This window comes from Pseudomonas sp. BF-RE-22 (assembly GCF_019956155.1).
GTDB classification, from domain to species: Bacteria; Pseudomonadota; Gammaproteobacteria; order Pseudomonadales; family Pseudomonadaceae; genus Aquipseudomonas; species Aquipseudomonas migulae.
In genome coordinates this window covers 1-40,646 of sequence record NZ_JAHBDD010000040.1, presented here as the reverse complement: position 1 = coordinate 40,646, position 40,646 = coordinate 1, and the positions used below count along the sequence as shown (strand labels likewise).

Genomic DNA, 40,646 nt, shown 5'->3' with positions numbered 1-40,646 from the left:
CCCTCGCTCCGGTCCTGCTCCGTGGGCCCGCCGCCATCGGCCATCCCTGGCCGGGGGCGGCTAACCCGGCATCCATGCCGGGTTGCCCACTGCGCAGAACCTCCACTCGGCCTCTCGAGGGGGCGTGTACCTCAAGATCAAAAGCTGAAGGCGAGCTAACGCTCGGCCTGATGAGTGGTGGAAATCAAAAGCGTATGGGATTCCCTGTAGGAGCCGGCTTGCCGGCGAAAAACGTCTGGGCGACGCGTTCATTCAGACAGTACGCGTTATCGTTGACGTGCATCGCCAGCAAGCTGGCTCCTACAGGGTAAATGCAGATGTGTCTGGATAAATACGATCAACCGTAGGAGCCGGCTTGCTGGCGATAGCGTCCGTCCAGTCAATAAATGCGCCGACTGACCCACCGCCATCGCCAGCAAGCCGGCTCCTACAGGGGATCGGTGTACATATCCGGAATGAGTGACCGCAGCAGTGAAGGCGAGCGCGTACGGTTATAGAGACAGGTCGGCTGGCAGGCCGCCTCGCTTTGGCTTTTGCTTGGCTTTTGATTTTGATCTGCCCCGTCGGAAGGCCGAGTGGAGGTTCTGCGTAGTGGGCAACCCGGCATGGATGCCGGGTTAGCCGCCCCCGGCCAGGGATGGCCGATGGCGGCGGGCCCACGGAGCAGGACCGGAGCGAGGGCATGGCGAGCCTTAGCGAGCCACCGTACGTCAGGGGCGCGGGCGCTTGGTTACTTGGCGCTTCTCCAAGTGACCCGCCGTAAGGGCGGAACCAATAGCCGCCGTTACCGCAGCAACGGATATGTACACCATCAAAAAATTGCTATCACCAGACTAAGCAGCCGTTACCGAAGCAACGGATATACACCCAGTCAAAACCACTCCAAGAGAATACCCATGGATCGCCTGTCTACGTTGTTTTCGCAGTTCGGCGTACGCGCACACCTGTTTTACAACGGCAGGCTGTGCGGTATGGCGGCGTACGATGGCGCCGACCAGCGTGGTCATATTCACCTGCTGCAGGCCGGTACCGTCACTTTGCGAGGCGGCGAGCGCAAGGACCTGCTCCTGACGCAACCCAGTCTGATTTTTCTGCCACGCCCAAGCCGGCATCAACTGTTCGCCGGTGAGCCCGAGGGCGCTCAACTCCTGTGTGCGTCAATGGAGTTTGAGGGCGGGGTCGATAACCCGTTGTCTGCCTCGTTACCCGATTGCCTGGTGCTGTCCCTGGAAGAGTTACCGCAGCTGGCCGATACGCTGCGATGGATGTTCGTTGAAGCGGCAGCCGGACATTGCGGCAGGGAAGCGGCGCTGGATCGCTTGTTCGAATTACTGATCATCCTGCTGTTTCGACATCTGCTCGATCATCATCAGCTGCGGACCGGCATGATGGCCGGGCTCGCGGATTCGCGACTGGCGCGCTCGCTGGTGCAAATGCACAACGCACCTCACCGTGCCTGGTCGGTGGCGGAACTGGCGAGCGAGTCGAACATGTCGCGTGCGGCCTATGCCGTGCACTTCCGGGCCGTTATAGGGCAGACACCGGCGGACTATCTGTTGAGCTGGCGTATCAGCCTGGCGCAGAAGCGTTTGCGTGAAGGACGGCCGATTACGCTGATCGCTGCGGAAGTCGGTTATGAAAGTCCTTCGGCACTTGCTCGCGCGTTTCGTCGCAAGACGGGCTACAGCCCTCGGGACTGGCTGAAAGATTTGGCGGGAGAGGGGGACGGACTTTCTTGATGGGGCATGGCCTGAAAACATCGAATTGCTTCAGGCCATCCCAAGAGAAGGATCATCGATTCAGCGGTTTTCCAGCGCGGTTAATGAATGGCCGGCCACGAAGATGGAGGCGGCAAGCAACCCGATGTCTTTCAGGAGAAACTGGCCCGGTGCAACCGAAATGGCCGGGAAGCCGAGGCTGGGTTCGATCACTCCTGGTGTCGACAACATAAAGCTCAACGTCGTGAAAAACAGCCCGGCTGACAACGCGCCACCGATCAATGAAAGCTTGGGTGACAGCAGTCGACCTGCAATAAGAGCGCCGATCGAGACTTCCAGGACACCGAGTAAACTGGAGAAGGTATCGACGCTGAAAATGTTGTAGACCCAACCCAGGAAAGGGCTATTGCTCACCAGCGGAACCAGGCCTTGCGCTTCGTAGTGAGTGAATTTCATGCCACCGAACCAGAAGTAGATCACGGCGAGGGCAAAGTACGCTCCGTAAGTCCCAATCGCTGTGGTTTTGCTCCCGAGCGATGATTGTCCAGAGGCGGTATTGGTTTTGTAGTTCTCGATGCTTAAGGTTTTCATGAGTCAGGCTTCCAATAGTGGGGTGGCGATACCTTTCACAACACAACGCGGTGTGCGTTGGGAGTGGAGACAGTGTTGCCTTTGATGCCGCGCTATTGGGTTCTGAACGTATTGAGTCCGATGCAGATCGTCTTGACTCATTGTTGGTGCTGAATGAGAAGGGCCTCGACGCTCATCCTCTCGCGGTGGAGGCCGGACTTGTTTTACCATTCGGGCCCACCTGCTCAAGTGGCACGCGACCCGATGGTTGCGCGTCGTATTCAAATGGAAGGATCCCTGCGTCATGTCCAATTTGTTGTTTCGCAAGCTCGCCTTGTCCAGCCTTCTCTTGCTCGCCGGTTGCGCTGCATCAACCCCGAATGCTCCGATTCCCGTCAAGTCCAAGGCCATTGAAGCTTTCACCGACATCTGCCTGAAGACTGCGCCATCGTTCGCTGGTTCGGCCGAAGCCGCCAAGCGTTACGGTATCGATGATCTGCAGGATATGGGCTTTACCCGTATCGGCTTCACGGCTGACAAAAACCTTGCGGTGCAGTTGTCTGCGAAAGAGTGTGTGGTCACGACTCCGAGCCAGTCCGACGATAGCCTGACCCGACAATTGCTGAGCGCTGTGCAGCCATATTCGCAGACAGCGGTGGCGGATCGTGTGCCGTCGAAGGTTAGCCTGCAGGGCGCAAACTTCATTCTTCAGCATGACCGTAATGGTGGTGAGGCTTACGTGCTGTTGCGCAATAACTGAGCTGCGGTTTTTTAGCCTGCGGGGGAGTTGGATTTGGGTATGGTGTACATATCTGTTGCTGCGGTAACGGCTGCTATCGGTTTCGCCCTTACGGCGAGTCACTTGGAGAAGCGCCAAGTAACCAAGCGCTTTTGCCCCTTTCGTTCGGTGCCTCGCCTAGGCTCGGCATGCCCTCGCTCCGGTCCTGCTCCGTGGGCCCGCCGCCATCGGCCATCCATGGCCGGGGGCGGCTAACCCGGCATCCATGCCGGGTTGCCCACTACGCAGAACCTCCACTCGGCCTCTCGAGGGGGCGACTACCGCCACAGCCGCCGAGGCGGCCTGAAAGCCGACCTGGCTCATTTGCGTACGCGTTCTGCTTCACTGCTGCGTTCACTCATTCCGGACATGAACACCGATCCCCTGTAGGAGCCGGCTTGCTGGCGATAGCGTCCGTCCAGCCAATACAAACGTCGACTGACCCACCGATATCGTCGGAACGCCGCCCGCATCAAGCCGGCTCCTACAGGGGGGATCGTATTTTTCCAGACACCTATGCATTTCCCTTGTAGGAGCCAGCTTGCTGGCGATGGACGTCAACGATAACGCGGGCTGTCTGAATGAACGCGTTGCCCGGTCGTTTTTCGCGGGCAAGCCTCGCTCCTACAGGGAATCGCGTTTGCTTTTGCTTCTCACCACTCATCAGGCCGAGCGTTAGCTCGCCTTCAGCTTTTGATCTTGAGGTACACGCCCCCTCGAGAGGCCGAGTGGAGGTTCTGCGCAGTGGGCAACCCGGCATGGATGCCGGGTTAGCCGCCCCCGGCCATGGATGGCCGATGGCGGCGGGCCCACGGAGCAGGACCGGAACGAGGGCATGCCGAGCCTAGGCGAGGCACCGAACGAAAGGGGCAAAAGCGCTTGGTTACTTGGCGCTTTTCCAAGTGACTCGCCGTAAGGGCGAAACCATAAGTGGCCGTTACCGCAGAAACGGATATACCCCCAAGCGAAGTGACCCGCACCACACTCACTCAGGCAACCCAGCCATCCGCAACCCCTGCGCAAAACGAGCAAGATCCTCTGGCTGCTGAATAGGCAGCCATTCTTTCAAATTGGAAACACGCAATGCAGGATCCAGCTCGCGCAAGCGCTGCATCGCCTGCTTCGCCTTATTCATTTGTCCCCTCAGCGCATGACTGGCCGCCAGCAGCGCGACCGGAGGCAGCAGGGTGGGCAGGTTGCGCAATGCCTTATCCGCCCAGTCCGTCGCACAGTCGTAGCGCCCGGCAACGAAGTGCGCGAGCGCCATACCCACCTGCATCCTGAACATCTCCGGGTCCAGCGGGCTCAAGCGCACGGCATGGGTCAAAAACTCGATGGCGGCGTCTGTTTCACCGCGCAGTGCACGCAAAATACCGCCCAAAAACCAGGCAGGAGCGAGGTTCGGATTGAGCAGGCGCGCCCTGTCGAGCAGGGCAATGCCGCCATCGACATCACCGGTGAGATGGGCCAGCGCATGCCCGCTTCGCGTCAACGCCACCGCATCGTCCCGACCAAGCGCCATGGCCAGTCGCGCCAGCCGCGCACCTTCGGCGATCTCTTGAGGTCGATCGGTCATCCAGCCATTCAACTTGCGCCAGAAATGACACCACGCCGCCATGCCATAGGCCGACGCAAACTCCGGGTCGAGTTCGATGGCCTTGTAGAACATCACCAGCGCCTCCTCGATGGCTTCCCGTGTGCCATTGTGCAGTTTCGCCATTCCCCGCAGGTAATAGTCGTAGGCGCAGAGGCTTTCCGTCGGCTTGCGCTTGGCCCGTTCGATTTCCGCCCGTTCAAGCTGCGGCGCGATGGCACCGACGACGCTTTCAGTGATTTGATCCTGTAACTCGAAGATGTCGTCGAGCGTGCCTTCGAAGCGCTCCGCCCAGAGATGCGTTCCGGTCGTTGCATCAATCAGTTGCCCGGTGATGCGCACCCTGTCACCGGACCTGCGCACGCTGCCTTCCAGCACGTAACGCACGCCGAGCTCCTGGCTGACACCCTTGACGTCTACCGCCCGGCCTTTGTACGTGAAGCTCGAATTGCGCGCGATCACGAACAGCCAACGGATCCGCGACAGGGCGGCGATGATGTCTTCAACCACGCCGTCGGCGAAGTAATCCTGTTCCGGGTCGCCGCTCAGGTTCTGGAAGGGCAGGACAGTGATCGAGGGTTTGTCCGGTAGCACGAGGGGTTCATTCCGCTCGGCGGGCACACCTGCGCCGATATCGTGTCCGTCAGGTTGCCGGGCCTCGGCGGTCTCGCCTGCCTCGACCTGGCCAATGAAGCGGTAACCCTTGCGCGGCACTGTGCGAACCAGGCGCTGTTCCTCACCGGTATCGCCGATGGCCTTGCGTACCGCATTGATGTGGCTGGTGATCGTCGATTCCGAAACCACCCGGCCGCTCCACACTGCCCTGAGCAAGTCATCCTTGCTGACGACGCGATCGCGCTGGCTGACGAGCTGCAGCAGTAAATCGAAAACCTGTGGCCCGATGGGCACGACTTGCCCGCGCAAGGTGAGTTCCCGGCGCTCTTGATCGAGCACGTAGTCTTCAAACACGAATGGCAAGGTGAGTATCCCCTGGTCGAGCGGGTAATGGGTACGAGCAGTCGATAATACGGCAGCGCGTAACCGGCTGCACCGCCGAGTCAGGATGACATTCAAACGGCGGTTTTTTTGGACGAAAAACCAAGCGTGAGCGAAGGTAAATCCAAGGCCTGCGCAAGGACTTCGCTTACGCACGGGGGCACTCTTTACTCACACCGACAGCAATGGTTGCCGTCGTGAAGCGGAGAGAACCCATGAAGATCGTCGTCATTGGAGGCACTGGCCTCATCGGATCGAAACTTGTGAACAACCTCCGCGAGCGCGGCCATGACGTGCTCGCAGCCGCCCCCAGTACGGGCATAAACAGCATCACCCGCGAAGGCCTGGCCGAAGCGATGGATGGCGCTGATATCGTCGTCGATGTGGCGAACGCGCCGTCGTGGGAAGACCAGGCTGTCCTCGACTTCTTTGAAACTTCGAGCCGCAACCTGCTGGCGGCTGAAGCGGCCGCCGGCGTTCGTCATCACGTGGCCCTGTCAATTGTCGGTAGCGAACGGCTTCCCGAGAATGGCTATTTCCGGGCCAAGGTCGCCCAGGAAAACCTGATCAAGGCGTCCAGCATTCCTTACACCATCCTGCGGGCTACGCAGTTCTTCGAATTTGTCGGCGGTATCGCGCAATCGGCCGCCGTCGGTGAGGAGATTTGCCTTTCGCCCGCGCTGATCCAGCCACTGGCGTCCGACGACGTAGTGGCGGCGCTGACGGAGGTCACGCTGCAAACACCGGTCAACGGCACGCTCGAAGTCGCGGGGCCCGAGGCCATGCCGCTGGACGAACTGGTCAGGCGCTTTCTGCGGGCAACCGGGGACTCCCGCAAAGTCGTTCCGGACGTGCACGCACGCTACTTCGGCGCGGTGCTCGACGATCAGTCGCTGACCCCCGGCAAGCACCCGCGCCTGGGCGCGATTCGTTTCGAGGACTGGCTCGCCCGGTCCTGACGCCGGGTTGTGCCCTCATCAAACAGACGCATAAGGAGATTTGCCATGTTCACCCGATATCTTCTGGCCGCTGCTTTTGCAGCGCTCTCGATCACCGCGTCGGCCGACGACAAACCCGCGGGCAAGGTGACGGTCGTGTTCGACCGGCCCATTCCCAATATCCCCGGCAAGAGTATGAAAGGCGTGGTTGTCGAATATGGGCCTGGTGCCGCGTCGCCGGCCCACACCCATCCGAAAACGGCCTTCATTTATGCAACGGTCCTGGAAGGCTCGTTTCGCATCAAAATCAAAGACAAGCCGGAAAAGATCTACAACGTCGGCGAAAACTTCGTAGAGGAGCCGGGCTCCGTGCACGAAGTCAGCGCCAATGCCAGCGATACCCAACCTGCGCGTTTGCTGGCGGTGTTCGTCCTCGATTCCGATGAAAAGGTGCTCGTCACGCCCATCGGCAAGTGACCTCATACACGCGCTGATCGACGCGCGATAGCCGGGCGGCAGGCCACTGCCGCCCTTTGGCTGTTGCGTTTCCCGGCATTGAACAGGTAATGAGAGAAATGAACTCGCTCCAGGACAAGGCCGCCATTGCCGCCGGCGCAAGCGCCGAAATCCCTGTCGCCGTGACGCGCCGCAGCAAGAAAAAAACCATCGGCCGGTTGCTGTGCGTCGCCGCCGTTCTGGTCCTGGCTGCCGGAGGGGCCGTGGCTGTTTTCAGCGGCACGACCTCCACCGATAATGCTTATGTGCGCGGCGACGTGACCTCGCTCGCCGCCAAAGTGGCCGGGTACATCACGTCGGTAGAGGTCGAGGATAACCAGACCGTCCGGGCGGGTGATGTCCTGTTTCGCATTGATGACCGAGACTACCGCGCACGGTTGGCGCAAGCCGTGGCGAATGTCAGTGCGGCCCAGGCTCGCCTGAGTCATGTCGATGCCCAGACCCAGCTTCAACGGGCCCTGATCCGCCAGGCCGAAGCCCAGAGGCGTTCAGCTTCCGCCGAGATGAATCTGGCGACCAAGACCCATGATCGCAACCGCAAACTGATCGTCAGCAACGCGGTCAGCCACGCCCTTGTCGATGAAACCGCCGCCGCACAATCCAGAGCCGAGGCGACGGTATCGGCCGCCTCGGCATCGGTCGAGGCGCAACAGCAACACATCGCCGTGCTGGTCACCGAGCGCGAAGCAGCCGTTGCGGCGGTGAATCAGGCGCAGGCGGCGCGGGATCTCGCCCAAATCGATTTCGACAGCACCGTGGTCCGCGCGCCTGTCGATGGCGTTATCGGTAACCGCCAGGTCCGCGTCGGTCGGTATGTGACGACGGGCGTGTCGTTGCTCGATATCGTGCCGGTCCATGATGTGTGGGTCGTGGCGAACTTCAAGGAAACCCAACTTGAGCATATTCGTCCCGGTCAACGGGTTCGCATCACGGTTGACGGCTATCCGAACGAGGCACTTGAAGGCGTGGTCGACAGCTTTGCACCGGGCAGTGGTTCGGCATTCAGTTTGCTGCCTACGGATAACGCGACCGGCAACTTTGTTCGTGTCGTCCAGCGGGTGCCGGTGAAAATCCTGTTGGCCCACAACCCGTTGCCGGGCCGCATCGTGCCGGGCCTGTCTGCGCGAGTCGAGGTTGCGCAAGGAAGTGGCTCGTGAGCACGGTGGCCACCGCCACGCCGGGCAATACCAGCGTGACGAACGGCCTCCTGCTCATGGTGGGCATCCTGCTTGCCGCGCTGACGGAAGCGCTCGCTGGCACCGTCCTCTCGCTTGGGCGCAGCGACATCATCGGCGATACCTATGCAACGCCCGATGAGTTCGCCTGGCTGGACATTGGCTACACCGCGTTCAAGCTGATCGGGTTCATGACCGCTCCTTGGTTGATGAACCGCTTCGGGCCGCGTCAGGTCCTCATCAGCGCTACTTTGGTCATGGGCCTGGCGTGCGCCATTGCCGCGATGACGGCTCGGCTGGATCTGCTGGTAGCGCTTCGAGTTATCCAGGGCTTCGCCGGCGGCACGCTGCTGGTCGGGGGGCAGGTGATCATCTTTCGCGCCTGGCCGCGATCACATCAACCCATCCTTCAGGCACTGTTCGCCATGGGCGCGGTTGTCGCGCCCGCCACCCTCGCGCCGGCCCTTCAAGGATGGTTGATCGATAGCCAGTCATGGGCCTGGATTTTCTTCAGCGTTGTTCCGCTCGCCCTGGCGGCCAGTGGATTTTTGCTGACCGCCAACGCCCCGATGCCGACCAAGACACGGCATCGTCCGTTTGACGGGGTCGGCTTCTGCCTGATCTGCGTCACCTTGTTGTGTTTTACCTATGTGCTCAGCCAGGGCAGCCGATGGGACTGGTTCGAGGAACCGCGCATCCTGTGGCTGACCGTGATGGGGGCCGCCGCGCTGCTGGCTTTTCTAGGTCAGCAGCTGTTGAGCAAAGGCCAGGGTGTTCTCGATTTCACCCTGTTCAAATCGAACGATTTTACCTTCGCCTTTATCGTCAGTTTTGTCGCCGGTGCGGCCTTGTTCGGCAGTGCGTTCCTGATTCCGGCGTTTGCACTTTCGGTCCTTGCGTTCACACCCACCGATGCCGGCCAGCTGCTGTTGCCCAGTGGCGCCTTTTTTATCGGGGCGTTGCTCATTTCGGCCTGGCTCATGCAGGCCCGCCGCGTTCCGCCGTTCGCCACCGTGCCCTTCGGCATCCTGATGATCATGGTTGCGATGTGGATGCTGTCCGGTTCCACCCATGAAAGCGGCGCCGACGACATGATGGCGGCCATCCTGTTGCGCGGGTTGGGTCTTGGTTTTCTGTTTCTGTCGATCACCCTGATCGCGTTCAGTGACCTCAACAGGCGCAACCTCGCCAGCGGCATAGGGCTTTTTAATACGGGGCGCCAGTTGGGTGGCCTGATGGGCGTCGCAGGGCTTCAGACGCTGATTGAGCATAACGTTGTCGCCAACTCGGTGGTCCTTGGCGCCAGCGTCACTCCGGGCGGGGGCGCGGTCATCGAACGGCTGACCACCACGACAGCGATGTTGTCGGCCAAAGGAATGGATGCAGTGGCTGCGGGTCGGGCGGCGATGAGCCTTCTGGGTCGTACCGTCACAGGTCAGTCCACTGTGATTGCCTTCGAAAGCGCCTTTGTTGCAGTGACGCTGCTTTTCGCAGTCGCCGCGCCCATGCTGGTCGGCATCAAAATCGGGTTGGGGCGATACGCGAAGCGGCGTGCTGCGGTGTCAACTCAATGAAGGCCACTCATTTGTTTGACGCAAGAAAAAGCCCGGCTGATTAGGCCGGGCTTCTCGTTGAGTACCGCGATAGAGCTATTCATTCATACAGCGCGGCTTTCGATCAGACGGTCGGAACCACCTTCGGCAACGCGGTTTTCGATCAGACGGTCGGAACCACCTTCGGCGACGCGGTTTTCGATCAGACGGTCGGAGCCACCTTCGGCAACGCGGTTTTCGATCAGACGGTCGGAGCCACCTTCGGCGACGCGGTTTTCGATCAGGCGGTCAGAGCCACCTTCGGCAACGCGGTTTTCGATCAGGCGGTCGGAACCACCTTCGGCTACACGATTTTCGATCAAACGATCCGAACCACCCTCAGCCACACGGCTTTCAATCAAACGATCCGAGCCGCCTTCAGCGACAACCGGGTGAGCGGACGAAGCGGCAAAAGCGTTAACTGCAAAAACCGAGAAAGCGATGCTGAGGAAGAGTTGGCGTTTCATGGTGGTGTGCTCCGGGGTGTAGTTGTTTGGTATGGAGGCGATGTTACGCCGCGGAATTTTTAAGAGAACTTCATTGAATTAATGGTGACCATTGACGAAACCAATACATGGAAGAAGGTCCATGTTGTCCCAGTGATGGCATCTGGCTACGCGTTGCTTGATTGGATCCACAGTGGCACCCTCAGCGCCCGTTGCACCAAGGAGCCAGGTGATCAAGGAATGAGTGGATACGTACCCAACCTCCCGAAAAACTTCCGATACGACGAAGCCAAACCCGTCGACATCCACGCCAGACGCTGGGCCGAGTACGAGAAATACGGCAAGGCACCGGCGGCAGCGAAGGAGAAAGTCCGCGTCGCATTGCGCATTGGCGTGTTCTTCGACGGGACGCTGAACAATGCGAGCAACTCGGCTTCAGGATTGCTGTGTGGCGCCCATCATCCGATTTTGCCTGCGGATGTAGATGCGAGCTGCAAGCCGTATATGGCGGATCCGGAGGGGAGTTATGGGAATGATGTGAGTAATGTTTTCAAACTATACGAGCTCTACCCGACATCGGAAGTCGCCGGAAACGATGCGTCGTCCAAACTCGTACAGCGCAGCCTCTACGTTGATGGGATCGGCACCGATGCGGCCGCCGAAGACAGCTTGGGGGCCGCGGCGACCGGGCGAGGAGATGCAGGTGTAGCAGGGAAGGTACAAAAAGCGTTTGTCGCCATGAAAGCACTGATCAAGGAAGCGATTGATCGTAATCCTGACGGCGAGATTACATCGCTCACATTCGACACCTTTGGGTTCAGTCGAGGCGCTGCCGCTGCCCGACATTTCGCCAACGAAATCGTACGTTGCAAACTGGGACCTTTAGGTGAAGTGCTTCGCAGCAACCCCAAGGGCTTCAGCTCCAGTTTCGATGCCCAGTACAACAGCGAAATCATCATGGGCTTCATTGGCCTGTTTGATACCGTGCCCTCGGTCGCAGGGGTCACAAACTTAGGTAACATTCAAAGTCCCGTGGCGCCGGGGATCAAGCTCTACCTTGACCGCAAGTACTTTACCGATGTCATTCAATTGACTGCACGGGACGAGCGTCGGGCCAACTTTGCGTTAAGCACAGTTATTCCTGCGCACACCGAAATACCCGTTCCCGGCGTGCATTCGGATGTCGGTGGGGGGTACCGGGAAGAAGTGGAAGAGTGCGTGTTGGTCAGCCCCATGCAGGCCCTTACGATGCACCAGGGAACCGATATTCAAACCACTTCGATTTATCGTGATGCTCAGCAGCAGAAAGCGAGTTGGATAGCCAATGGTTGGCCAGAAGCAATGCTGGAAATCGTGACTCCGAAACCGACCCCACTTCCGAGAGAAGATCAGGCATCGGGGGGCAAACAGGTGCGCGCGTATGCAGGGTTGCAGCTCAAGCGCCCGGTCAGTGGCAAGCTGTCGGTGGTGTATCTGCACTTGATGCATAAATTGGCGAGGGAGAAGGGCGTGCAGTTTGGTGTGATCGACGAAAACGATCCCGCAAACAGCTTGCCTTCTGAACTACAGCCTTTTTGCGACAGGGTTCTTTCCGGAAACTACGAGCCAACAGCTGAAGAAGAAAAAATATTGAAGCTCAAATACGTTCACATGTCTGCCAACTGGAGTAATCCTGTAGGCGCGAGTCGGGAGCGAGGTGTGACCATTCGCTATACCAACGCGCCGACTGAAAGTGGAGTACGTGTGCGCCATCCTCATGTGCCGGACTCTAGCTGGAGAGTGTTTTGATGCGTGCTTTGGTTTTATTATTTGGCCTGTGGTTGGTGGCTGGGTGTCAGGCGTCAGACACTCTCCCAAAAAGCGAGCTCACCAGAAAATGGTGGAGTCTTAGCTTCAACCAGCCGAATTACATGAAGGTTTGGGTCGAAGACAGTCAGGTCGAAGACATCAACGGCAAATTGTTGCGCCGAACAGGTGGCGGAACGGCGGCGGGAAACGAGCCGGAAGACGGTATGGAGTCCGCTCGGGGTTGGGGGCAAATTACCGGAGGAATTCGGGAAGTCGTAGGGGCCGATTTGCCAAAGCGTATCTATGTTCGCTGGCAGTCTGTGGTGGAGTCAAAAACCTACCGGGTCTGGATCGATATACCTGAAGAAGCCCGGCAAATCATGCGGGCGACAGTGAACGAGCCTTGCCCGACGACACCAGACGAACCTGCCGGTACGATTGCGTTGGTCTACGTTGGCCTGGCACCAGGAGGGATCGCACAGGTTTGGGTCTCGGACAAATGCATGAAGGCCGTAAAAGTTGCACGCGCCCAGGCCGAGGTTGAACCTCTGGGGCCACACCTTGGAAAATCAGGTGGTAACTATTACCCGTTGTCCGAGGCGTCCAAACGCTATGTCGAAAAATACGGCATCCCGTACGGCAGTTGGTAACCCCCACACAAACAAAAACGGGCGCCTATCAAGGCGCCCGTTTTCATTTCGGCATAACGCATTCAAGCCTCACTAATCTGACTGACACTCGTCACCTGCCCATTCCAGACCATCTCGTAATGCGCCGCCTGAATCACCGATAAAACCGGTTTCGGCGTCATCAGCGCCCAGCAATCACTGCCGTGCCTTCGCACCGAGTGGTAACGAAGACCAGGGCAACCCGCCTCTTTGACTGACTTCCCTAAACGACGGGAGTGCGTGTAATCGTCCGGATCGTAAACGGGGTCCGTCATCGAAAGGGAGGTCGCATCTTTCATCCCGGCTTCCACAAAAGAGCAGGACAACCCGCGGAAAACAAACCGCTCGTAGTTGAGGCTCGGGACGTTCGACCAGTACAGGCTCTGATGATGCTTCACTTCAGCCAGTGCCGTTTCCAGGGTGTCTGCCAGATACAACACCCCAAAACTGCCATCGCTGAACCGCGAGCCTGCCGGGTTGACGTGGGTAAAGGGGGCCGTCGCATAGGAGCAGCCCGGAATGCCGAACGGGATTTCACTGCGGCGAATCAGCTCAAGGCGACCCACTTCATTTTTAAGTCTCGGGTTGGTGAGTTCCTGGATCTGATACAGCACTTCAAACGCGTCCGCGTCCGCCACGTCATCAAACAAGGCCACCGGGGGGAACTTGGAATTGACCAGTCGATAGGCCTGCAATGGCTCGCCGGCAAGTGCTGCCAGTTCGCTCAGCCTCACCATTGCGCGCCCCGCAGCACGTCGATGCGCCGGAAGGTCTCATACAAGGAAATCATATCGCCCTGAGCCATGATCTCGAGCGGGGAGCGGCCGTTGAAGAATTCGTTGTCGTTGGCCATCGACGGGAAGCCGTAGACGTTTTCCGGGTTGTCGAACACCAGGCGCAGCGCCGCGTGGATGTTGAGCACGAAACTGATGCGCTGCATCTGGTCCGCGTCCAGCGCCACGGCCCAGTCGGGATCGCGTTGGCGGGCGCGGGTGTAGGTGCTGCGGGAGATGCGCAGGATACGGCAGGCCTGATCGCTGGAGGCGCGCCATTTATCGAGGATGCCGACAGCGGCGCGCAGGCCGGTTACGCACTGGCTTTTGGTGAAGGCTTGTTGCTGGAGGGCAACGGCCATGTTCATGACCTCAAATTGAATCTATAGATTCAAAATTAGGTAAAAAGCATCTGTAGAGCAAGTTCGTTGCGACCAGTGGTGGCTGCTATCGTAATAAGCCTTCCGGTCGCACGAATTCAGAGGAGGCGCACCATGGACTCTTTCACCGGCGGTTGCCTGTGCGGCAACGTGCGAATTGTGGCATCCGGGCGGCCATACCGGGTCGGCCTCTGTCACTGTCTCGATTGCCGCAAGCATCATGGCGCGCTGTTTCACGCCTCCGCGATATTTCCCGAGAGTGCGGTGACGATCACCGGCGAAACCCGCGACTATGCCGGGCGTTTTTTTTGTCCGCGCTGTGGCTCCTCGGTTTTCGCCCGCACCGACGACGAAGTTGAAGTGAACCTGGGATCGCTGGATGCCCCGGACCAACTGACGCCCACCTATGAAAGCTGGATCATTCGCCGCGAGCAGTGGTTGCCGCCGTTTCCGTTGACCCGCCGATACAAGCACGACCGCGAAGGCACGGGACGTTTTGAAGGGTAGCCCCCAAACCTGTAGGAGCCGGCTTGCTGGCGATGGCGGTGGGTCAGACGACGGCGTTGTTGACTGACAGTCCGCCATCGCCGGCAAGCCGGCTCCTACAGGATCGGCGGTGTCACGAAACCAGTGATTGCAGCTTTTTCATGATCCCGACGCTCGGATCTGTGTTTTTGGCTGAGCCGGATTTTTCGTTGTCGGATCCGTCCGTCACGATACCCGCGAGGATTTCAGCCAGGTTGTGGAAATGCCCGGTCTTCTTCTCGGCGGGGTCCAGGCTCGAGCTTTGATTAAGCGCCGCTTCCAGCGACAAATGCTGGGACAGCCACTCAGGCTTGGCTTTCTCTTCGGGGCTCATGTTGTCCATGAAATCCAGGGCGGCGCGGGCCCGACCGTAAGGGTCGTTGATAAACGGGTCTTTCCAGTTTTTTTGCTGGTCCGCCGGGCCACTGTAGTAACCGGTGGCGAGGCGCGCCTGTTGGCGCATCAAGGCTTGTGCCGAGGCTTGTTCCTCTGCGGTGAAGGTCCCGCCCTGATTGGTGGCGACGGCGTTCAGCGAGCGTCGATCGAGATCGCCCATCAACGCATTCCGGTCTTCATCGCTGCTGGTGTACGGTTTGCCGCTGGCTTTCATCAGCGCGTATTTTTCATCCATGCGCTTGCGGGCATCGGTGGCCACTTCGGCAAACGTCTTGTCCTTGGAACTGGAGACCGCGCCAGGCTTGGAGGCACCGAGGACGAGGGCGTCGGCGTTCATGCCCGAACGCACCGGGAAGAACGGCGCGTTGCCGGCGATTGAATTGCTGTAGGCGGTGGAGGTGCTGGACAGGCTCACCGAATCGTCGTTCGGTGTCTTGGCCGGATCATCCTGAGCCACGCGTTGCTGTTGCGCAGCCGCCGCAGCCTTCGCCTCGGCGGCAGAGGTGTAGGCCGACATCGCCGCATTCGTTGAAGTCGAAGTTGAGGCAGTGATCATTGTTCTTCCTTGACGAGAGAGGCTCGTAAATGGCCGCATTGGATCGCTTTGTATCGGACAAGATACGCAGTATTTGTGAACCTATCACTCATGCATGCGTATCAACACAACTGGCGAGTCAGCGGGTAGGTGACAGCTCGTCGTTGGCCAGGGTCCGATCCACCAGGCGCAGGCTGTTGCGTCCGCCACGCTTGGATTCGTAAAGCGCGGCGTCGCCTTGCTCGATCAGGGCGGCCAGGCTCGCCGGTGGCTGGTCGAACAGGTTGGCGCCGATGCTCAAGGTGACCGGTTCAGGCGTGGTGAATGCCTGTGCGGCGGCCTGGTGAAACCGGTCCCGCAGCGCGTTGCCCAACCCGACGACTCGCTCACTCGATGCGTCATTCAGCAGGATGACAAACTCGTCACCGCCCAGCCGGGCCGCCAGTGCACCGCCGGGCAAAACCGCGCGAATCATCTCGCTCAGCGAAACCAGCAATCGATCGCCGGCCGTGTGGCCGTAGAGGTCGTTGACCAGTTTGAAGTTGTCGATGTCGATCAGCAGCAGCGCGCCCGGTCGCGTGCCCGAGACGTTCTCCAGCAGGCGCGGTGCCCGCACTTCGAGGGCGCGGCGGTTGTACAGGGCGGTCAACGGATCGCGTGCCGCCAGTCGTTCAATCCGTTTCTCCCGCCGGTAGCGCTCGGTGCCGGTCATCGAGAGCGCGATCAGCATGATCGCCATCGCGCCCTCAACCAGCGAAATCTGGATGATCTCGCCACGAAAGGCCGCCAGATCGATCAGCGTGCCTGGCACGACCACCGATATCGCCTTGGCCAGATAAAACAGCCCGTGGGTCAGCAGCACATAACGCAGTTGCACCGCGCCCACGCTCAAAGACTTGCCATGAGGACGCAAGAGGAAGCTGGCCCTGAGCGTCGGCAGGGCGACCAGCAGCGAGTTGGCCACCAGCATGATCTTCGACCACGACGCTTCGTCCGGCAGCAACAGCATGGCAAACCAGGCTGCAAAAATCAGGTACCAGGCACGAGACAGGCGCACCTGCGTAAAACGCGCGACGCCCAACAGGAACAGAAAGTGGGCCGTCACCAACAGGCCGTTGGCGAACCAGATACCGATCAGCAACAGGCCGCTGATGCGCAGCAAGGCGAGGGTCGAACCCACGGTGATCGTGGCAAATCCTGCGCTCCAGAACAGCAGCGAGGGTTCGCGAATGCTGCGCCACTCGATCGCCAGATACAGCGCGGCGGCTGCTGCGAGGGCGATAGAGAGTGTCAACATCGTTGGAGGGTCGAGCGCCATAGCCGGACGGGTCTGCCTGATCTGCGGGAGAGGGCTGTGATTGTAGCGTTCAAGACTGTTTTTCGCAGGGCTCGTCATCCGTATATCGCACTGTCGATTTCCCGGCGTCTCGTTCGACTACGGTTAAGGAATGCGCCTGATCGTCGGTGTTTCCTGCAAGAGCGCTGTCACGAAGACCAACCGGGAGAAGACCATGCGCACGCTCACTGTTGCCGCTTTCATCAGTCTTGATGGCGTTATTCAAGCGCCCGGCGGACCCGAAGAGGATCCCGGCGGCGATTTCCGTTTCGGTGGCTGGATCGTGCCTTACGCCGACGAAGCCTCCGGCCAGGCCATCAACGAACTGTTCTCGCAGCCGTTCGAGTTACTGCTGGGGCGCCGAACCTACGACATTTTCGCGGCGTATTGGCCCGGTAAAAACGGCCATCCCATCGGCGACCTGTTCAACCGCGTGGCCAAGCACGTCGCCACGCATCGACCCGATACGCTCGACTGGCAGAACAGCCATGCACTGAAAGGCAACCTTGCCGACGCGATACGCGTGCTCAAGCAGCAGGACGGCGCCCGTTTGTTGACCCAGGGCAGCAGTGATCTGGTGCGCCAATTGCTGGCCGCCGGGTTGGTCGACGAGCTGCGGTTGATGACGTTTCCCGTGGTCCTGGGGCGTGGCAAGCGCTTGTTCGGCGACGATGCGCTGGCGTCGGCGTTCACCCTGGCGCACTCGATCACCACGCCAGCGGGTGTATTGATCAGCCGCTACGAACGCAGCGGCGAAGTACGTACGGGAACGTTCGAAGACGTTGACTAGGAAAAACCGCCACATTCTTTTGGAGAACAAAAATGGTCAGCAAAAACACGATTTGCCTGTGGTATGACGGCGCCGCGCTGGACGCCGCGACGTTCTACGCCGAAACATTTCCGGACAGTGCGGTGAACGCTGTCCACCGCGCCCCCGGCGACTATCCGGCGGGCAAGAAGGGCGACGTCCTGACGGTGGAGTTCACGGTGATGGGCATCCCGTGTCTCGGGCTGAACGGCGGGCCGTCGATCAAGCACAACGAGGCCTTCTCGTTTCAGGTGGCGACCGACGATCAGGCCGAGACGGACCGCTTGTGGAACGCGATAGTGGGGAACGGCGGTGAAGAAAACGTCTGCGGCTGGTGCCGGGACAAGTGGGGTTTGTTCTGGCAGATCACCCCTCGGGTGCTGACGGCGGCGATCACTGATCCCGATCCCGCCGCGGCCAAGCGTGCATTTGAGGCGATGATGCAGATGGGCAAGATCGACGTCGCGGCGATTGAAGCGGCGCTCAGGGGTTAGCCGGGTTAAACAGACCACGAGGGTGAGTTTCACCCTCGTGCCACCGCTGGCACCTCTGTTGGCTTCTCACCTGATGAAACATCGTGCAGGGAGATCTTCGAAGTCTCCGGCAACGCCAGGCCGCCAACCAATGCCAGCACTGCAATCGCAATCAGATAGAACGCCGGTGAGAGATTGCTGCCGGTGGTACTGATCAGCCAGGTCGCCATCAGCGGCGCGGTGCCGCCGAACAGGGTGTAGGCCATGTTGTAGGTGATCGCCGATGCGGTGTAGCGAGTGCGTGTCGGGAAGGTTTCCGAGAGCAGGGCGGCGGTCACCACGTTACACAACACGGCGCCAATCGCCAGGAGCATGACGCCAACGATGGACGCTGCGAACGAGCCGGAACTGGCCATCATGAACGATGGATACACCGCGACGATCAACAGCGCGCAGGCCGTCATCACCGTCATGCGCCGCCCGACCCGGTCCGAAAACAAACCGGCCAACGGGCACATCAGTGCGGCGAAGATCAGTGCAATCAGCGACACCAGCAACGCCGTTGCGCGACTCAGGCCGCCCGCGACCTGCAAGTAAGTCGCGAAGTAGGTGGTGAACATGTAGAACGACAGGGCTGTCAACGAGATGAACGCACCGAGTGAGCAGATGGCCGAACCATGGTTGCGCAGGGTCTCCTTGAGCGGGGAGTGCGCGACAGCATGTTGCTGGGTGACGGCCTGGAACGCCGGGGTTTCATCCATCTTCCAGCGCAGGTAAAGACCGACCAGGCCCAGTGGCGCGGCAATCAGGAACGGCAGGCGCCAGCCCCAACTGCCCATGGCTTCGGCCGACAGTGACGCCTCGAGTGCGTAAGCCACCACGGCTGCCGATGCAAACGCGGCAAAGGTCGACACCGGAATGAAACTGCCATACCAGGCTCTTTTATCGCTGGGGGCATGTTCCATCAGATAGGCGCAGGCACCGGCATATTCGCCGCCCGCGGAAAAACCCTGGGCGCAGCGGATCAGGCTCAGCAGCACCGGCGCCGTGACACCGATAGCGGCGTAGGTCGGCAACAAACCGATCAGGGTCGTCGCGCCTGCCATCAGCAGGATGGTCATCGCCAGAGTGCGCTTGCGACCGATCCGGTCACCGAGCATGCCGAAGAAAATCCCGCCCAGAGGCCGAAACGCAAAGGCCACGGCGAATACCGCAAAGGTTTTCAGCAGCGCAGCGCTGGCATCGCCGCTGGGGAAAAACTGCTGGGCGATGGTCGTCGCCAGAAAGCCGTAGACGGCAAAGTCAAACCACTCGACGAAATTGCCGATGCCGGCGGCGACAATCACTTTTCTCAGGGTTTGCGGACTGACCTGCTCTGTCGCGGCGCTTGTCATGCTGAACCTCGATGTCTCATGGGTTTAGCGTTCGATTATCGCGGCAGTCGCTGAAACGTCTCAGCTCAAAAGTGTCGTCGGCATAGTCAGGACCGACTCAAAAGCATGCCCAGGCCTCAGCGCAAACTCCACGACACCCCGACATACGCCGCCATACCTTCGCCCGGCGTCGACCGTGCTGCGTCCAGACCTTTGTCGTCGTAGCCCGGTGTGACGGTGGCGGCGTAGTGCTTGTTGGTCAAGTTGCGTAGGTCCAGCCAGGTCTGCCAGTCGCCCTTGGGGGCGTTGTAGCCCACCGTCGCGCCGAACAGTGCGTAAGGGTCGGCGTAATAGCTGTTGGCGTAATCGACCGCAGTTTTCGACACCCACTGCGAATTGAGCCCGGCGAAGAAACCCTGGGGCCAGTCGTAGCGCAGTTCGCCCTGGTAGTAGTGCATCGGCAAGCCCGGCAGGCGGTTGTCGCCGAAGCGGTCGTCGTCGCGGTAGTGGAAGTCGCTGAAGGTGTAGCTCTGGCGCAAGCTCAGTTGGCCGCCATCGCCGGACGACCACAGGTTGCTTTGCAGGCTGGCTTCCACGCCTTGGTGCACGGTCGGGCTGGCGTTGAGTTCGTAAGGCGTCACGGCATTGGCATCCGGCAACACCGAGAGCAATTCGTGCTGCACCTGAGCGTAGTACCAGGCCAGGCTCCATTGCCCCATCGTGCTGTCGCCGCGGCCGCCGAGTTCGAGGGTGGTCGCGGTCTGGTTTTGCAGCTTGACCGGATCGCGCTGGGCGCCTGTGGCGACACCGCTGCCTGCCGGGAAGCGAATGTTGGAGCTGTAGATCAGCGACCACGGGTGCGGCGCTTCGACCGAGCGGCTGAGGTTGCCGAACAGCTGCAAGTCCGGTGTGAGTTGGTAGCGCAGGCCCACGCGTGGTGCGTAGTCCCAGTCGTTGAGGCTGGTTTTGCCGCCACCTTCCGGGAAGGTCACGGCGCTTTCGCGGCGGGTGTAAATGGCGGCGAGGCCGGTGGTCAGCCACAGGTCGTCGGCGATCTCCAGGTCATTGCCCATATGCAAGACCGTGTCCGAACCCTGGTAGGTGAAGTTGCGAATGGGCGTACCCGGCGCAAAGCCGGCGGTGTTGCCGGTGGGGATGCGCACTGATTCGCTGGCGCCGGCATTGGGCAGGTGCTTCGTCACGCGCAGGCCCAGCGTGCTTTGGCTTTCCAGGCCCCAGAGGGTGTCGCGACGCTTATAGTCGAAGGTGCCGCTGACGTCCGTGTACGCCACCTTCAAGCGGTTGGGACCCTCACGCAAGTCCATCGGGTAGTCATGGTAGACAAGACCGGTCTGGATACTCGAATCGTCATCGATGTAGTAGGTGGTCTTGTTGCCGAAGAAGGTGCTGCCCGGTTGTTCGCGACGGTCGTCCCGCGTCACGTAAGCAGGGTTGGCCGCCCGTGGGTCGTGTTCGATGGAGCGTTTGGTCACCCGCCCGGCGAGGTCGTTGTCGGTCTGGCGATAGCGCAGGTAGAAACGCGTTTCCAGCTTCGGGTTGAAGCGATAGCCGAAGTTGGCGATGACGCCCTGGCTCTCGCTGGCCGTGTGATCCTGATAGCCGTCGGCGCGCGCATCGGTCGTGGACACGTAGTAGTCGAAATCCCCCAGCACCTGCCCGGAACTGACCTGACGCTGCTGATAACCGTGGCTGCCCATGGCGTAGCGCACTTGCAACAGCGGTGCGTCGTAGCCGGTGTGGCTGATGTAATCGACGGCTCCGCCCAAGGCCAGCGCGCCCCTGTCAAAACCGTTGGCGCCGCGCAGCACTTCCACATGATCGAGCCACAGCGGCTCCAGCAACTCGTAGGGCGTGCCGCCCGGGCCGGTCAGCGGCAGACCGTCGAGCATGGCGTACAGCCCCGAGGCATGGGCGCCCGGTGCACGGTTGATCCCCGAGCCACGGATCGAAATCTTCACCCCTTCATTGCCCGCAGACTGGGCATAGACCCCCGGCTGATAGGCCAGCACATCCTGGTTGCTGGCCACGCGGCCCTGAAGGGGGCGGCGCATATCGACCACATTGGTGCCGCCGGGCACCTGGGCAAGCCGGGCCTCGGCGTCCTCGATCGTCTGGTCTTCGCCGCGCTGCTCCTCAGCCTGAATCAGCACCTGTCCCAGCTCCAGGCCTTGGGCTTCCTCGGCCATGGCCGGACAGGCAAGCGCCAGCCCCAGCAGCGCAGCGGGCACGGATTTGGGCGAGGGCATCGAGAGAACTCCAGACAGATAGAAACGGGCAGTGAGAACTGCGACGTATGAACTAACGAGTGGAACACATGGCAATTTTGCTTTTTTGCCTGCTCAACGTTCATCCGCTTCGGTGCAGCCATCCTGACCCTGCGCCGACAGGCTGCCGCACAAGCGACGTGCGCCTATCCACGAATGCCTGCTGCGGTGGCTTTCCTGTTCGCGATCACGTCACTTTTGCTCGGCGATCAATCCTGAAAGAACTTCAGCTGAGGTGGTGGTGTGCCGAAAATGGTGGGTCCAGAGGCTGATACCCAGTTGCCCGGAGCGGTCCAGGGATGAACCCACCGTGAGGTCGGTGACGAGCGTCGGATAAAGGCCGGCGTCAAACAGTGCAAAGCCTGCGGCCAGGACACAGGTGTCCGTCTGGATACCGCAAACCAGGACACGGTCCGGCTTCAGGCGCTTCAAATAGTCCATGGTCTCAGGCGAAGGTGCATAGCCGTGCTTGACGAAAACCTGCTCTGTTTTTACCGCGCTGCTGTCGAGCGCCGCAGGGTGCCAGCCGAGCTGTTGATGGAACGGCGTGCGCTGCTCGTCATGCAGCTCGACGGTCGCCACCGCCGGGACAACGTCCGCGATTTTTTGAATACCTTTCACGAGCCATTCAGGCGGCGAGAAGGTGGATTGAACATCCACAACGAGAAGAACTTGGCGCATGGTCTGGATTCTCCATTCGGCGCGCTACATTATCACCCCGTGCACTCAGCGCCAGTGCACAGCAGGTGTCTTATTGACAGGACTGCTACTCATATCAAGGAGACACCAAGATGGTCGAAGAGATTTTGAAGTCGAAGCTGGTCAATTTTCTGGTGCCCGACGCCCGAGTGGACTACGACACCGTGAGCGATCTGTACGACGAGGCGGGGAGTGGCGATGTGGACGCGCTGGCCGATGTGCTTGAGGTCTTCAGGCACGCATACGGTGGACTTTGGGTTGGCGGGAAGGTGGAGGTGACTCACTCCGTGGTTCGCTTGAGCGCCAATGCCCTGAACCGTGTCATTCAGGATGGAACGATGGATATTGAACTCCCGCTGGCATTGGTCCGCAAGGTCAGCGTGGAAGGTGGGTTTGTCACGAAGATCGTCCGACTGGACACCGACGTTGGCAGCGTTAAATTCCGCTGTTTTGGTGCGAAGGACGTCGCCTCGCTGATCGAGAGAATGACCCACTCGACAGCGTCGATCCTCGCTCGGTAAGCAGGCGTTGTGGAAGGTGCCAGCGCCGCTGGAGAGTGGCGGCAATGCCACTCTCGTTCGCCAATCCGTGCAGTGTTGGCGTGGGGCATAAGCGCTGTGCAATGCTGGCCTTGTCACTGGCTTAACCCAACAGCTGCTCGCCGAGCAAAACGACCGCGATGATGATCATGGCCGTTCCGGAGAAACGACTGACACACCGGGCCGCGGCGGGGCGTGCTTGCAGTACGGCCTGTGAGCCGAATCCCACAAGCAGATAAATCACGCCACAACTGACCGTGTGGATGAGCCCCAGCGCAATCATCTGCATCGGCACAGGCCAGGCCGCTGCCGCGTCGGTGAACTGAGGCAACAGCGCCAAAAACAGCAAAAACACTTTCGGATTCAGCCCGCTCACACAAAGCCCCTTGATCGCCCAACGCTGCCAGGAGCCCGGTGCCTGAGCATCATCTGAGTGCGGTGTAGCGGGGCGGGCGAGCATGTTGATGCCCAACCACAGCAGATAACCGGCCCCGGCAACGGTCAGCACCGACAAGGCAACGGGGTGGTTGGCCACCAGCGTGCCGACGCCCGCGGCAACGATCATCGTGGCAATCAAATGACCGGACAACAGCCCACCCACGGCAGGTATCACGACCCGGCCCTTCAACCCCGCCGAAATCGCGTAGGCCCAATCCGCCCCTGGCGTTATGACGAACAGAATCGACACCGCCCAAAAAGCCACGAAAACACTCAAGGTCATGGCGCTAACCACTCCTGCTGCTGATACACCGTGCTCTGCATCGTCCCGCTCCGAAAAATATGGGTGCGAGGAAGAATAAGGAAATCTTGTTAGAATTTACTTTCAAAGATGATCATCAGAATGCGCAGAGTTGGGAGAAAATTCTAAATGGACAGGATTGATCGCAAGATTCTTTCTGAGCTGCAAAAGGACGGTCGCCTGTCGGTCACCGAACTCGCCGAACGCGTGGGCCTGAGCCTTTCCCCTTGCCACCGACGCGTCCGGGCCCTGGAAGAGTCGGGAGTGTTGCTCGGCTACAGAGCACAACTGGACCCAACCGCATTGGGCCTTAACTTTTCAGCGATGGTGTTTGCCACGTTGCGCGAGGGCGACCGCAAAGCGGTCGAGGCGTTCGAGACGGCGCTTGTCGACATCCCGCAGGTGGTCGATGCCCAGCGGTTGTTCGGCGAACCGGATTATCTGCTGCACGTCATCACTCAGGATTTGCCGGCCTTTCAACGGCTCTACGATGAGAGCCTTTCGACCTTGCCCAATGTGCAGCGGTTGACGTCGACGCTGGTCATGAAACGGGTGGTGCAGGACAGGCCTTTGCCGCTGTGATGAGAGAGGCGGGCGATAGGAAGCACACGATCCCGCGTGGACTTCAGGGTTGTCGATGAACACGTAATGCTGGCTTAATTCATCTCCGGTGTTATCGCCTGCGTCGGAACCTGGCGACAGGTTGCTGACGACTCAAGCCCATCGTAAGAGCCATTTGCAGCGACTACACTTCACCCCATGAAACGCTATCTGCGGTTTTGCATCATTTTCATGATCAGCCTGGCGCTTCCCCTCAGCGGGATGGCGGGCGTTCAGGCACCGACAGAACCGTGCCCCATGAAGACGATGGGCATGGCGATGATGGACGGCATGGGGATGGACTGCTGCAACGACATGAAAAGCCCCACCGAGCACGGCAAGCCTTGCAAACCAGGCCAGGAATGCAAGACGGGCGGCATGCTGCAAGTCTCGATTATCAAGCCTCCCATAACCGTATTCAGCCCCGTAGCGCTTTCCTTCTTCAGCGATTCCCTGCCCGTGAAAACCCCGTCCGGGGTATGGCGACCGCCCCGCGTTTGATTCCTGTCCCACATCGAACCTCATTCCGCATTAGCGGGATGACCTGGCTGTGCGCATGTCTTTTGACGCGTGCAGTTGATGATCACAGGAATCGTAGACATGAACTCCAAGTGCTATTGCACAGGCTGGCCCCTCGTGGTCGGCCTGGCGGCAAGCGTACTGGCATTGCCGAGCTTCGCTGCCGCACTGACACTCGATGAAGCGTTGCGGCTGGCCGAAAACAATGCGCCGTCACTGACCGCACAAGACGCCAGGATTCAGGCTGCCAGCAGCGCTGCCATCCCGGCGGGTGAACTACCTGATCCCAAGTTGCTTCTGGGGGTGCAGAACTACCCCATAGGCGGTCCGGATCGCTGGAGCCTCGACCAGGATTTCATGACCATGCAAATGGTCGGGGTCCGTCAGGAGATGCCGAACAGCGACAAGCGAAAAGCCCGTATCGAGGTCGCCGATGCGGCTGTTGATCGCGCTGCCGCCGAGCGTCGGGTCGAACGTCTGAAGGTCCGCCAGTCCACCGCACTGGCCTGGATCAGCAGCTATTCAATCGAGCGTAAAGATGCGTTGTTCCAGGACTTCTACAAAGAAAACCGCCTGCTGAGCGATACCGTCCGGGCCCGGATTGCTGGCGGCCGCGCCCAGCCCGCCGATGCGGTGACACCCAAACAGGAAGCCGCTCAGTTGGCAGAGCAGCAGGACGATCTGATTCTGCAGCGAGCCCAGGCCCGAGCAGCCCTCAAACGCTGGATTGGCTCAGCCGCCAACGACAAGCCTGTGGGCAGCCTGCCTGAATGGCCCGTCGATAGCTCAAGCTACTCCCATCAACTGCAACACCATCCGGAGCTGGCAGCGTTTGCGCCGATGACCCGCGAAGCGCAAGCCAGGGTTCGTGAAGCCGAGTCGGAGAAGCAATCGGATTGGAGTTGGGAGCTTGACTATCAGCGTCGTGGCCGACAGTTCGGCGACATGGTCAGCGTGCAGTTTTCCTGGGATCTGCCGTTGTTTCCTGACGCTCGCCAAAACCCGAAAATCGCCGCCAGACACGCTGAACTCAACCAGCTTGAGGCCGAGCGCGAAGCCTTGTCACGCGAGCACACCCAGCAACTGGAAAACCAACTGGCTGACTATGAGCGCCTGAATCGTGCCGTGCACCGAAACCAGGAAAGCCTGTTGCCGCTGGCCAAGGAAAAGGTCGAACTCAGCATGGCCAGCTACCGGGCCGGCAAAGGCGATTTAGACACCGTTGTGAGCGCCCGACGTGAACTCATCGAAGTTCGGCTCAAACAGATCGACGTGGAAGAGCAGCGCGCGCTGACCAGTGCGCGTTTGTATTTTGCTTACGGGGAGGCCAGCCAATGAAACTTGAAAAATGGAACGGGGCATTGCTGGTTAGCCTTTCGCTGGCATTGGGTGTTGCCGGCGGTTACGGGGTCGCGCACCAGCGTATGAGCGCAGCGCCAAATGCGGTGGCGGAGCAAGACATCAATGCTTTGCCCGAACGCAAAGCCCTGTATTGGTACGACCCGATGTACCCGCAGCAAAAGTTCGACAAACCGGGCAAGTCCCCCTTCATGGACATGCAACTGGTTCCCCAATACGCCAGCGGCGCAGGAGACCGGACGACTGTCAGTATCGACCCGGGGCTGACCCAGAATCTCGGGCTGCGTTTTGCGACTGTCACCCGTGGAACCTTTCATTCCAGCCTCGACGTGACAGGTGTCCTGGCGCTCAACGAACGTGATGTTGCGGTGATTCAGGCACGCACCGTTGGCTTTGTGGAGCGAGTCTATGCCCATGCTCCCGGAGATGTGCTGAACGCCAACGCGGCGTTGGCGGATATTCTGGTGCCGGATTGGGCTGCGGCTCAGACGGAGTTCCTTGCCCTGAAGCGTAGCGGCGACGCTGAGCTGTTGGCTGCAGCCCGCCAGCGACTGCAGCTCACCGGAATGCCGGCAGCGCTGATCACTCAGATCGAGCGTAGCGGTAAGGTTCAGCCATACCTGACGCTGACCAGTCCCATCGCCGGTGTGCTGCAAGCGTTGAACGTACGCACGGGCATGACCGTGGCGACGGGCGACACGCTGGCACGCGTCAATGGCTTGAGCAGTGTCTGGCTGGCCGTGGCCGTTCCAGAGTCGCAGACCGGATCGATCACAGTGGGGCAGACGGTCGAAGCACGGCTGCCAGCCTTTCCGGGGACCGTGCTCAACGGCGAGGTCAGCGCTATTTTGCCCGAGACCAGTGCGGACAGTCGCACCCTGCGTGTGCGGGTGGAACTGCCCAATCCGGACGGACACCTCAGGCCGGGTTTGACGGCGCAGGTGCGCCTGAACCGTTCGAGCGAACACAGTGTGTTGTGGGTGCCGAGCGAGGCGGTTATTCGCACGGGGCGACGGGCCTTGGTGATGCTCGCCGAAGACACTGGCCACTACCGCCCGGTAGAGGTGCAACCCGGGCAGGAAAGTGATGGCAAGACGGCCATTTTGAAAGGTCTGGAAGAAGGCTGGAAGGTGGTTACGTCTGGCCAGTTCCTGCTGGACTCGGAGGCCAGTCTCAAGGGCATTGTTGCCAGCACTGAGGACGAGTCGCCACCCAGCGCAGCAGCCTCCGGTATTCATGAGGCGGATGAGGAAAAATCGGGGAGCCAGCCATGATTGCGGCCCTGATTCGTTGGTCAGTCGCCAACCGGTTCCTGGTGTTACTGGCGACACTGTTCGTCACGGCGTGGGGCATATGGTCAGTGCAGAGCACACCCATCGATGCGCTGCCGGATCTCTCGGATGTTCAGGTGATTATCCGCACTCCCTTTGCGGGGCAAGCGCCGCAGATTGTCGAGAACCAGGTGACCTATCCGTTGGCCACCACCATGCTCTCAGTGCCGGGAGCCAAGACGGTGCGTGGTTATTCCTTCTTCGGTGACAGCTTCGTTTACGTGCTGTTCGAAGACGGCACTGACGTGTACTGGGCCCGTTCGCGGGTGCTGGAATATCTGAGTCAGATACAAAGTCGGTTGCCGGCCAGCGCCAAACCGGCGTTGGGACCGGATGCAACGGGGGTGGGCTGGATCTATCAGTACGCACTGGTGGATCGCAGCGGCGGACACGACCTGGCGCAACTGCGCGCGCTTCAAGACTGGTTCCTCAAGTTTGAACTCAAGACCCTGCCCAACGTTGCGGAAGTGGCCACGGTGGGGGGAATGGTCAAGCAATACCAGGTGCAACTCGATCCGCTGAAACTGGCCAGCTTCGGCATCACTCAGACAGAGGTGACCGAGGCTATCGGCAAGGCCAATCAGGAAACGGGTGGCGCGGTACTGGAGATGGCAGAGACCGAGTTCATCGTGCGCGCTTCCGGTTATCTGAAGACGCTCAATGACTTTCGGGCGATCCCGCTCAAGTTGGGGGCGGATGGTGTGCCGGTGACCCTTGGCGATGTCGCCACTATTCAGTTGGGGCCGGAAATGCGGCGGGGCATTACCGAACTCGACGGCGAGGGCGAAACCGTCGGTGGCGTGGTGATTTTGCGCAGCGGCAAGAACGCTCGCGAGACCATTGCGGCGGTCAAGACCAAACTCGACGAACTGAAAAGCAGTTTGCCGGCCGGAGTGGAAATCGTCACCACCTACGACCGCAGCAAACTGATCGACCGCGCGGTGGAAAACCTCAGCCACAAGTTGATCGAAGAGTTCATTGTCGTCGCGCTGGTTTGCGGGATTTTCCTTTGGCACTTGCGCTCATCACTGGTGGCGATCATCTCCCTGCCGGTGGGCGTGCTGATGGCCTTCATCATCATGCGTTACCAAGGGATCAACGCCAACATCATGTCCTTGGGCGGGATTGCCATCGCCATCGGCGCCATGGTCGATGCTGCCGTGGTGATGATCGAGAATGCCCACAAGAAGATTGAAGCCTGGCACGCGGCCAATCCGGGGGAGGAACTGAAGGGTGAGCGTCATTGGCACGTCATGACCGAAGCAGCGGCAGAGGTCGGCCCGGCGCTGTTCTTCTGTTTGTTGATCATCACCTTATCGTTCATTCCGGTGTTCACCCTGGAAGCGCAGGAGGGGCGACTGTTTGGCCCGTTGGCGTTCACCAAAACCTATGCGATGGCCGCAGCGGCGGGGTTGTCGGTGACCTTGGTGCCCGTGCTGATGGGGTACTGGATTCGCGGGCGAATTCCCGGTGAGCAACAAAACCCGTTGAACCGCTGGTTGATCAGGATCTACCAGCCGGCCCTGGAGGCGGTGCTGCGCCGTCCCAAAGTCACCCTGCTGGTGGCACTGGTGGTGTTTGTCAGTGCGCTATGGCCAATGTCGCGCCTGGGCGGTGAGTTTCTCCCGCCTTTGGACGAAGGCGATCTGCTCTATATGCCTTCCGCTCTCCCGGGGTTGTCGGCACAGAAAGCTGCGCAGCTGCTGCAACAGACCGACCGCCTGATCAAGACGGTGCCCGAAGTCGAGCACGTGTTCGGCAAAGCGGGGCGTGCGGAAACTGCCACCGACCCGGCACCGCTGGAAATGTTCGAGACCACCATTCAATTCAAGCCACATGAGCAATGGCGGCCAGGCATGACCCAGGAAAAACTGGTGGAAGAACTGGATCGCGTGGTTCGGGTTCCAGGGCTGACCAATATCTGGATACCGCCGATTCGCAATCGTATCGACATGCTTGCCACCGGCATCAAAAGCCCGATCGGAGTGAAAGTCGCCGGCACCCAATTGACGGACATCGATGCTGTCACCCAGGCAGTCGAGCGGGTGGCCAAAGGCGTACCCGGTGTCAGTTCAGCGCTGGCCGAACGCTTGACCGGCGGCCGCTATATCGACGTGGATATCGACCGCAAGGCCGCCGCTCGCTACGGGCTGAATATCGCTGATGTGCAGTCCATCGTGGCCGGCGCTATCGGCGGTGAAAATGTCGGGGAGACCATTGAAGGGCTCGCACGTTTCCCGATCAACGTACGTTACCCACGGGAGTGGCGTGACTCGCTTGGTGCCCTGGAGCAATTGCCGATCTACACGCCGTCAGGCATCCAGATCACTCTGGGGACAGTGGCCAACGTCAAAATCAGCGACGGCCCGGCGATGCTCAAAAGTGAAAACGCGAGGCCTTCAGGCTGGGTCTATATCGATGTGCGTGGCCGGGACATTGCCTCGGTGGTCGCTGATTTGCGCCATGCCGTAAACGAGCAGGTCAAGTTGCAGCCTGGCATGAGCCTGAGCTACTCAGGGCAGTTCGAGTTTCTCGACAGAGCCAATGCACGACTCAAACTGGTGGTGCCAGCCACGCTGTTGATCATCTTCGTGCTGCTCTACCTGACGTTTGCGCGCTTCGATGAGGCGTTGCTGATCATGGCCACGCTGCCATTCGCGCTGACTGGCGGGGCATGGTTCATCTATCTGTTGGGATTCAATCTGTCGGTCGCCACCGGTGTCGGCTTTATCGCCCTGGCCGGTGTTTCTGCCGAGTTTGGCGTGATTATGCTGCTCTATCTGAAAAACGCCTGGGCAGAACGTGAAGACCTCGGCGACAGCACTGAGCGCGGGCTGGTTGCGGCAATTCGTGAAGGCGCTGTGCAGCGTGTTCGCCCCAAGGCCATGACCGTGGCCGTGATCATTGCCGGTCTGTTACCCATCCTGTTGGGCAGCGGAACCGGCAGTGAAGTGATGAGCCGCATTGCCGCGCCCATGGTCGGCGGCATGATCACGGCTCCCTTGCTTTCCCTTTTTGTCATTCCGGCAGCCTATCGCCTGATGCGCCGCCGACATCTCGTCATTGAATCCACTCACCTTAAAGGAAACGTCGTATGAAACTGACCCATATTGCAGTGGCCGGAACCTTGGTTGCATTGTCTTTCCTGGCTCGTGCAGAGGACATGCCGGGTATGAAAATGGACGGTATGGAGGGCATGCAGACAAAAGAGACAAAGCAGGCGCCCGTCGCTAATGCCAATGGAACGATCAAGGCTATCGATGCTGCCAGGCACACGGTGACCATCTCCCACGGCGCAGTACCCGCCGTGCAATGGCCGCCGATGACCATGGCCTTTTCCGTGACGGATGATCAACTCGCCGGGCTGTCGGCCGGAGACCGTGTCTCGTTTGTTTTCCAGGTCGAGGGTGGCAGCGCGACGATTGTTTCAATCAAAAAATAGGGCAGCGGTGGTGCATGTGGCCGGCACATTTTGTGTGCCGGTCGTAAGGACAGCTATCGGTGCGGGGCGACTCTCACCCCGCATCGATACGCTGCTGAAAAACAGCTGACTTCAAGACGCGCGCGACTCATGTGTTGCGCTGCTCAAACCCATAGCCGTTACACCGATGCGCGAAAACACCAGCCACACAAACAGCAGCACACTGCAACCAACAAGAATGGACGCGACGCCAATCAACGGCTCGATGGATGCGACGCCCTTGAGCCGCAACGTCAGTGCGCCAAGCATCACCGGGACGCCAATGTTGTACATCCAGAACTGTGCGGCAGCCGCGCGCCCTTCGGTGATTGACGGGTGCGCTGTGCCGATGATGCCGAACAGGGCCATCGACACCCATCCCAACAGATTGACATGAGCATGTACCGCGAAAAGCGAGTGGTCGCCGGAAGCGCCCATCGCCACGCCCAGCATCACGCCAATGGCGAAGTAGAGGGCAGCGAGCCGAAACCAGGTCCGTGAACGGGGGTTGTGATTCATGGCATTCACCTCATGCGCCCAGAGGCGCGCTCAGTTGCTGAAATATAACGGGCGACCTCTTGTCGGTTGATTGTCGCGTGCCTATTATGAGACTCAAGTCTCATGAATAGACAGAGTCTCATATATTCCATGTCGATCCCGAAGTCAACCCCGTCTGAACCCGGCGGCGATCCGCAAGGCCGCGCCAACCAGAAGCTGCGAACGCGCCAGGCGCTGATCGATGCCGCCATCGCCTTGCGCGACGAGGGCCAAAACCCGACGGTGGCGCAAGTGGCAGAGCGCGCGATGGTCTCGCGCGCCACGGCCTATCGCTATTTCCCTTCGACCGAGGCATTGATCAGCGAGACGGCAGCGGATCGTGAAATGAAGCCGTTGGAGAGCTTCTGGCGACCGGGAGACGACCCGGTCAAGGGCATCGGCCTGGCCGCGAACGCGTTGAACAAACTCTTGATCGACGACGAGATCGGCCTGCACGTGATGGAGCGTTCGTTCATGTCGGTGTGGCTCGACAGCGAGACCCACGAGCCCCTGCGACCAGGCCGCCGGATGAGCTACATCGAACCGATCGTCGACTCGCTGAAGGACGTGCTCTCGCCCCGCGCACGCAAACGACTGAAGCAGGCGCTGTCGATCGTTATCGGCACCGAGGCGTTGATCGCCGTGCGCGATATCAGTGGTGCAAGCGTTGAAGAATCACTCGACACCGCCGCGTGGGCGGCGAGGGCGCTGGTTCGACAGGCGTTGCAGGAGAATGAAGAGGCGCGGCGAAAGCGCAATTCCATGTAGGCCGGGTTGCGGGTTTCTTCTGCGCGACACTGAGTTGCCTATGTTTGCTCAGGTAATGTGGGTGGCGGCTTTTGGCCGATTGCTGTCTGTCACGAAGGGCTGCGATCGCCCCTGTAGCGGCCGGTTGAGGCGTCTAGAAAAGGTGGGGTGATTCAGTTAGGGTCGATTTATGTATTGCACACCTTCTGAACGCCGTATCGGTTCGGAAGCTATTTCACAAAGCTTTGATCATAACTGGTCGTTCCGAAAGGGGGATTGGTCGTCATTGAGTAAGTCATATGAGATCCTTGAGACGATGACTCTAAGCTTTAGTTACGTTTGGCTACTGCCACTGCTTGAAAAACCGTACGAGGCCGTAAAGCTCGACCTTCCTGTCGCCGTGTCAGCTCTGGAAATTAAAGGATCATTACCAGCAGAGATATCGTTGCACCAGTTGCTTGTAACAGCACTTGAGTCTGACTCTGAGTACTGGTCTCAGCTTGCGATCAAATGGTTGGACGAAGGGTTTCCTGTTGACCACGACCTATCCGAACTATTGCTTCAATGCTCATCTCGGAAAACGCTCTCTCAGTCCATACGACACAAAGCTTTCAGTTTTGCTCGACGCGGGAAAAAGCTGAATGAGCATGCCTGGCATCTCGGTTAAGCAGCTCGCTTCAAACTACTGTCCCTGCTAGTTTCTACGTCGGCTTTGAGTCGATTCTGCCGATTACTTAACGGGTAGCTCTTGACCTATAACAGTCGCCCACAGTAGGGGCATAACGTTCCTAGGACGCTATAAAAATTCCTACACGAACCTCGGAACTCCTCACCTTGCCCGCCGTTCCGATGAAGCTTATAGTCCGCCCCGTCGCCCAAAATGGCGATTCGGGTTTGGCGACCTGACTACAGAGAATGCGAGGGCTCTACGCTTTGTTGCAGGGGTCGTCGCACCCGCAAAGCCGCTGTAATGGCGGCTGTGCGCGGGAGGCCTTCGGGTCTGCCGGTGTTCTCTGTGCCGGTTCGCCAACCTGCGCACAGCTGCCACCCAATCGTTTGGCGACGACTGAGTGACGGCCTTTGAGCCAATCAAACAGAGATCTTCAAATGAATCGATACATGCCCCTCACTGGAATCGACCTGGTTCCGGCTTCCCTGCTCATCGACACCGAAGCTCCACTCGACGTATTGCAAGCCGCCGCTGACTACCGAATTCGCGCAGTTACTCAGGTGCTGGAGAACATCGCCTTTCGTGCCGAGATTGGTTGCGACACGGTGGTGTTGTCGGACTTCTCCAAACTGCTGGCCATTCCGTTGCGCGACGGTTGTGACTTGATGGATGTGATTGGTCGGCGATTGCGGGCGCAGACGAAGGAGTGAATGAAAACGGGCGCTGAAGGCGCCCGTTTTTTGTTCAACTATAAAAAGATCTGGCATCGCTATTCTGCGGCATGACTCTTGCCCACTATCGGCCAACAGCTGACTGTCGATTTCGTCTGAGGAACATGCATGTGCATAGCATTTGACCAACTGCTTATTAGGATTAAAGTCTAAGGGAAAGATCGACCCCGTCGGTCTTTGATCCGCAACGGCTATCGCCACGCAGGTTCCTCAATGGCAGGTACAGAAACGGAGTATTGCTCATGATCAAATACCTTCGAATGATGGCAATGATTTCAATCCTCGCGATCACGGCGGGCTGCCAAATGGGTCAATCAACTTCCGCCTCTGATGCGATGGCTGCTAACGCGGAAATGGACCGCGAGGCGAAAGCGGCGTTACAGAGTTTGTATACCAAAACGCCGCAAGCACGCGCCCTCGCGCAGCGAGCCAAGGGTATCCTCGTTTTCCCTGATGTGCTGAAAGCGGGCCTCATCGCCGGCGCACACCATGGCGAAGGCGAATTGATTGAGAACGGAAAAGTGACGGGATACTACGCGACCACAGCAGCCTCATACGGCCTTCAGGCGGGCGTGCAGCGGTTTGGATACGTGATGTTTTTCATGACCTATTCAGCGATGAATGATCTGAAAAATGTTAATGGATTTGAGGTCGGCGTGGGCCCAAGCATCGTGGTCGTAGATTCAGGCATGGCCAAATCGATAACTACCTCGACGGCTCAATCCGATGTCTATGCGTTCATCTTTGATCAAAAGGGCTTAATGGCCGGGCTGGGATTGCAGGGTTCAAAAATTACCAGGCTCAATCGCTGAGGCCGTCTGCATGTCGCTTACACAGAATTTAGTTGTGTTGCATCGACCTGCTGAATTCACAATCCCTAGCTGCCCTTGGCAGAGGGCAGCAATGGGTCGTTTTCAACCAGTCGCCATAGGCAGAAAACGGCCAGAAGCGGCCATTCGCTCTGGACACTACGCGCATTCAAGCTTATCTCGCAGAAACTCAATAAATCTTTGGGTTTTCGCCGGAAGCAAACGGGTTTCAGTCAGCGCGTAAACCGATACAGGCGATGCCTGCCATTGCGGTAGAACTTTGCGAAGTTTTCCGTCCGCAAGGTCCTGCGCCGCGATACCGTCTGGCAACAACGCCACACCGAGATCCAACGTTGCCAGACGCCTTAGCATGCCTACGCTGTTGAGTTCGAATCGCCCTCCTATATCTACCTGCTCGTTATCTGCCTCGTTGGACAGCGTCCAACGGTCGCCTCCTGCTCCACGCAATCGCAGGCATTCATGGTTGACCAGTTCAGATGGATGCTCAGGAGCACCGGAGACCTCCAAGTATCTTGGAGATGCATACAAGCTGCGCCGCAAGCTTGCGAGCTTACGAGCGATCAGGGTCGAGTTCGGCGGCTCCCCCATCCGAATCACCACATCAACCGGATCACTGATCAGATCGACCTGACGTGGGCTCAGATCGAACTCAAAACTTATGCCGGGGTAGATCCGGGCAAACTCCGCAATCAATGGGGCCAGGTAGACAGTGGCGAAGTCGACGGGTAGCGAGGCGCGCAATAAGCCGCTGGGCCGGGCCAGCATTTCCCCTAGCTGCTCATGCGCCAGACGGGCCTCATCGACGATTCGTTTGCAGCGTTCAAAGTACAACTGGCCCGCTTCGGTGGGCTCGATCTTGCGAGTCGTGCGGTGCAACAACCGCAAGCCAATCCCCTTCTCCAGCGCGCTTATTCGCCGGGACAAGGTCGAGTTGGGTATCCCCAGCGTTTCTGCCGCACGCGTGAAACTATGCGCCTTCACTACCTCGACAAACAGCGCCATGTCGTTGAGAAATTCCACAGCATTATCCCATTAATGGATTAGTCATTTCGGCTTTCGCGGATTTATCCCGAATCCGGATTGATCAATCATAACCACATCACTACTGAGGAACACCGTAATGAATGCTCTTTTTTCCGAAGTCCAGGTAGGCCGCTACTCCCTGTCCAACCGTATCGTCATGGCGCCAATGACCCGCTCGCGCTCCGATGACGCTGGTGTGCCCAGCGACATGGTTGCAACCTACTATGCACAGCGCGCCACCGCCGGCTTGATCATCAGCGAAGGCGTCTTCCCCGTTGCACTCGGTAAAGGCTATGTCCGCACACCAGGTATTGAAACCACCGAACAGATTGCCGCCTGGAAGAAAGTCGCCGACGCGGTTCACGCTCGTGGTGGCCGCATTTTCATGCAATTGATGCACTGCGGGCGGGTTTCACACCCTTCGTTGCTGGCCAACGGCGCACAGCCGCAAGCGCCCTCTGCAATCAAGGCCGCAGGCCAGACCTACACCGCCACCGGGTTGCAGGATTTCGTGATACCCCACGCCCTGACCGTCGCTGAAATTGCCAATGTGGTTGAAGGCTACCGTCAGTCCGCACGTCGGGCGATTGAAGCCGGTTTCGACGGTGTTGAATTGCACGCCGCTTCGGGATACCTGCCTGAGCAGTTTCTCTCCACCGGCAGCAACCAGCGCGACGACCAATACGGTGGCTCGGTAGAAAACCGTGCTCGCTTCGTTCTGGAAGTGCTCGCCGCCATGGTGAGTGAAGTGGGCAGTGACCGTGTCGGCATCAAGATCTCTCCAGAGATGAATTTCAACGACATCGTCGATGCCAATCCACAGGAAACCTACACCTACCTGGTCAAGCAACTTCGCGACTTCAAGCTCGCTTATCTGCACGTGGCGCTGTTTGGTGCCCAGTACGACTACCACGCCGCATTGCGTCCGCTATTCGACGGTAGCTACCTGATCGGCAGTGGCCAGACCAAAGACAGCGCCGAGTCGCTGATCGCTGACGGTAAAGCAGACGCAGCGGTGTTCGGCGGTGCCTTCCTGGCCAACCCCGATCTGCCTGAGCGGTTCCGTACAGGCGCTGAGTTGAATACTCCAGAAAAGGACACCTTCTACGCCCCGGGCGAAGAAGGCTATATCGATTATCCCACCCTGTCTCAAGGGGCCTGAGGACCGCAGCCATGCCTTCCATCGCACGTTTACAGCGCATGAACCATGGCAGCCAGTTTCGGGCGTTCAGTCTGCGCGGCGATCAGTATGCGAAACCTATCGATCCATTCCTCGGTGTGGACCATGCATGGATCAGCGGACCGACGTTTCCACCCCATCCGCATGCGGGTTTTTCAGCGGTCTCCTACCTTTTTCTGGATTCGGAAACAGGCATCGACAACCGGGACTCGCTCGGCAATCGCAATCTGATTCAACCCGGTGGTTTGCACTGGACGGCGGCGGGTGAAGGCATCGTTCACGAAGAGGTCCCTGCTGAACCGGGCAAGACTGTTCACATGCTGCAAATTTTTATCAACCTGCCCAAAGACATGCAAGCCGATGCGCCCTTTGTCTTCAGTGTGGAGGCCCAGGATGTGCCTACCGTTTATTTGGCAGGCGCGAAAATACGTGTCCCGCTGGGTAACTTCGAAGGGCTGGATTCTCCGTCGTTACTGCCTACGGACGTAAGGCTTCTGGACATCTCCCTTGAAGTCGCAAGCGAAGTGAAGATTCCGGTACCGCAAGGGCATGTGGCGTTCGTGATGCCAATCGACGGAGAGATGTATATCGACGGGCAGGCCTTCGACCTGACTGACCCCAAGGCGCCGGTCAATCTTCCTCAGGGCGCTGATCGGGTTGTCACCCTGCAAGCAAAGAACGGAAATGCCAAGGCAGTCATGTTTTCCGGCACTCCGTTGAATCAACCGGTGTTTTGGCAAGGGCCAATGGCCCTCGCTTCGATGGACGCGCTGGCCACAGCAGTAGACGGCTACCGGCGCGGCGAGTTTGGAACGCTGCAAGCTCGTTAAACGATTCACTTATCCAACAACCGGGGCAAGTGCCCCAACGTAGACGCCAGGAGAATCACCATGACATTCGAAAATTTCAATGCTAAGAATGCGGCCCTACTGCTGATCGATCACCAAGTCGGGACCATGGGCTGGGCTAAATCCATGCCCTTTGAAGAGCTGAAGCGCAACGCACTGATGCTTGCAAAAGCAGCACGCATCCTGAAGCTTCCCGTCGTACTGACTTCCAGCATGGAAGAATATGCCCAAGGCCCGCTGCTGAGCGAACTGGAAGAGATCCTTCCGACTGAATTTGCTAGCCGCATCAAACGACTGGGCATCGTCAATGCAATGGACGATGAAAACTTCGCCGCAGCCGTGAAGGCAACAGGCCGCAAAAAGCTGATCATTGCCGGTGTGACCAACGATGTGTGCACGGTCTACCCGGCGCTATCTTTGGTCCGTGATGGTTATGAAGTCCAGGTAGTTGCCGATGGGGGCGCTTCACCTACCGCCATGGCTGATGACATTGCTTTGCGCCGCATGGATAAGGCCGGTGTGACGCTGACTACCACCAACCAGCTAATCGCCGAACTGGCAGGTAGCTGGGCAACACCGGAAGGCGGCGAGTTGGTTCAAGTGCTTATGGAAGCCTTCGGCGAATAAGCAAAATCTCAATGGCCCGGAACGCCTCCAAGCGGGGCTTCCGGGCTTCTATCGATTGCGCAACAATGTATTTCTGGCTTGATTGGGCTCCCGTGACGTTCATGTTTCAGTCCAGGCCAAGATATTTCTCTCCCCCAACACCACCCACTTCTTCTGCACCCGCTCGAACCAAAACGTCGTATTTATGCCTGTGGGGATGATCAACCATCGCCAGTGCTGACCGACCGCTTTGGGTCGAATGCAGCCCTTCGCGACAGGCAGCATTCGGCCAGGAGCAGTCACTCAGTGCGCTTACAAAAGGAGGGACGATTCAATTTCCCATTCAGCTGACCTTGCTGCGATACCAGACGGCAGTACGTTCATTATCAGCCTGGAATTTTCGTATTTCGAACTGCATTGATTCGTGCAGGACATGCCTCCAGCTGCTGCAGCCGTAGCGCTTGGGCGTCTGCGCTGGATAGGTACCACCAATCCAGCGAATGGATGCTTCCAATCGAGTCCAGCCACCTTCGGCAAGCTTGGTTTCTGCTTCACGTAAGCAGCAGCAAATCCCACTATCAGGCCAATCAACTGAGCCATCCACTCGGATACCGTCGAGCGCATCTTCAAATGCTTGGCTTTGTATAAACGAAGCCATTTTAGCTCGTGCCTCAATCATGTTTTTGGCCCAACGTTGCAGACTCAGGCAATGCCGATTGATGGTTTCGTAGCTTTCCTCCAGAAAACCATCCGCCGCCTGGCAGCCCGATTCAGACCAGAGATCGAAACGCTCAATGAAGTGGTGGACCAGGTTATTTCGCAGGTCAACCAGCTCCTTGAGGTCGGCCTTCATTGCCTCATAGTCCTCGGCTGTCATTTCCAACTGGTATTGATGCCTGAACCAGATCTGGTCACCGACATAGGCTTCGGTCTGTGACTCTTCTTCATTTGGGTGCGGCGGGGTCAGAAAGCTTTCGGTCAACATCCCGATCAATGTACCCATCGTCTTTTTCTTTGCACATGCGACCTTCTGGTCGCGGATGCTAGACAGCTGATCTGCAGGACCGGTCAGTTCGTAATGCGCGACAATGGCTTTCAGCTGCCGTTCGTATTGTTGCACGCGCATCAGACAGCGTCCGAGCTTGCGCTGCACGATGTGTTGAGTAGCAGGTACATCATCCGAGGGCACGGTAGTGACTTCATCCATGATCAACGACTCAGGCATAAGTGGTCGGACTGGAGCGTTCACCGCAATACGCTTGCCCTGCCAGGAAGGCTTGCAACGCGTAAATCGGACGCCTATCAAGCTCAGTGTAGGTTGAGTCAATCCGCTCGGATTTTTTCAAAAGAATTTGTCGATAGCTGCGTCTGTGCAGGCTTTCATCGAAAAAAAACGGGACGTCTATGTGTGATGACTCGCAGCGTCGGGCCTGGCTTGTGTGACAGTCGGCGCGCTTTAGCGGATGACTGAACTGAGCCCGCAAGGAGGAAGAAATACGTCATGAACGCCTTACTGGAATTACACGGTGCGCCCACAGGCAATTGCATCCGGGCAGCCATCGCCCTCGAAGAAGCGGGGCTGGCGTACACGGTTCGACTGGTGGATCTTTCAAAAGGCCAGCAAACAGGGGCGGATCATCGCTCCCTGAATCCGGCCGGAAAAGTCCCGGTATTGGTCGAACGAAAGGGCGATGAGCCTGCCTTTGTACTCACTCAGTCGAACGCGATCATTTTCTACGCTGCCGAAAAGGCTCCAGAGCGGCTCTTGCCCAGTGCCGCTGGCCACAGAGCTACGGTGTATGAGCGATTCTTCTTCTTTTTGACCGATGTCATCGCACCGGGCCATTCGGCGTTCTTGCTTCGCGGCCAAGGGCTCAACGATGGCTCTGCGCGGCTGGTCGAGCGCATGCTTTTGTCAATTGAGTTGGCTGAACAGTTCGTCAGTGCTGATGCTTATATGGCGGGAAGCTGTTTCTCCATCGCGGATATCGCGGCCTACAGCATCATGTCGTCAGTGGAGGCAGACATCCCGTGGGGGCGTTTGCCCAAGCTTCGCCGCTGGTATGAAAGGGTAGGCGCTCGACCCAGCGTGGTCAGGGGATTTCAGGCATTCAGCTCGCGGTGAACTGTTGGCGTCCGGAAGTTTTAGAGGTTTTTGCTCAATGCATGCTTCAGTCCAGATATTCGTTTGTTGAACTCGGGCTGACAGCACCTATCTAAAAATGTGGGGTAACGTCCCACACAAAGATGCTGACTGGCTCTCAGGGATCGTGCGGAAACCGCAGTTGCTGGTTAATGCTGCAGATTTATGGCCGTGCCGGTTGGCTGGCCGCTCCAATGGGCGGCCGGGAACTCACTGGACATTGCGTTCGATAGGGACATGACTGCGCAACTCCAAGCGGAGGTGCATCATGCTGATCAAGAAATGTTTGTTGGCCCTGGCAATTGGCGGGGTCCTGTCGGCATCGACTGTTCTAGTGCCCGATTACATCAGTAGTTTCTCCAGCGTGTATGCCAAAGATGGCGGCAGCGGTGGTGGCGGCGGTAACAGCGGAGGCGGAGGAG

At 59.0% G+C, this 40,646-nt stretch carries 39 protein-coding genes; 25 read left to right on the top strand and 14 right to left on the bottom strand.

Translation table 11 applies throughout. From position 1 onward, the window contains the following. The first annotated feature begins 896 nt into the window (after positions 1 to 896). Complete coding sequence (locus KGA82_RS19455) at positions 897 to 1,739, top strand: helix-turn-helix transcriptional regulator (protein ID WP_223451932.1); 843 nt, start codon at positions 897 to 899, stop codon at positions 1,737 to 1,739. A 60-nt stretch (positions 1,740 to 1,799) separates the two neighbouring features. Here KGA82_RS19455 and KGA82_RS19450 read toward each other — a convergent pair whose 3' ends face one another. After that, the gene (locus KGA82_RS19450; RefSeq protein ID WP_008043932.1) at positions 1,800 to 2,309 is read right to left on the bottom strand and encodes a YkgB family protein; all 510 of its coding nucleotides are present in this window, start codon (positions 2,307 to 2,309) and stop codon (positions 1,800 to 1,802) included. 283 nt (positions 2,310 to 2,592) lie between these two features. Here KGA82_RS19450 and KGA82_RS19445 point away from each other — a divergent pair, with 283 nt between their 5' ends. Next, positions 2,593 to 3,048: a hypothetical protein gene (locus KGA82_RS19445; RefSeq protein WP_223451930.1), complete on the top strand. Its 456-nt coding sequence runs from the start codon at positions 2,593 to 2,595 to the stop codon at positions 3,046 to 3,048. Between the two features lie 1,003 nt (positions 3,049 to 4,051). On the opposite strand, the gene KGA82_RS19440 is transcribed toward KGA82_RS19445, so the two are convergent. Further along, a complete protein-coding gene (locus KGA82_RS19440; protein WP_223451928.1) occupies positions 4,052 to 5,638 on the bottom strand; it encodes a winged helix-turn-helix domain-containing protein in 1,587 nt (528 codons plus the stop codon). A 233-nt stretch (positions 5,639 to 5,871) separates the two neighbouring features. Between KGA82_RS19440 and KGA82_RS19435 the strand changes: the two genes are divergently transcribed. From KGA82_RS19435 to KGA82_RS19420, 4 genes are all read left to right on the top strand, one after another. Continuing rightward, positions 5,872 to 6,615, top strand: a complete 744-nt coding sequence (locus tag KGA82_RS19435; RefSeq protein WP_207286580.1) for an SDR family oxidoreductase — start codon at positions 5,872 to 5,874, stop codon at positions 6,613 to 6,615. A 45-nt stretch (positions 6,616 to 6,660) separates the two neighbouring features. Beyond that, positions 6,661 to 7,071 (top strand): cupin domain-containing protein, encoded by a 411-nt coding sequence (locus KGA82_RS19430; protein WP_008042324.1) that lies wholly within the window; start codon positions 6,661 to 6,663, stop codon positions 7,069 to 7,071. Between the two features lie 98 nt (positions 7,072 to 7,169). Continuing rightward, positions 7,170 to 8,267: an HlyD family secretion protein gene (locus KGA82_RS19425; protein WP_223451926.1), complete on the top strand. Its 1,098-nt coding sequence runs from the start codon at positions 7,170 to 7,172 to the stop codon at positions 8,265 to 8,267. Beyond that, positions 8,264 to 9,859, top strand: coding sequence for a DHA2 family efflux MFS transporter permease subunit (locus KGA82_RS19420; protein ID WP_223451923.1), 1,596 nt, complete (start codon positions 8,264 to 8,266; stop codon positions 9,857 to 9,859). The genes KGA82_RS19425 and KGA82_RS19420 overlap by 4 nt, the downstream gene beginning before the upstream one ends. An 83-nt stretch (positions 9,860 to 9,942) precedes the next feature. Here KGA82_RS19420 and KGA82_RS19415 read toward each other — a convergent pair whose 3' ends face one another. Next, the gene (locus KGA82_RS19415; RefSeq protein ID WP_008030819.1) at positions 9,943 to 10,344 is read right to left on the bottom strand and encodes a hypothetical protein; all 402 of its coding nucleotides are present in this window, start codon (positions 10,342 to 10,344) and stop codon (positions 9,943 to 9,945) included. A 219-nt stretch (positions 10,345 to 10,563) separates the two neighbouring features. On the opposite strand from KGA82_RS19415, the gene KGA82_RS19410 reads away from it, so the two are divergent. After that, positions 10,564 to 12,111 carry a T6SS phospholipase effector Tle1-like catalytic domain-containing protein gene (locus KGA82_RS19410; RefSeq protein ID WP_223451934.1) on the top strand — a complete coding sequence of 516 codons (1,548 nt, stop codon included), beginning with the start codon at positions 10,564 to 10,566 and terminating at the stop codon, positions 12,109 to 12,111. Next, positions 12,111 to 12,761, top strand: coding sequence for a DUF2931 family protein (locus KGA82_RS19405; RefSeq protein WP_223451921.1), 651 nt, complete (start codon positions 12,111 to 12,113; stop codon positions 12,759 to 12,761). Before KGA82_RS19410 ends, KGA82_RS19405 begins: the two co-directional genes overlap by 1 nt. A gap of 62 nt (positions 12,762 to 12,823) precedes the next feature. Here the strand turns inward: KGA82_RS19405 and KGA82_RS19400 are convergent, their stop codons facing one another. Continuing rightward, positions 12,824 to 13,516, bottom strand: a complete 693-nt coding sequence (locus KGA82_RS19400; protein WP_223451919.1) for an RES family NAD+ phosphorylase — start codon at positions 13,514 to 13,516, stop codon at positions 12,824 to 12,826. Next, complete coding sequence (locus KGA82_RS19395) at positions 13,510 to 13,914, bottom strand: antitoxin Xre-like helix-turn-helix domain-containing protein (protein ID WP_008037849.1); 405 nt, start codon at positions 13,912 to 13,914, stop codon at positions 13,510 to 13,512. The genes KGA82_RS19400 and KGA82_RS19395 overlap by 7 nt, the downstream gene beginning before the upstream one ends. Before the next feature lie 132 nt (positions 13,915 to 14,046). Here KGA82_RS19395 and KGA82_RS19390 point away from each other — a divergent pair, with 132 nt between their 5' ends. Beyond that, complete coding sequence (locus KGA82_RS19390) at positions 14,047 to 14,439, top strand: GFA family protein (protein ID WP_223451917.1); 393 nt, start codon at positions 14,047 to 14,049, stop codon at positions 14,437 to 14,439. A gap of 112 nt (positions 14,440 to 14,551) precedes the next feature. On the opposite strand, the gene KGA82_RS19385 is transcribed toward KGA82_RS19390, so the two are convergent. Both KGA82_RS19385 and KGA82_RS19380 read right to left on the bottom strand, forming a co-directional pair. Next, complete coding sequence (locus KGA82_RS19385; protein ID WP_223451915.1) at positions 14,552 to 15,409, bottom strand: hypothetical protein; 858 nt, start codon at positions 15,407 to 15,409, stop codon at positions 14,552 to 14,554. A gap of 118 nt (positions 15,410 to 15,527) precedes the next feature. After that, the gene (locus tag KGA82_RS19380; RefSeq protein ID WP_223451914.1) at positions 15,528 to 16,706 is read right to left on the bottom strand and encodes a GGDEF domain-containing protein; all 1,179 of its coding nucleotides are present in this window, start codon (positions 16,704 to 16,706) and stop codon (positions 15,528 to 15,530) included. A gap of 193 nt (positions 16,707 to 16,899) precedes the next feature. Here KGA82_RS19380 and KGA82_RS19375 point away from each other — a divergent pair, with 193 nt between their 5' ends. Then, positions 16,900 to 17,514, top strand: a complete 615-nt coding sequence (locus tag KGA82_RS19375) for a dihydrofolate reductase family protein (protein WP_192228804.1) — start codon at positions 16,900 to 16,902, stop codon at positions 17,512 to 17,514. 32 nt (positions 17,515 to 17,546) lie between these two features. Then, positions 17,547 to 18,026 carry a VOC family protein gene (locus KGA82_RS19370; RefSeq protein WP_223415373.1) on the top strand — a complete coding sequence of 160 codons (480 nt, stop codon included), beginning with the start codon at positions 17,547 to 17,549 and terminating at the stop codon, positions 18,024 to 18,026. A 29-nt stretch (positions 18,027 to 18,055) separates the two neighbouring features. On the opposite strand, the gene KGA82_RS19365 is transcribed toward KGA82_RS19370, so the two are convergent. From KGA82_RS19365 to KGA82_RS19355, 3 genes are all read right to left on the bottom strand, one after another. Further along, positions 18,056 to 19,399, bottom strand: coding sequence for an MFS transporter (locus tag KGA82_RS19365; RefSeq protein ID WP_008037839.1), 1,344 nt, complete (start codon positions 19,397 to 19,399; stop codon positions 18,056 to 18,058). 116 nt (positions 19,400 to 19,515) lie between these two features. Beyond that, positions 19,516 to 21,645: a TonB-dependent receptor family protein gene (locus KGA82_RS19360; RefSeq protein ID WP_223451912.1), complete on the bottom strand. Its 2,130-nt coding sequence runs from the start codon at positions 21,643 to 21,645 to the stop codon at positions 19,516 to 19,518. Positions 21,646 to 21,855: 210 nt separating this feature from the next. Continuing rightward, on the bottom strand, positions 21,856 to 22,344 hold the full coding sequence (locus KGA82_RS19355; RefSeq protein WP_223451910.1) for an isochorismatase family protein: 489 nt from the start codon (positions 22,342 to 22,344) through the stop codon (positions 21,856 to 21,858). A gap of 110 nt (positions 22,345 to 22,454) precedes the next feature. On the opposite strand from KGA82_RS19355, the gene KGA82_RS19350 reads away from it, so the two are divergent. Further along, positions 22,455 to 22,883 (top strand): hypothetical protein, encoded by a 429-nt coding sequence (locus KGA82_RS19350; protein WP_223451909.1) that lies wholly within the window; start codon positions 22,455 to 22,457, stop codon positions 22,881 to 22,883. Positions 22,884 to 23,004: 121 nt separating this feature from the next. Here the strand turns inward: KGA82_RS19350 and KGA82_RS19345 are convergent, their stop codons facing one another. Continuing rightward, entirely contained in the window at positions 23,005 to 23,622 is a 618-nt protein-coding gene (locus KGA82_RS19345; RefSeq protein WP_008035576.1) for a LysE family translocator, read from the bottom strand. Positions 23,623 to 23,769: 147 nt separating this feature from the next. Here KGA82_RS19345 and KGA82_RS19340 point away from each other — a divergent pair, with 147 nt between their 5' ends. The 6 genes from KGA82_RS19340 (at position 23,770) to KGA82_RS19315 (ending at position 30,891) form a co-directional block, all read left to right on the top strand. After that, positions 23,770 to 24,222, top strand: coding sequence for an Lrp/AsnC family transcriptional regulator (locus tag KGA82_RS19340; protein ID WP_192228809.1), 453 nt, complete (start codon positions 23,770 to 23,772; stop codon positions 24,220 to 24,222). Positions 24,223 to 24,399: 177 nt separating this feature from the next. After that, entirely contained in the window at positions 24,400 to 24,741 is a 342-nt protein-coding gene (locus tag KGA82_RS19335) for a hypothetical protein (RefSeq protein WP_223451908.1), read from the top strand. Between the two features lie 99 nt (positions 24,742 to 24,840). Beyond that, complete coding sequence (locus KGA82_RS19330; RefSeq protein ID WP_223451907.1) at positions 24,841 to 26,097, top strand: TolC family protein; 1,257 nt, start codon at positions 24,841 to 24,843, stop codon at positions 26,095 to 26,097. Then, positions 26,094 to 27,392 carry an efflux RND transporter periplasmic adaptor subunit gene (locus tag KGA82_RS19325; RefSeq protein ID WP_223451906.1) on the top strand — a complete coding sequence of 433 codons (1,299 nt, stop codon included), beginning with the start codon at positions 26,094 to 26,096 and terminating at the stop codon, positions 27,390 to 27,392. The genes KGA82_RS19330 and KGA82_RS19325 overlap by 4 nt, the downstream gene beginning before the upstream one ends. Beyond that, complete coding sequence (locus KGA82_RS19320; protein WP_223451904.1) at positions 27,389 to 30,547, top strand: efflux RND transporter permease subunit; 3,159 nt, start codon at positions 27,389 to 27,391, stop codon at positions 30,545 to 30,547. Before KGA82_RS19325 ends, KGA82_RS19320 begins: the two co-directional genes overlap by 4 nt. Next, positions 30,544 to 30,891 carry a copper-binding protein gene (locus KGA82_RS19315; protein WP_223451902.1) on the top strand — a complete coding sequence of 116 codons (348 nt, stop codon included), beginning with the start codon at positions 30,544 to 30,546 and terminating at the stop codon, positions 30,889 to 30,891. The genes KGA82_RS19320 and KGA82_RS19315 overlap by 4 nt, the downstream gene beginning before the upstream one ends. A 111-nt stretch (positions 30,892 to 31,002) precedes the next feature. Here KGA82_RS19315 and KGA82_RS19310 read toward each other — a convergent pair whose 3' ends face one another. Next, on the bottom strand, positions 31,003 to 31,428 hold the full coding sequence (locus KGA82_RS19310; RefSeq protein WP_223451900.1) for a hypothetical protein: 426 nt from the start codon (positions 31,426 to 31,428) through the stop codon (positions 31,003 to 31,005). Positions 31,429 to 31,557: 129 nt separating this feature from the next. Between KGA82_RS19310 and KGA82_RS19305 the strand changes: the two genes are divergently transcribed. The 3 genes from KGA82_RS19305 (at position 31,558) to KGA82_RS19295 (ending at position 34,406) form a co-directional block, all read left to right on the top strand. Further along, positions 31,558 to 32,214: a TetR/AcrR family transcriptional regulator gene (locus tag KGA82_RS19305; protein ID WP_223451899.1), complete on the top strand. Its 657-nt coding sequence runs from the start codon at positions 31,558 to 31,560 to the stop codon at positions 32,212 to 32,214. A 1,086-nt stretch (positions 32,215 to 33,300) separates the two neighbouring features. Continuing rightward, the gene (locus KGA82_RS19300) at positions 33,301 to 33,573 is read left to right on the top strand and encodes a hypothetical protein (RefSeq protein WP_223451898.1); all 273 of its coding nucleotides are present in this window, start codon (positions 33,301 to 33,303) and stop codon (positions 33,571 to 33,573) included. Between the two features lie 263 nt (positions 33,574 to 33,836). Next, complete coding sequence (locus KGA82_RS19295; protein WP_008024532.1) at positions 33,837 to 34,406, top strand: YSC84-related protein; 570 nt, start codon at positions 33,837 to 33,839, stop codon at positions 34,404 to 34,406. Between the two features lie 156 nt (positions 34,407 to 34,562). Here the strand turns inward: KGA82_RS19295 and KGA82_RS19290 are convergent, their stop codons facing one another. Beyond that, positions 34,563 to 35,444, bottom strand: a complete 882-nt coding sequence (locus tag KGA82_RS19290) for a LysR family transcriptional regulator (RefSeq protein ID WP_223451897.1) — start codon at positions 35,442 to 35,444, stop codon at positions 34,563 to 34,565. A 100-nt stretch (positions 35,445 to 35,544) separates the two neighbouring features. On the opposite strand from KGA82_RS19290, the gene KGA82_RS19285 reads away from it, so the two are divergent. The 3 genes from KGA82_RS19285 to KGA82_RS19275 are packed head-to-tail and all read left to right on the top strand — an operon-like array spanning position 35,545 to position 38,102. Further along, the gene (locus KGA82_RS19285; RefSeq protein ID WP_223451896.1) at positions 35,545 to 36,609 is read left to right on the top strand and encodes an alkene reductase; all 1,065 of its coding nucleotides are present in this window, start codon (positions 35,545 to 35,547) and stop codon (positions 36,607 to 36,609) included. 11 nt (positions 36,610 to 36,620) lie between these two features. Then, complete coding sequence (locus KGA82_RS19280; RefSeq protein ID WP_223451894.1) at positions 36,621 to 37,457, top strand: pirin family protein; 837 nt, start codon at positions 36,621 to 36,623, stop codon at positions 37,455 to 37,457. A 60-nt stretch (positions 37,458 to 37,517) separates the two neighbouring features. Further along, positions 37,518 to 38,102 carry an isochorismatase family protein gene (locus KGA82_RS19275; protein WP_223451891.1) on the top strand — a complete coding sequence of 195 codons (585 nt, stop codon included), beginning with the start codon at positions 37,518 to 37,520 and terminating at the stop codon, positions 38,100 to 38,102. Between the two features lie 322 nt (positions 38,103 to 38,424). On the opposite strand, the gene KGA82_RS19270 is transcribed toward KGA82_RS19275, so the two are convergent. Then, positions 38,425 to 39,288 carry an OST-HTH/LOTUS domain-containing protein gene (locus KGA82_RS19270; RefSeq protein ID WP_223451889.1) on the bottom strand — a complete coding sequence of 288 codons (864 nt, stop codon included), beginning with the start codon at positions 39,286 to 39,288 and terminating at the stop codon, positions 38,425 to 38,427. A gap of 294 nt (positions 39,289 to 39,582) precedes the next feature. On the opposite strand from KGA82_RS19270, the gene KGA82_RS19265 reads away from it, so the two are divergent. Further along, on the top strand, positions 39,583 to 40,206 hold the full coding sequence (locus KGA82_RS19265; RefSeq protein WP_223451887.1) for a glutathione S-transferase family protein: 624 nt from the start codon (positions 39,583 to 39,585) through the stop codon (positions 40,204 to 40,206). Positions 40,207 to 40,646 lie beyond the last annotated feature (440 nt).

Bases quoted from the DNA above. Each gene is read 5' to 3' on its own strand.
- KGA82_RS19330 (WP_223451907.1), top strand. From the start codon at position 24,841: ATGAACTCCAAGTGCTATTGCACAGGCTGGCCCCTCGTGGTCGGCCTG.
- KGA82_RS19280 (WP_223451894.1), top strand. From the start codon at position 36,621: ATGCCTTCCATCGCACGTTTACAGCGCATGAACCATGGCAGCCAGTTT.
- KGA82_RS19385 (WP_223451915.1), bottom strand. From the start codon at position 15,409: ATGATCACTGCCTCAACTTCGACTTCAACGAATGCGGCGATGTCGGCC.
- KGA82_RS19305 (WP_223451899.1), top strand. From the start codon at position 31,558: ATGTCGATCCCGAAGTCAACCCCGTCTGAACCCGGCGGCGATCCGCAA.
- KGA82_RS19375 (WP_192228804.1), top strand. From the start codon at position 16,900: ATGCGCACGCTCACTGTTGCCGCTTTCATCAGTCTTGATGGCGTTATT.
- KGA82_RS19425 (WP_223451926.1), top strand. From the start codon at position 7,170: ATGAACTCGCTCCAGGACAAGGCCGCCATTGCCGCCGGCGCAAGCGCC.
- KGA82_RS19350 (WP_223451909.1), top strand. From the start codon at position 22,455: ATGGTCGAAGAGATTTTGAAGTCGAAGCTGGTCAATTTTCTGGTGCCC.
- KGA82_RS19390 (WP_223451917.1), top strand. From the start codon at position 14,047: ATGGACTCTTTCACCGGCGGTTGCCTGTGCGGCAACGTGCGAATTGTG.
- KGA82_RS19310 (WP_223451900.1), bottom strand. From the start codon at position 31,428: ATGAATCACAACCCCCGTTCACGGACCTGGTTTCGGCTCGCTGCCCTC.
- KGA82_RS19410 (WP_223451934.1), top strand. From the start codon at position 10,564: ATGAGTGGATACGTACCCAACCTCCCGAAAAACTTCCGATACGACGAA.
- KGA82_RS19315 (WP_223451902.1), top strand. From the start codon at position 30,544: ATGAAACTGACCCATATTGCAGTGGCCGGAACCTTGGTTGCATTGTCT.
- KGA82_RS19275 (WP_223451891.1), top strand. From the start codon at position 37,518: ATGACATTCGAAAATTTCAATGCTAAGAATGCGGCCCTACTGCTGATC.
- KGA82_RS19355 (WP_223451910.1), bottom strand. From the start codon at position 22,344: ATGCGCCAAGTTCTTCTCGTTGTGGATGTTCAATCCACCTTCTCGCCG.
- KGA82_RS19445 (WP_223451930.1), top strand. From the start codon at position 2,593: ATGTCCAATTTGTTGTTTCGCAAGCTCGCCTTGTCCAGCCTTCTCTTG.
- KGA82_RS19295 (WP_008024532.1), top strand. From the start codon at position 33,837: ATGATCAAATACCTTCGAATGATGGCAATGATTTCAATCCTCGCGATC.
- KGA82_RS19395 (WP_008037849.1), bottom strand. From the start codon at position 13,914: ATGGCCGTTGCCCTCCAGCAACAAGCCTTCACCAAAAGCCAGTGCGTA.
- KGA82_RS19365 (WP_008037839.1), bottom strand. From the start codon at position 19,399: ATGACAAGCGCCGCGACAGAGCAGGTCAGTCCGCAAACCCTGAGAAAA.
- KGA82_RS19435 (WP_207286580.1), top strand. From the start codon at position 5,872: ATGAAGATCGTCGTCATTGGAGGCACTGGCCTCATCGGATCGAAACTT.
- KGA82_RS19325 (WP_223451906.1), top strand. From the start codon at position 26,094: ATGAAACTTGAAAAATGGAACGGGGCATTGCTGGTTAGCCTTTCGCTG.
- KGA82_RS19285 (WP_223451896.1), top strand. From the start codon at position 35,545: ATGAATGCTCTTTTTTCCGAAGTCCAGGTAGGCCGCTACTCCCTGTCC.
- KGA82_RS19265 (WP_223451887.1), top strand. From the start codon at position 39,583: ATGAACGCCTTACTGGAATTACACGGTGCGCCCACAGGCAATTGCATC.
- KGA82_RS19345 (WP_008035576.1), bottom strand. From the start codon at position 23,622: ATGACCTTGAGTGTTTTCGTGGCTTTTTGGGCGGTGTCGATTCTGTTC.
- KGA82_RS19450 (WP_008043932.1), bottom strand. From the start codon at position 2,309: ATGAAAACCTTAAGCATCGAGAACTACAAAACCAATACCGCCTCTGGA.
- KGA82_RS19360 (WP_223451912.1), bottom strand. From the start codon at position 21,645: ATGCCCTCGCCCAAATCCGTGCCCGCTGCGCTGCTGGGGCTGGCGCTT.
- KGA82_RS19340 (WP_192228809.1), top strand. From the start codon at position 23,770: ATGGACAGGATTGATCGCAAGATTCTTTCTGAGCTGCAAAAGGACGGT.
- KGA82_RS19400 (WP_223451919.1), bottom strand. From the start codon at position 13,516: ATGGTGAGGCTGAGCGAACTGGCAGCACTTGCCGGCGAGCCATTGCAG.
- KGA82_RS19455 (WP_223451932.1), top strand. From the start codon at position 897: ATGGATCGCCTGTCTACGTTGTTTTCGCAGTTCGGCGTACGCGCACAC.
- KGA82_RS19335 (WP_223451908.1), top strand. From the start codon at position 24,400: ATGAAACGCTATCTGCGGTTTTGCATCATTTTCATGATCAGCCTGGCG.
- KGA82_RS19415 (WP_008030819.1), bottom strand. From the start codon at position 10,344: ATGAAACGCCAACTCTTCCTCAGCATCGCTTTCTCGGTTTTTGCAGTT.
- KGA82_RS19430 (WP_008042324.1), top strand. From the start codon at position 6,661: ATGTTCACCCGATATCTTCTGGCCGCTGCTTTTGCAGCGCTCTCGATC.
- KGA82_RS19270 (WP_223451889.1), bottom strand. From the start codon at position 39,288: ATGGATGAAGTCACTACCGTGCCCTCGGATGATGTACCTGCTACTCAA.
- KGA82_RS19405 (WP_223451921.1), top strand. From the start codon at position 12,111: ATGCGTGCTTTGGTTTTATTATTTGGCCTGTGGTTGGTGGCTGGGTGT.
- KGA82_RS19300 (WP_223451898.1), top strand. From the start codon at position 33,301: ATGAATCGATACATGCCCCTCACTGGAATCGACCTGGTTCCGGCTTCC.
- KGA82_RS19370 (WP_223415373.1), top strand. From the start codon at position 17,547: ATGGTCAGCAAAAACACGATTTGCCTGTGGTATGACGGCGCCGCGCTG.
- KGA82_RS19320 (WP_223451904.1), top strand. From the start codon at position 27,389: ATGATTGCGGCCCTGATTCGTTGGTCAGTCGCCAACCGGTTCCTGGTG.
- KGA82_RS19380 (WP_223451914.1), bottom strand. From the start codon at position 16,706: ATGGCGCTCGACCCTCCAACGATGTTGACACTCTCTATCGCCCTCGCA.